59 protein-coding genes (2 of these 59 only partly in view) are annotated in these 54,529 nt (G+C 72.3%); 32 read left to right on the forward strand and 27 right to left on the reverse strand.

Going from position 1 to position 54,529, the window contains the following annotated elements; translation table 11 throughout:
* Positions 1–441, forward strand: partial view of a GNAT family N-acetyltransferase gene (locus tag GTY56_RS41220; protein WP_161368263.1) — the 3' portion only. Its footprint begins 105 nt before the window's first position; only the last 441 of its 546 coding nucleotides appear in the window; the start codon falls outside the window, past its left edge; its stop codon occupies positions 439–441.
* 28 nt (positions 442–469) lie between these two features.
* On the opposite strand, the gene GTY56_RS28975 is transcribed toward GTY56_RS41220, so the two are convergent.
* Both GTY56_RS28975 and xylA read right to left on the reverse strand, forming a co-directional pair.
* The gene (locus tag GTY56_RS28975; RefSeq protein WP_161368264.1) at positions 470–820 is read right to left on the reverse strand and encodes a hypothetical protein; all 351 of its coding nucleotides are present in this window, start codon (positions 818–820) and stop codon (positions 470–472) included.
* A 192-nt stretch (positions 821–1,012) separates the two neighbouring features.
* A complete protein-coding gene (xylA, locus tag GTY56_RS28980) occupies positions 1,013–2,179 on the reverse strand; it encodes a xylose isomerase (protein WP_161368265.1) in 1,167 nt (388 codons plus the stop codon).
* 130 nt (positions 2,180–2,309) lie between these two features.
* Between xylA and xylB the strand changes: the two genes are divergently transcribed.
* The 6 genes from xylB (at position 2,310) to GTY56_RS29010 (ending at position 8,885) form a co-directional block, all read left to right on the forward strand.
* Positions 2,310–3,755 (forward strand): xylulokinase, encoded by a 1,446-nt coding sequence (gene xylB, locus GTY56_RS28985; RefSeq protein ID WP_161368266.1) that lies wholly within the window; start codon positions 2,310–2,312, stop codon positions 3,753–3,755.
* Positions 3,756–3,770: 15 nt separating this feature from the next.
* Positions 3,771–4,979 (forward strand): ROK family transcriptional regulator, encoded by a 1,209-nt coding sequence (locus GTY56_RS28990; protein WP_161368267.1) that lies wholly within the window; start codon positions 3,771–3,773, stop codon positions 4,977–4,979.
* 250 nt (positions 4,980–5,229) lie between these two features.
* Positions 5,230–5,853 (forward strand): N-acetylmuramoyl-L-alanine amidase, encoded by a 624-nt coding sequence (locus GTY56_RS28995; RefSeq protein WP_161368268.1) that lies wholly within the window; start codon positions 5,230–5,232, stop codon positions 5,851–5,853.
* A 94-nt stretch (positions 5,854–5,947) separates the two neighbouring features.
* Positions 5,948–6,346: a luciferase domain-containing protein gene (locus tag GTY56_RS29000; RefSeq protein ID WP_161368269.1), complete on the forward strand. Its 399-nt coding sequence runs from the start codon at positions 5,948–5,950 to the stop codon at positions 6,344–6,346.
* 3 nt (positions 6,347–6,349) lie between these two features.
* The gene (locus tag GTY56_RS29005; protein ID WP_161368270.1) at positions 6,350–7,522 is read left to right on the forward strand and encodes a bifunctional class I SAM-dependent methyltransferase/NUDIX hydrolase; all 1,173 of its coding nucleotides are present in this window, start codon (positions 6,350–6,352) and stop codon (positions 7,520–7,522) included.
* Positions 7,523–7,649: 127 nt separating this feature from the next.
* Positions 7,650–8,885 carry a phosphodiester glycosidase family protein gene (locus GTY56_RS29010; protein WP_161368271.1) on the forward strand — a complete coding sequence of 412 codons (1,236 nt, stop codon included), beginning with the start codon at positions 7,650–7,652 and terminating at the stop codon, positions 8,883–8,885.
* 3 nt (positions 8,886–8,888) lie between these two features.
* Here the strand turns inward: GTY56_RS29010 and GTY56_RS29015 are convergent, their stop codons facing one another.
* The 6 genes from GTY56_RS29015 to GTY56_RS29040 all read right to left on the reverse strand — a co-directional run bounded on the left by GTY56_RS29015 (position 8,889) and on the right by GTY56_RS29040 (position 14,231).
* Positions 8,889–9,083 (reverse strand): hypothetical protein, encoded by a 195-nt coding sequence (locus GTY56_RS29015; RefSeq protein ID WP_033307215.1) that lies wholly within the window; start codon positions 9,081–9,083, stop codon positions 8,889–8,891.
* A 123-nt stretch (positions 9,084–9,206) separates the two neighbouring features.
* The gene (locus tag GTY56_RS29020) at positions 9,207–10,070 is read right to left on the reverse strand and encodes a phosphatidylinositol-specific phospholipase C/glycerophosphodiester phosphodiesterase family protein (RefSeq protein ID WP_161368272.1); all 864 of its coding nucleotides are present in this window, start codon (positions 10,068–10,070) and stop codon (positions 9,207–9,209) included.
* A gap of 199 nt (positions 10,071–10,269) precedes the next feature.
* Complete coding sequence (locus tag GTY56_RS29025; RefSeq protein WP_161368273.1) at positions 10,270–11,343, reverse strand: acyl-CoA dehydrogenase family protein; 1,074 nt, start codon at positions 11,341–11,343, stop codon at positions 10,270–10,272.
* Positions 11,340–12,521, reverse strand: coding sequence for an acyl-CoA dehydrogenase family protein (locus GTY56_RS29030; protein ID WP_161368274.1), 1,182 nt, complete (start codon positions 12,519–12,521; stop codon positions 11,340–11,342). Before GTY56_RS29030 ends, GTY56_RS29025 begins: the two co-directional genes overlap by 4 nt.
* Positions 12,518–13,483, reverse strand: a complete 966-nt coding sequence (locus GTY56_RS29035; protein ID WP_161368275.1) for an NADPH:quinone oxidoreductase family protein — start codon at positions 13,481–13,483, stop codon at positions 12,518–12,520. Before GTY56_RS29035 ends, GTY56_RS29030 begins: the two co-directional genes overlap by 4 nt.
* A gap of 175 nt (positions 13,484–13,658) precedes the next feature.
* Positions 13,659–14,231, reverse strand: coding sequence for a helix-turn-helix domain-containing protein (locus GTY56_RS29040; protein WP_033307220.1), 573 nt, complete (start codon positions 14,229–14,231; stop codon positions 13,659–13,661).
* A 76-nt stretch (positions 14,232–14,307) separates the two neighbouring features.
* On the opposite strand from GTY56_RS29040, the gene GTY56_RS29045 reads away from it, so the two are divergent.
* Positions 14,308–15,249, forward strand: a complete 942-nt coding sequence (locus tag GTY56_RS29045; RefSeq protein ID WP_161368276.1) for an NAD(P)/FAD-dependent oxidoreductase — start codon at positions 14,308–14,310, stop codon at positions 15,247–15,249.
* A gap of 31 nt (positions 15,250–15,280) precedes the next feature.
* Here the strand turns inward: GTY56_RS29045 and GTY56_RS29050 are convergent, their stop codons facing one another.
* Positions 15,281–15,721 (reverse strand): GNAT family N-acetyltransferase, encoded by a 441-nt coding sequence (locus GTY56_RS29050; protein ID WP_161368277.1) that lies wholly within the window; start codon positions 15,719–15,721, stop codon positions 15,281–15,283.
* 163 nt (positions 15,722–15,884) lie between these two features.
* Here GTY56_RS29050 and GTY56_RS29055 point away from each other — a divergent pair, with 163 nt between their 5' ends.
* From GTY56_RS29055 to GTY56_RS29070, 4 genes are all read left to right on the forward strand, one after another.
* Positions 15,885–17,423, forward strand: coding sequence for an ATP-dependent DNA ligase (locus GTY56_RS29055; protein ID WP_161368278.1), 1,539 nt, complete (start codon positions 15,885–15,887; stop codon positions 17,421–17,423).
* Positions 17,420–17,878, forward strand: a complete 459-nt coding sequence (locus tag GTY56_RS29060) for an NUDIX domain-containing protein (RefSeq protein WP_161368279.1) — start codon at positions 17,420–17,422, stop codon at positions 17,876–17,878. Before GTY56_RS29055 ends, GTY56_RS29060 begins: the two co-directional genes overlap by 4 nt.
* 76 nt (positions 17,879–17,954) lie before the next feature.
* Positions 17,955–19,340, forward strand: coding sequence for an NADP-dependent succinic semialdehyde dehydrogenase (locus tag GTY56_RS29065; RefSeq protein WP_161368280.1), 1,386 nt, complete (start codon positions 17,955–17,957; stop codon positions 19,338–19,340).
* A gap of 25 nt (positions 19,341–19,365) precedes the next feature.
* The gene (locus GTY56_RS29070; protein ID WP_033307522.1) at positions 19,366–19,602 is read left to right on the forward strand and encodes a DUF6213 family protein; all 237 of its coding nucleotides are present in this window, start codon (positions 19,366–19,368) and stop codon (positions 19,600–19,602) included.
* A gap of 24 nt (positions 19,603–19,626) precedes the next feature.
* Here GTY56_RS29070 and GTY56_RS29075 read toward each other — a convergent pair whose 3' ends face one another.
* Both GTY56_RS29075 and GTY56_RS29080 read right to left on the reverse strand, forming a co-directional pair.
* Positions 19,627–20,283, reverse strand: a complete 657-nt coding sequence (locus tag GTY56_RS29075; protein ID WP_161368281.1) for a TenA family protein — start codon at positions 20,281–20,283, stop codon at positions 19,627–19,629.
* A gap of 170 nt (positions 20,284–20,453) precedes the next feature.
* Positions 20,454–21,680 (reverse strand): acyl-CoA dehydrogenase family protein, encoded by a 1,227-nt coding sequence (locus GTY56_RS29080; protein ID WP_161368282.1) that lies wholly within the window; start codon positions 21,678–21,680, stop codon positions 20,454–20,456.
* A 172-nt stretch (positions 21,681–21,852) separates the two neighbouring features.
* On the opposite strand from GTY56_RS29080, the gene GTY56_RS29085 reads away from it, so the two are divergent.
* Entirely contained in the window at positions 21,853–22,497 is a 645-nt protein-coding gene (locus GTY56_RS29085; protein ID WP_033307228.1) for a TetR/AcrR family transcriptional regulator, read from the forward strand.
* Positions 22,498–22,594: 97 nt separating this feature from the next.
* On the opposite strand, the gene def is transcribed toward GTY56_RS29085, so the two are convergent.
* The gene (gene def, locus GTY56_RS29090; protein WP_161368283.1) at positions 22,595–23,134 is read right to left on the reverse strand and encodes a peptide deformylase; all 540 of its coding nucleotides are present in this window, start codon (positions 23,132–23,134) and stop codon (positions 22,595–22,597) included.
* Positions 23,135–23,292: 158 nt separating this feature from the next.
* On the opposite strand from def, the gene GTY56_RS29095 reads away from it, so the two are divergent.
* From GTY56_RS29095 to GTY56_RS29115, 5 genes are all read left to right on the forward strand, one after another.
* Positions 23,293–24,531: a MurT ligase domain-containing protein gene (locus GTY56_RS29095; RefSeq protein WP_033307230.1), complete on the forward strand. Its 1,239-nt coding sequence runs from the start codon at positions 23,293–23,295 to the stop codon at positions 24,529–24,531.
* 23 nt (positions 24,532–24,554) lie between these two features.
* Positions 24,555–25,283, forward strand: a complete 729-nt coding sequence (locus GTY56_RS29100; RefSeq protein ID WP_161368284.1) for a glutamine amidotransferase — start codon at positions 24,555–24,557, stop codon at positions 25,281–25,283.
* 202 nt (positions 25,284–25,485) lie between these two features.
* Positions 25,486–26,511 carry a 6-phosphofructokinase gene (locus GTY56_RS29105; protein WP_161368285.1) on the forward strand — a complete coding sequence of 342 codons (1,026 nt, stop codon included), beginning with the start codon at positions 25,486–25,488 and terminating at the stop codon, positions 26,509–26,511.
* A 189-nt stretch (positions 26,512–26,700) separates the two neighbouring features.
* The gene (locus tag GTY56_RS29110; protein WP_107457338.1) at positions 26,701–27,651 is read left to right on the forward strand and encodes a cytochrome c oxidase assembly protein; all 951 of its coding nucleotides are present in this window, start codon (positions 26,701–26,703) and stop codon (positions 27,649–27,651) included.
* A 79-nt stretch (positions 27,652–27,730) separates the two neighbouring features.
* Positions 27,731–27,910 (forward strand): hypothetical protein, encoded by a 180-nt coding sequence (locus GTY56_RS29115; protein ID WP_161368286.1) that lies wholly within the window; start codon positions 27,731–27,733, stop codon positions 27,908–27,910.
* 3 nt (positions 27,911–27,913) lie between these two features.
* Here GTY56_RS29115 and GTY56_RS29120 read toward each other — a convergent pair whose 3' ends face one another.
* The 4 genes from GTY56_RS29120 to GTY56_RS29135 are packed head-to-tail and all read right to left on the reverse strand — an operon-like array spanning position 27,914 to position 31,964.
* Positions 27,914–29,128, reverse strand: a complete 1,215-nt coding sequence (locus tag GTY56_RS29120; RefSeq protein WP_161368287.1) for a sensor histidine kinase — start codon at positions 29,126–29,128, stop codon at positions 27,914–27,916.
* Complete coding sequence (locus tag GTY56_RS29125; protein ID WP_161368288.1) at positions 29,125–30,840, reverse strand: sodium/solute symporter; 1,716 nt, start codon at positions 30,838–30,840, stop codon at positions 29,125–29,127. Before GTY56_RS29125 ends, GTY56_RS29120 begins: the two co-directional genes overlap by 4 nt.
* A gap of 9 nt (positions 30,841–30,849) precedes the next feature.
* Complete coding sequence (locus GTY56_RS29130) at positions 30,850–31,212, reverse strand: hypothetical protein (protein ID WP_161368319.1); 363 nt, start codon at positions 31,210–31,212, stop codon at positions 30,850–30,852.
* 2 nt (positions 31,213–31,214) lie between these two features.
* Positions 31,215–31,964, reverse strand: coding sequence for a LytR/AlgR family response regulator transcription factor (locus GTY56_RS29135; RefSeq protein WP_161368289.1), 750 nt, complete (start codon positions 31,962–31,964; stop codon positions 31,215–31,217).
* Positions 31,965–32,086: 122 nt separating this feature from the next.
* Between GTY56_RS29135 and GTY56_RS29140 the strand changes: the two genes are divergently transcribed.
* From GTY56_RS29140 to GTY56_RS29160, 5 genes are all read left to right on the forward strand, one after another.
* Entirely contained in the window at positions 32,087–32,602 is a 516-nt protein-coding gene (locus GTY56_RS29140; protein WP_161368290.1) for an Lrp/AsnC family transcriptional regulator, read from the forward strand.
* 126 nt (positions 32,603–32,728) lie between these two features.
* Positions 32,729–33,559: a dimethylargininase gene (gene ddaH, locus GTY56_RS29145; protein ID WP_161368291.1), complete on the forward strand. Its 831-nt coding sequence runs from the start codon at positions 32,729–32,731 to the stop codon at positions 33,557–33,559.
* Complete coding sequence (rocD, locus tag GTY56_RS29150; RefSeq protein WP_161368292.1) at positions 33,556–34,809, forward strand: ornithine--oxo-acid transaminase; 1,254 nt, start codon at positions 33,556–33,558, stop codon at positions 34,807–34,809. The genes ddaH and rocD overlap by 4 nt, the downstream gene beginning before the upstream one ends.
* Before the next feature lie 248 nt (positions 34,810–35,057).
* Complete coding sequence (locus tag GTY56_RS29155; protein ID WP_161368293.1) at positions 35,058–37,517, forward strand: SpoIIE family protein phosphatase; 2,460 nt, start codon at positions 35,058–35,060, stop codon at positions 37,515–37,517.
* A 66-nt stretch (positions 37,518–37,583) separates the two neighbouring features.
* Positions 37,584–38,822: a PP2C family protein-serine/threonine phosphatase gene (locus tag GTY56_RS29160; protein WP_161368294.1), complete on the forward strand. Its 1,239-nt coding sequence runs from the start codon at positions 37,584–37,586 to the stop codon at positions 38,820–38,822.
* A gap of 1 nt (position 38,823) precedes the next feature.
* Here GTY56_RS29160 and GTY56_RS29165 read toward each other — a convergent pair whose 3' ends face one another.
* Complete coding sequence (locus GTY56_RS29165; RefSeq protein WP_161368295.1) at positions 38,824–39,279, reverse strand: RpiB/LacA/LacB family sugar-phosphate isomerase; 456 nt, start codon at positions 39,277–39,279, stop codon at positions 38,824–38,826.
* A 353-nt stretch (positions 39,280–39,632) separates the two neighbouring features.
* On the opposite strand from GTY56_RS29165, the gene GTY56_RS29170 reads away from it, so the two are divergent.
* Both GTY56_RS29170 and GTY56_RS29175 read left to right on the forward strand, forming a co-directional pair.
* Positions 39,633–40,352 (forward strand): lysophospholipid acyltransferase family protein, encoded by a 720-nt coding sequence (locus GTY56_RS29170; protein ID WP_161368296.1) that lies wholly within the window; start codon positions 39,633–39,635, stop codon positions 40,350–40,352.
* Positions 40,353–40,411: 59 nt separating this feature from the next.
* Positions 40,412–41,440, forward strand: a complete 1,029-nt coding sequence (locus GTY56_RS29175; RefSeq protein WP_202510872.1) for an NAD-dependent epimerase/dehydratase family protein — start codon at positions 40,412–40,414, stop codon at positions 41,438–41,440.
* Between the two features lie 50 nt (positions 41,441–41,490).
* Here GTY56_RS29175 and GTY56_RS29180 read toward each other — a convergent pair whose 3' ends face one another.
* From GTY56_RS29180 to GTY56_RS29215, 8 genes are all read right to left on the reverse strand, one after another.
* Entirely contained in the window at positions 41,491–43,092 is a 1,602-nt protein-coding gene (locus GTY56_RS29180; RefSeq protein WP_161368297.1) for an alpha/beta hydrolase, read from the reverse strand.
* Positions 43,093–43,221: 129 nt separating this feature from the next.
* Positions 43,222–43,953: an urease accessory protein UreD gene (locus tag GTY56_RS29185; protein ID WP_161368321.1), complete on the reverse strand. Its 732-nt coding sequence runs from the start codon at positions 43,951–43,953 to the stop codon at positions 43,222–43,224.
* Between the two features lie 38 nt (positions 43,954–43,991).
* Positions 43,992–44,669: an urease accessory protein UreG gene (ureG, locus tag GTY56_RS29190; protein WP_161368298.1), complete on the reverse strand. Its 678-nt coding sequence runs from the start codon at positions 44,667–44,669 to the stop codon at positions 43,992–43,994.
* Positions 44,670–44,783: 114 nt separating this feature from the next.
* On the reverse strand, positions 44,784–45,458 hold the full coding sequence (locus GTY56_RS29195) for an urease accessory protein UreF (protein ID WP_161368299.1): 675 nt from the start codon (positions 45,456–45,458) through the stop codon (positions 44,784–44,786).
* Positions 45,459–45,468: 10 nt separating this feature from the next.
* Positions 45,469–47,190 (reverse strand): urease subunit alpha, encoded by a 1,722-nt coding sequence (locus GTY56_RS29200; RefSeq protein WP_161368300.1) that lies wholly within the window; start codon positions 47,188–47,190, stop codon positions 45,469–45,471.
* Positions 47,183–47,494 (reverse strand): urease subunit beta, encoded by a 312-nt coding sequence (locus tag GTY56_RS29205; RefSeq protein ID WP_062925550.1) that lies wholly within the window; start codon positions 47,492–47,494, stop codon positions 47,183–47,185. Before GTY56_RS29205 ends, GTY56_RS29200 begins: the two co-directional genes overlap by 8 nt.
* Positions 47,495–47,507: 13 nt before the next feature.
* On the reverse strand, positions 47,508–47,810 hold the full coding sequence (locus GTY56_RS29210; protein WP_033307525.1) for an urease subunit gamma: 303 nt from the start codon (positions 47,808–47,810) through the stop codon (positions 47,508–47,510).
* Positions 47,811–47,923: 113 nt separating this feature from the next.
* Positions 47,924–48,571: a TetR/AcrR family transcriptional regulator gene (locus GTY56_RS29215; protein ID WP_161368301.1), complete on the reverse strand. Its 648-nt coding sequence runs from the start codon at positions 48,569–48,571 to the stop codon at positions 47,924–47,926.
* Positions 48,572–48,694: 123 nt separating this feature from the next.
* Between GTY56_RS29215 and GTY56_RS29220 the strand changes: the two genes are divergently transcribed.
* On the forward strand, positions 48,695–49,687 hold the full coding sequence (locus GTY56_RS29220) for an ABC transporter permease (protein ID WP_161368302.1): 993 nt from the start codon (positions 48,695–48,697) through the stop codon (positions 49,685–49,687).
* Positions 49,688–49,782: 95 nt separating this feature from the next.
* Here the strand turns inward: GTY56_RS29220 and GTY56_RS29225 are convergent, their stop codons facing one another.
* On the reverse strand, positions 49,783–50,070 hold the full coding sequence (locus GTY56_RS29225) for a type II toxin-antitoxin system Phd/YefM family antitoxin (protein WP_033307253.1): 288 nt from the start codon (positions 50,068–50,070) through the stop codon (positions 49,783–49,785).
* An 89-nt stretch (positions 50,071–50,159) separates the two neighbouring features.
* Between GTY56_RS29225 and GTY56_RS29230 the strand changes: the two genes are divergently transcribed.
* From GTY56_RS29230 to GTY56_RS29245, 4 genes are all read left to right on the forward strand, one after another.
* A complete protein-coding gene (locus GTY56_RS29230) occupies positions 50,160–50,795 on the forward strand; it encodes an ATP-dependent Clp protease proteolytic subunit (RefSeq protein ID WP_161368303.1) in 636 nt (211 codons plus the stop codon).
* Between the two features lie 7 nt (positions 50,796–50,802).
* Complete coding sequence (locus GTY56_RS29235) at positions 50,803–51,111, forward strand: hypothetical protein (RefSeq protein ID WP_161368304.1); 309 nt, start codon at positions 50,803–50,805, stop codon at positions 51,109–51,111.
* 552 nt (positions 51,112–51,663) lie between these two features.
* Positions 51,664–52,137, forward strand: a complete 474-nt coding sequence (locus tag GTY56_RS29240; protein ID WP_033307256.1) for a C40 family peptidase — start codon at positions 51,664–51,666, stop codon at positions 52,135–52,137.
* An 81-nt stretch (positions 52,138–52,218) separates the two neighbouring features.
* Positions 52,219–52,848, forward strand: coding sequence for a DUF6328 family protein (locus GTY56_RS29245; protein WP_161368305.1), 630 nt, complete (start codon positions 52,219–52,221; stop codon positions 52,846–52,848).
* Between the two features lie 139 nt (positions 52,849–52,987).
* Here GTY56_RS29245 and GTY56_RS29250 read toward each other — a convergent pair whose 3' ends face one another.
* A complete protein-coding gene (locus GTY56_RS29250; RefSeq protein WP_161368306.1) occupies positions 52,988–53,446 on the reverse strand; it encodes an ATP-binding protein in 459 nt (152 codons plus the stop codon).
* Positions 53,447–53,658: 212 nt separating this feature from the next.
* Between GTY56_RS29250 and GTY56_RS29255 the strand changes: the two genes are divergently transcribed.
* Both GTY56_RS29255 and GTY56_RS29260 read left to right on the forward strand, forming a co-directional pair.
* Positions 53,659–54,519: a helix-turn-helix domain-containing protein gene (locus GTY56_RS29255; protein WP_161368307.1), complete on the forward strand. Its 861-nt coding sequence runs from the start codon at positions 53,659–53,661 to the stop codon at positions 54,517–54,519.
* 9 nt (positions 54,520–54,528) lie between these two features.
* On the forward strand, position 54,529 holds a 1-nt sliver of the coding sequence (locus GTY56_RS29260; protein WP_161368308.1) for a DUF397 domain-containing protein. 230 nt of this gene lie beyond the right edge of the window; just 1 of its 231 coding nucleotides falls inside the window; the start codon is cut by the window's right edge — 1 of its three bases falls inside, at position 54,529; its stop codon lies off the right edge, out of view.

Here is a 54,529-nt window from a genome sequence, read left to right on the forward strand (position 1 = left end):
GAGAAGACCCGGGCGGAGTTCCGTGAGCGGCTGGAGACGGACGTGCGCCGTCCGGGTTTCCGGGCGGTGCTGGCGCTGTCGGAGGACGGGCGGGTGGACGGTTTCGCCACGGGCTGGACCACCCAGGCACCCTTCCGGACCGATCGCGCCTACGGAAAGGTGGCCCGGCGGCTCGGCGCCGAGCGGGTGAACGAGCTCCTCGTGGGCCGCTTCGAGATCGACGAACTGGGCGTGCGCTCCCGGGCCCGCAGTACGGGCCTGGGGCGGCGGCTGCTGTCCGCTCTCAGCTCCGGCGCACCCGGCGGCCGGGCCTGGCTGATGACCTGGAACGGTGCCCCGGACGCGCTGGCCTTCTACCGCCGGGCCGGATGGCAGGAGCCCGAACCCCTGCCGGGTGGGGAGACGGACATGGTGGTGTTCGTCGCCCCGGCGCCGGCCTGACGGCGACATCTCTTCCGGCGGGCAGGCGTCAGGGCACCAACTCTCCCCCCTCCAGGGACGGCAGGAGCGATGCGAAGCCGCTCGGCAGATCGGTGGGCAGATCGCTCGGGAGCCGGGTCGGGAGGCCCGACGGCAGCCCGCTCGGCAGCCCGCTCGGCAGCCCGGTCGGCAGCTTCGTGGGGATCCGGAAGGACGGTTCCGAAGAGCGGCTCGTGCTCTCACCGGACGGTTCGGCGTCCGGCGAGTCGCCCCTGCCTGAGGCCATCAACACCACGATGGACACGGCTGCCACGGCCGCGAGCACGGCGAGCAGGATCAGCAGCGGATTCCGGCGCCGTGGAGGCCGGGGCGGATGCGGCGATACGGGCGGCAGGGCCATACCGACAGAGTCGCCGCGCACCGCTCGGACCGGGAGGGGCGCACGGAAGCTGATACGGACTCATGGCGTGGATCGCATGATTCCGTGGCCTGACGAGCGGGTCGCGTGATTCGGCGGCATGACGGGCCCGGCGTCCGTCCCCGGCCGGACGCCGGGCCCGGCCGGGAGCCGGGCCCGCACGCGCGCGTGGACTCAGCCGCGCGCCCCCAGCAGATGGTCCATCGCCAGCTGGTCCAGGTGCTCGAAGGCCATGCCGCGCGCGGCAGCCGCCTCCACGTCGAACGCCTCGAACGCCGACCGGTCGGCGAGCAGTGCCTGGAGGCCGTCCGCGGCGGTGGACTGGGCCAGCTCGTCGAGACGGGCCGCACGCAGGGCTTCCTGGACCTCCGGGTCGGCACGGAAGGCGGCGGCGCGCTCCTTGAGGATGAGGTAGTTGCGCATGCAGCCGGCCGCCGAGGCCCAGACGCCGTCGAGGTCCTCGGTGCGCGGCGGCTTGAAGTCGAAGTGGCGCGGGCCGCTGTAGCCGGCCGACTCCAGCAGGTCGACGAGCCAGAACGCCGCACGCAGGTCGCCGGCGCCGAAGCGCAGGTCCTGGTCGTACTTGATGCCGGACTGGCCGTTGAGGTCGATGTGGAAGAGCTTGCCCGCCCACAGCGCCTGCGCGATGCCGTGCGGGAAGTTCAGCCCGGCCATCTGCTCGTGCCCGACCTCGGGGTTGACGCCGTACAGCTCCGGCCGCTCCAGGCGCTCGATGAACGCCAGGGCGTGGCCGACGGTCGGCAGCAGAATGTCGCCGCGCGGCTCGTTGGGCTTGGGCTCGATGGCGAAGCGCAGGTCGTAGCCCTGGGAGGTGACGTACTCGCCGAGCAGATCGAAGGCCTCCTTCATCCGGTCCAGGGCCGCGCGGACGTCCTTGGCGGCGCCGGACTCGGCCCCCTCACGGCCGCCCCAGGCCACGTACACCTGGGCGCCGAGCTCGGCGGCGAGGTCGATGTTGCGGATGGTCTTGCGCAGGGCGTAGCGACGCACGTCGCGGTCGTTGGCGGTGAACGCGCCGTCCTTGAAGACCGGGTGCGTGAAGAGGTTGGTGGTGGCCATCGGGACCTTCATGCCCGTGGCGTCCAGCGCCTGCCGGAAGCGCTTGATGTGCGCCTCGCGCTCGGTGTCGCCCGAGCCGAACGGGATCAGGTCGTCGTCGTGGAAGGTCACACCGTGGGCGCCCAGCTCGGCCAGCCGCTGCACCGTCTCGACCGGGTCGAGGGCACGCCGCGTGGCGTCGCCGAAGGGATCCCGTCCCTGCCAGCCGACGGTCCACAGGCCGAAGGTGAACCTGTCCTCGGGGGTGGGCTGGAAGCTCATGCCGCGGCTCCTTGCTCGCTGAGGCTATTTCGTCATGCCGATTTACAAATTAGTATGCGAGCACCTCTCTGGGAAGAGACAAGGTGCCTCCGAACGGAGACACGTGCCGCGCGCAGTAGGGAGAAGCCCGATGTCAGCAGCCGAGGGTCCGCTCGTCGTCGGTGTGGACTCGTCCACCCAGTCCACCAAGGCGCTGGTGGTCGACGCGTCCACCGGCCGGGTGGTCGCGAGCGGCCAGGCGCCGCACACGGTCTCCTCGGGCGCGGGGCGCGAGACCGATCCGCGCCAGTGGTGGGACGCGTTGTGCGAGGCCCTGCGGCAGTGCGGTGACGCGGCGCACGAGGCCGCCGCCGTCTCGGTCGGCGGGCAGCAGCACGGCCTCGTCACCCTGGACGGCCGGGGCGAGCCGGTGCGGCCCGCCCTGCTCTGGAACGACGTCCGCTCGGCGCCGCAGGCCCGTCGGCTGACCGAGGAGCTGGGCGGCGCGAAGTTCTGGGCCGACCGCACCGGAAGCGTGCCCGCGGCCTCGTTCACGGTCACGAAGTGGGCGTGGCTGGCCGAGCACGAACCGGAGGCGGTGCGTGCCACGAAGGCGGTGCGACTCCCCCACGACTACCTCACCGAGCGGCTCACCGGGCAGGGCACGACCGACCGCGGTGACGTCTCGGGGACGGGTTGGTGGGCCTCCGGGACGGAGGCGTACGACGAGGAGATCCTCGGGCACGTGGGGCTCGACCCCACCCTGCTGCCGCGGGTGGTCCGGCCCGGCGAGGTGGCGGGCACGGTGCGCGACGGCCACGGCCTGCCGTTCTCCCGGGGCACCCTGGTCGCGCCCGGCACGGGTGACAACGCCGCCGCCGCGCTGGGCCTCGGAGTGCGGCCGGGCGTACCGGTGATGAGCCTCGGCACCTCGGGCACGGTGTACGCCGTGTCGCGGCACCGGCCCGCCGATCCGAGCGGCACGGTGGCGGGCTTCGCCGACGCCCGCGGCGACTGGCTTCCGCTGGCCTGCACCCTGAACTGCACGCTCGCCGTCGACCGTGTCGCGGCGCTGCTGGGCCTGGACCGCGAGGCCGTGGAGCCCGGCACGGCCGTGACGCTCCTGCCCTACCTGGACGGCGAACGCACCCCGAACCTGCCCAACGCCTCCGGCCTGCTGCACGGCCTGCGCCACGACACGACGGCCGGCCAGTTGCTCCAGGCCGCCTACGACGGTGCCGTGCACTCCCTGCTCGGCGCGCTCGACCTGGTCCTCGACGAGGACGCGGACCGTTCGGAACCCCTGCTGCTGATCGGCGGCGGCGCCCGGGGCACCGCCTGGCAGCAGACCGTGCGGCGGCTGTCGGGGCGTCCCGTGCAGGTGCCCGAGGCCAGGGAGCTGGTCGCGCTGGGCGCTGCGGCGCAGGCGGCCGGGCTGCTCACCGGAGAGGACCCGGCAGCGGTCGCACGACGCTGGGACACGGCGGCCGGGCCGGTGCTCGACGCCGTCGAGCGGGACGAGGAGACGCTGGCCAGGATCGCCGGGGTACTCTCCGACGCGGCTCCGCTGCTGGAGCGGCCCACGGACACCCACTGAGGACTGGCGTCAGGCATGACCGCACCGCTGCACGAGGCCCGTCCCTCCGGACCGGGACGCGCGCTGCCCGACACCCAGCAGGGCATGCGCCGTCGCAACCTCGCCCGCGTCCTGCACGCTCTCCGCGCCGAGGGGCCGCTGTCCCGGGCCGCCGTCGCCTCACGGATCGGTCTGACCCGGGCGGCGGTCTCGACGCTCGTCGACGAGCTCATCCGCTCGGGGCTCCTCGAAGAGCTGGGGCCGGAGCGGCCCGGCCGGGTGGGCCGGCCCGGGTTCGCGCTCGCCGTCAGCGGCCGTGGCCCGGCGGGCGTCGGCGCGGAGGTCGGCGTCGACCATCTCGCGGTCTGCGTCGTCGACCTGCGCGGCGCGACCCGGGCGCGGGCGATACGGCAGGGGGCGAACCGCGACCGCCCCCCTGAGCCCGTGCTCGCGGAACTCACCGAGCTGATCCGGCAGGTCGTCGCCGAGGCGGAGGGCGAGGGCCTGTGGCCGGCCGGACTCGCCGTGGCCGTGCCGGGCCTGGTGGCGCGCGACGCCCGGACCGTCGTGCGCGCCCCGAACCTCGGCTGGCACGAGACGGACCTCGGCACACTGCTGCCGGCAGGCCTGCCGCTGACGGTGGACAACGAGGCCAACTTCGGCGCCCTCGCCGAACTCTGGCTGGGTGAGGACACGCCCCGCGACTTCCTGCACGTCTCGGCGGAGATCGGTATCGGTGCGGCGGTCGTGGTGGACGGCGGCCTGCTGCGCGGAACCCGCGGTTTCGCGGGCGAGTTGGGTCACGTGCCGGTGCGGCCGGACGGGCCGGAGTGCCCCTGCGGTGGCCGGGGCTGCCTGGAGCAGTACGCGGGTGAGGAGGCCGTGCTGCGCGCCGCCGACCTGGAACCCGACGAGGACCGCGTCGGGCAGCTCGCCAGGCGCGCCGCGGAGGGCGACGAGAACGTACGCCGTGCCCTGCGCGACGCGGGGACGGCGCTCGGCGTGGCCCTGACCGGGGCGGTCAACCTGCTCGACCCGGAGAGCGTGGTCCTGGGCGGGGAACTGTCGGGACTCGCGCCCTGGTTGCTGCCCTCGCTGCGGGACGAGCTGGCGCGGCGTACGGCAGGTCCGGCCTGCCCCGTGTCCGTGTCCGGGCTGGGGCCTGAGGGCCCGCTGCTGGGGGCCGCGCACTCGGTGGTCCGGGCCGTGCTGGACGATCCGGCGGCCGTCGCCGGGAAGGCCTGAAACAGGCCGTCGCCCGCAGTCACCGGCTTGGGTCCGGCTCAGCCCCCACCCCGTCCTCCGTCCCCGTCCGCCCGCCCCAATCACCCGCCCGGGTGAGGAAGTTGTCCACAGTCGCGGCCCCGTCCACCGCATTCTCCTGACCGGCCGGCACGCGCCGTAACTTGATCACGCGGGCCACGGCCGCAATGGCCGTCGCTCCACGCAGTTGAGCAAGAGACACTCTCCCGCCGAGCCCGGAAGGCACACAGCCATGGAGCGAAACACGGACCGGACCGCCGGACCGACCACCCTCTTCCCCAGCCGACGAGGCATCCTCGCCGGCGCCGCCCTCACCGCCGTCCCCGCTGTCCTGCTCTCCGGCACCCGGGCCGATGCCCGGCCCCGGGCCGTCGACCACCCCGGAGCGGCGTGGCACCCCGCGAGCCGCCGGAACTACACGCCGTCGAACCGCCCGCGCGCCCACCCACTGCACTACGTGGTCATCCACGTGGCGCAGACGACCTACTCCGGCACCCTGTCCGTCTTCCGGAACCCCAGGACGAAGGTGTCCGCCCACTACGTGGTGCGCTCCTCCGACGGGCATGTCGCGCAGTGCGTGCGCGATGCCGACATCGCCTGGCACGCGGGGAACTGGGACTACAACACCCGCAGCATCGGCATCGAGCACGAAGGCTGGGTGGACCGGCCCGGCTACTTCACCGACGTCATGTACGAGCGGTCGGCCCGGCTCACCGCGGCGATCTGCGAGAGGTACGACATCCCGAGGAACCGGGCACACATCATCGGCCATCACGAGGTACCGGGCAGCGACCACACCGACCCGGGCCGGCACTGGGACTGGAAGCGCTACCTCAGACTCGTCAAATCCGCCTGAGAACCAGGTCGGAGGCCCTACGGTCCACCTCACGTCCCGGTTACGAATCGCTCAACCCCTGGTTGCGGACCGGTAAGCAGGCGACGATGGGGGCATGACTCTGGCCCAGCGCGCCATGGAGCGCCTGCAGGCCTGGCCCGACCTCATGGCGGGCCCGGCGAGTTGCGGTACCGGAAAGGCGCTCCGTTCCGTCCGTGACGAGATCGTTCACTTCCACTCCTCACGTGACGTGGACCTCCACCTCACTCGCCGGGCCATCCTGCGCATTCATTCCGACCTCGCCGGTTCGAGCGCGATCCACCTGCTGCCCGGATCGGGCTGGGTGACGATCCACCTCGACTGCGAGGCGGACATCGACCTGCTGCTGAGCCTGGTGAGCATCGCCCTCAAGGCCCACCACACGCCCCCCGCCGATGACGCCGGGCGGCTGCCTGCCGGGTGCAACTTCCGCCGGGTCACGGTGCTTCCGCGTGATGCCGTGGCGGGCGGCTGAACCTTGGCGGACGAACCGGAGGCGGTCAACGCCGAGGCTTGGGACGCGTACGGGACACACCATCTGCTACGGGGCACGGTCCTGCCCGAAGTGGCGGACATCGGCTGGGGGTTCGAGGGCGGCGGGCCGGGGAGCGAGGTGCTCGGGGAGCTGACGGGCCGGCGGGTGCTGGACCTCGGGTGCGGTACGGCCCGGCACGCCGCCCACCTGGTCCGGGCCCACGGCGCGCTGGTGGACGCCGTCGACGCCTCGGCCGGGCAGTACGAGCGGGCCCGGGCCCGCTACGGCGGACTGCCCGGGCTGCGGCTGGTCCTCGGCGACGCCGTGGAGCATCTGCGTGCGGCGGAGCCGTACGACGTCGTCTACTCCGTCAATGGCGTCCCGTACGTCGATCCGCACCGGCTGCTGCCCGCCCTCGCCGGGGCGCTGAGGCCGGGGGGCAGGCTCTGTTTCACGGTGCTGCACAGCAACAGCCGGGGTGACGGACCGTCGGGCCGGGTCGCCGCCCGGCCCGAGGTGCTGCGGCTGGCGGGCGGCGGAGAGGTCACCGTCCTGATGTGGGTGCTCACGCCGGAGCTCTGGACGGCGCTGCTCACCGAGTACGGGCTCCGCGTGGAGGGGATCGACGTCCTCGACACGCCGGAGGAGGGCAACCGGGCCTCCTACCGGCTCTTCCGGGTGACCCGGCCCGTCCGGGTCTCCTCCCGGCCGCGCGTCGGCAAGGCGCCGCCGGCGCACGCGGCGATCGGGGTGGGTGCCGTCCTGTACGGTCCGCGCGGGCTGCTTCTGGGCCGGCACCGGCGCGGGACGTGGGAGCTGCCGGGCGGGACGGTGGAGCCCGGCGAGTCGTTGCAGGAGACGGTCGTGCGGGAGCTCGGCGAGGAGACGGGCCTCGCGGCACGGCCCGAGGACGTCCGGCTGCTCGGGACGCTCCTGGACGACGCGGGCGGTGTCGTCCGTGTGACCGTGCCCGCCCTGGTCACCGGCTGGCGCGGGGAGCCGTCGGACCAGCCCGGGGAGAGCGTGGGCCGCTGGCGCTGGTTCGCCCTGGACCGGCTGCCGGAGCAGCTGTTCGTGTGCAGCGCGCAGGCCCTCACCGCCTGGCGGCCCGGGCTGCCGATCGACCACACGCCCGCGCACTACACGCCGTACGTCACCGGAACGGGCGACAGCTGAAGCACCCAGAGGGGTGCGATTTTTCAGCCGTTCCCGCGTAGGAGGTGCTCAGCCACCCTGCCGGCCCCCGTGGTCTGGTGCACTGCCCCGGAGGGTCCCGACAGTTGACGAGGCATCAGGGGGCACGATGGCAGGTCGTCGCAGGCGACGGGGTGCTGGCAGAGCGGTACTGGCGTTGCTCACGGCGTTCGGCGCGCTGACCGGTGCGGCTCTGGCGGGGGCGGCCCCGGCCGGCGCCGTCCAGAAGGGCGTGCGGGTCGCACCGGGCGTGACGTACGAGGAGTTCGACATCACGGCCGCCAAGGGGGTGACGCACGCACACGTCCTGAGGGTCGACCTGGACCACCCACAGGTACGGGTCGACCTGCTGTACCCGGGGGCGGTGGCCGCTCGGGGGCGGGTCTCGGCGATGGCGGACAGCCAGGGCGCGGTGGCCGGTGTCAACGGTGACTTCTTCAACATCACCGAGACGCAGCACCCGGGTGTGGAAGCGACCGGCGCGAGTGTGGGTCCGGCGATCGCGGACGGGCGGACCCTGAAGGCGGCCGTGCCGAACGGCCAGCGGTTCGGACCGGCGCTGCCGCCCGGGACGACCACCGAGGACGTGTTCGGCGTCGGCACCGACGGGCGGGCTCGACTGGACCGGCTGACGCTGAAGGGGTCGGTGAGTACGGCCGAGGCGCAGCTGCCTCTGGGCGGGCTCAACCAGTACGCGCTGCCGGTGGGTTCGGTCGGGGCGTTCACCACCGAGTGGGGCAGCGTCTCCCGGGTGCGCGCCACGTGCGGCACGGACACCGACCGGGCCGCTCCGTGCAGCACGGACACCTATGAGGTGACGGTCCGTGACGGCCGGGTCGTCTCGGCCGCCGACACCCCGGGCAGCGGTCCCATCGCCGCGGGGACCACCGTGCTGGTCGGCCGGGAGGCGGGCGCCCAGCAGCTGCGCACGTTCTCCACCGGTGAATCGGTCGAGGTCGAGCACGGCCTCGTGGCGGCCGGGGAGGGCGCGGCCTACCGGCTCGCCGTCGGCGGCTACCCGGTGCTTTCCGGCGGTCAGCCGCTGCCGGGGCTGGACGACACGACGTCGGCCGTCCGTACCGCCGTGGGAATCGCCGACGGCGGGCGGCGCCTGCTGCTGCTCGCGCTGGACGGCGCCGCCGCCTACCGCAGCGGCCTGACGATCGCCGAGGTCGCCGGCACCCTGCGGAAGCTGGGCGCGGAGGACGCCTTCAGCCTGGACGGCGGCGGGTCGTCGACCCTGGTTGCGCGCAGTCCCGGCGCGAGCACGGTCTCCGTGCGCAACCATCCCAGCGGCGGCGCCGAACGCCCCGTCCCGAACGGTATCGGCGTGTTCTCGGGGTGAGGTTCAGGGCCGCAGGCCGCTGACGATCTCGGCCGTCGCGGTGAGACCGCTGTGGATGGTGGGGGCGACGCTGGTGCTGGCCAGTGAGAAGCCGAGCAGCAGGCAGACCAGCGCGTGGGAGATCTTCAGCCCGCCGTTGCGCAGGAAGATCACCGCAAGGATCGCGAGCAGCAACACCACAGAGATGGAAATGGCCATCGTCAACTCCTCCGCCACGCCGCCATGTCCGGTTCACGGCGTTCGGCCGTAAGTGTGGCGTAGCGGAGGGTTCGTCCGGTCGGCTGAGCTGTCCGCCGAACGTGTGGTGTCCTGCTGCCGCCCCTAGACCTCCCGCCGGGCGTCGAGGAACGCCTCCAGTCCGGCGAGGTCGTCGGTGTTGAGGTGGTCGACGCCGGCGGCGAGCAGTTCGCCCCAGAGTGCGTCGCGGGTGGGTCCGGCCAGGTCCGGGGTCGCCCAGAACCGCACCCTCTGCCCCCGCCGGTGAGCGGACCTGACGATGCCTCGCAGCTTCTGCCGCTCGGCGTCCGGAAAGGCGCCGATTCCCCGCCAGGTGAAGTTGAGCGTCCAGTTGTCACTGATCAGCGGCATGAAGGAGGCCGGTGCCGGGCTGCCGAGGTCGGTGAGGCGGCCGTCGTAGAAGGCGCGCCGGACGGTCTGGGCCTCCATGGGCGCGCGGGCCGCGCGGTCGCCGGAGATCACGGCGGTGAGCGGACCACGGCGGACGCGGCCGTGGGCGTACGACGTGAACAGGTGCCGATGGCGCCTGAGGTGACGGTCGAGTTCGCGGTACGTCGAGGAGCCCTCGGTCTTGATGTCGATGAGCAACTGCAGTGAGCCGCGGTGCCCCCGGTACACCGTGCCGCGGTTGGCCCGGACGCGGGCGGCGAGCGGGTCGAGGTAGAGGGACTCCAGGGTGCGGGAGGGGTCGAGATCGCCCGGGTCGTGGGCGACGAGGAGCTGGTCGCCCACGAGGTGGATGTCCGCCTCGACGCTGCCGAAGCGGTGGTCGAGGGCGTCGAGCAGGGGACGCGGGTGCTCGTAGTCGTTGTGGGCGTGGGCGCGCCACAACGGCCGGGGCCGGTGCGTGCGTTCGCCTGCCGCCGCGGGGGCGGCGGGGAGGACGGTCGAGCCCGCGAGGGCCGCGCCGAGGGTGGTGAGGGCCGTGCGACGGGTGGTGAGGGCCATGCTCTGCCTCCCTGGGGATGCCGTACGGGGACCCTGCGAGTATGGGGTCCCGGCAGCTCAAGGAGCAGCCGTGGGAACGGAGTTGGCCGGACCGCCGCCACGCGTTCACTTCGCCGGGCCGGGCACGGGGAAAGGCCCGCCCCTGGTGGGGCGGGCCTTTGTGGGAATCCAGCCGTGCGGCGGCGCCGGCCGTTGGACGTCAGGGGGCCTGGAGGTCGGCCAGTGCGGCCAGTGCCTCCCGGTGGGCGCCCGGCGTGCCGTAGGCGATCGAGTCGGCCTTGGCGCGCTTGAGGTAGAGATGCACGGGGTGTTCCCACGTCATGCCGATGCCGCCGTGCAGTTGCAGGGCTTCCTCGGCGGCGTGCACGGCCACGGGTGCCGCGTAGGCCTGGGCGACGGTGACGGCCATGTCCACGTCGTGGCCGCTCGCCAGGGCGTCGGCGGCGTTGCGGGCGGCCGCACGGGTGTTGACGACTTCCAGCCACAGCTGGGCCAGCCGGTGCTTGATCGCCTGGAAGCCGCCGACGGGCCGGTTGAACTGTTTGCGTTCCTTCAGGTAGCGGACGGTCTCCGTCAGCGTCCACTCGGCGAGCCCGAACTGCTCGGAGGCGAGCAGTCCGGCTCCGGCCCGCAGTGCTCGGCGCACGGCGGGTTCGGCGTCACCCAGCAGCCGGCCCTGCACCCCGTCGAGGGTGACGGTCGCGAGCGGCCGGGTCAGGTCGAGGGAGGTCTGGGATGTGACGGTCGCGGTGGTGGCGTCGACGGCGTACAGACCGCCGTCGTCGGCGGGCACGAGCAGTACGTCGGCGACGGCCGCGTCGGCGATGCCGGTCAGTTCGCCGTGCAGCAGCCCGTCCTCATGTTGGACGACCCGGTATGCGGCGCCCGGTGCGACGTTGAGGGCCACCGCGAGGGCGCCGATCGTCGTGCCGGTCGCGAGGTCGCGCAGGAGGTCGTCGGTGCCGCAGGCCAGCAGGGCCTCGGTGGCGACGACCGCGCTCGTCAGGTACGGCACGGGCGCGACCGCGCGTCCCAGTTCCTCCAGCACGACGGCGGCTTCACGGTGCGTGGCGCCCTGGCCGTCGAGCTCCTCTGGGACGAGCAGGCCGGCGAGGCCCATGCCGTCGGTGAGCGCCTTCCACAGGGCCAGGTGGTGCGGGGTGCCGGACTCGGTGCGGGCGATGACGCCGGGGGCGTCGCAGTGGTCGGTGAGCAGGTCGCGGACGGCGGCGCGCAGCGCCTCTTCCTCTTCCGAGTACAACAGGTCGCTCATCGGGCGAGGTCCTTCCAGGCGACGTCCTTGTCGGTGCGCGGCTCGGGGGGCAGGCCCAGGACGCGCTCGGCGACGATGTTCAGCAGGACCTCGCTGGTCCCGCCCTCGATGCTGTTGCCCTTGGAGCGCAGGTAGCGGTAGCCCGCTTCGCGGCCGGTGAAGTCGACCAGCTCCGGGCGCCGCATGGTCCAGTCGTCGTACAACAGGCCCTCCTCGCCGAGGAGTTCCACCTCCAGGCCGCTGATCTCCTGGTTGAGGCGGGCGAAGGCCAGTTTCATGCCGGCGCCCTCGGGGCCGGGCTGGCCCGCGACGAGCTGCTGGCGCAGCCGCTCGGCGGTGAGGCGGGAGACCTCGGACTCCACCCACAGCTTCAGCAGCCGCTGGTGCAGGTCGTGGGTGCGCAGTTCGGGCCGCTCGCGCCAGGTCTTCGAGACCGGGCCGATCATGCCGCCCTCGCGGGGCAGCCGCATGCCGCCGATGGCCACGCGCTCGTTGTTGAGCGTGGTCTGGGCGACCTTCCAGCCGTCACCGATCGCGCCGAGGCGGCGCGTGTCGGGGATGCGGACACCGGTGAGGAACACCTCGTTGAACTCGGCCTCGCCGGTGACCTGCCGCAACGGGCGCACCTCCACGCCCGGGTCGGTCATGTCGCACACGAAGTACGTGATGCCCCGGTGCTTGGGCACGTCCGGGTCGGTGCGGGCGATGAGAATCGCCCAGCGGGCCACATGGGCGCTGGACGTCCACACCTTCTGCCCGTTGACGACCCAGTCCTCGCCCTCGCGCACGGCCCGGGTGCCCAGGGCGGCGAGGTCGGAGCCGGCACCCGGCTCGCTGAACAGCTGGCACCAGACCTCCTCACCCGTCCACAGCGGCCTGAGGAACCGCCGCTTCTGCTCCTCGGTGCCGAACTGGAGGATCGTCGGCGCGGCCATGCCCAGGCCGATGCCGATGCGCCGCGGGTCGTTGTCGGGCGCCCCGGCGGCCTCCAACTCGGCGTCCACGACGGCCTGGAGGGAGCGGGGAGCGCCGAGTCCGCCGAGGCCCTCCGGGTAGTGCACCCAGGCGAGTCCGGCGTCGAAGCGGGCCCGCAGGAAGTCCAGGCGGCCGGTGGAGGCCGGCGGATGGGCGGCCAGCAACTCCCGGGTACGGCTGCGCAGTTCCTCGGCGCCGGTCATGCTGCCTCCTCCATGACGACCGCGATCCTGCCGGTGGTCAGACCGTCCGCGACCTTCTGCACCGCCCCGGCGGCGCCGCCGAGCGGCACGCGCTCGCTCACCAGCGGCTTGATCGCGCCCCGGGCGGCCAGATCGGTGAGCTGCTCGTGGCAGTGCTGGACCAGCTTGGGGTTCTTGGTGTTGTACAGGCCCCAGTGCAGGCCGAGGATCGAGTAGTTCTTCACCAGCGCGTGGTTCAGGCCCGGGCTGGGGATCGTGCCGCTGGCGAAGCCGACGACCACGATGCGCCCCTCGAAGGCGACGGCCTTGGCGGACTGGGCATAGGCCTCGCCGCCGACCGGGTCGTAGATCACGTCGGCGCCCCGGCCGCCGGTGGCCTCCTTGACGGCGGCGACGACATCCTCGGAGCGCCGGTCGATCACGACGTCGCAGCCCAGTTCGCGGGCGACGGCCGCCTTCCCGGGGCCGCCGACGACACCGATCACGGTGGCGTCGGCGGCCTTCCCCAGCTGCACGGCCGCGCTGCCGACCCCTCCAGCGGCAGCGTGGACGAGCAGGGTCTCGCCGGCCTCCAGACCGGCTCGGCGGTGCAGACCGAACCAACCGGTCTGGTAGCCGATGTGCAGGGCCGCGGCCTCGGCGTCGTCCAGGGCGTCCGGCGCGGGCAGCAGCGCGGCGGCGTCCGCGACGGCGTATTCGGCGAAGCCGCCGTGGGGCAGAGCCGGGTTGGCGATCACCCGGCGGCCGTCCTCGGTCTCGCCGCAGATCTCCACGCCCGGGGTGAACGGCAGCGGCGGCCTGACCTGGTACTGGCCGCGGCAGAGCAGGGCGTCCGGGAAGTTGATGTTGGCCGCGCGCACCTTCAGCAGGACCTGGCCGTCACCGGGGGTGGGCGGCTCGACGTCCTGGAGCCGCATCACCTCGCCCGGCTCGCCGTTCTCGTGCACTTGCCATGCCTGCATGCGGGGCCTCCACGGGGGACTGCTGTGTCTGACCGGGGTCGGTTCGCATACTAAGCGGTCGCTTGCCCATAAGGGAACAGGTGCCGGCAAATCCCGCCCGGAGCGAGCCCCGTGTGTCACGCACCCGTCACGCATCCTTGGCGTGACGCGCCCTTCGCGTGACGCGCCGTTCGTGTCACGCGCCCTTCGGCCGCGCCCGCACGTGCATCCGCTCGCCCTGCGGCCCGAACAGGCTCAGGAACTCCACCGGCCCCTCCCCCGTCGACCCGAACCAGTGCGGTACCCGGGTGTCGAACTCGGCGGCCTCCCCCGCCGTGAGCACCACGTCGTGCTCGCCCAGCACCAGACGCAGCTTCCCGGACAGCACGTACAGCCACTCGTAGCCCTCGTGCGTCCGGGGGTCCGGCTCTTGTCTGCGCTTCGGTTCGAGGACCTTGTAGGCCTGGAGGCCGCCGGGCTGGCGGGTGAGCGGCCAGTGGGTGCGGCCGCCCATCACGATCGGCTTGGACCGCACGCGCGGATCACCGGCCGGCGGGGCGCCGACCAGCTCGTCCAGCGCCACCTGGTGGGCGCGCGCGATCGGCAGCAGCAGTTCCAGACTGGGTTTACGCAGACCGGACTCCAGCCGCGAGAGGGTGCTGACAGAGATGCCGGTCGTCTCGGAGAGCGCCGCCAGGGTCACCTCCCGGTCCTTGCGCATCTGCCGCAGCCGGGGGCCCACGCCCGCGAGTACCTCGTCCGTCGTCATGGCCGTATTGCAGTTTCGGCAAGGTTGTTTGTCAATCCCGCAGGCAGGGGCGACGCTCGGCAGCGGAGGTGGTCACATGACCGAGAAGTACGCAGTGGTCGTCATCGGCGGGGGCGCGGCGGGCCTGTCCGCCGCGCTGGTGCTGGGGCGGGCGCGGCACCGCACGCTGGTGATCGACGCGGGTGAGCCGCGCAACGCGCCCGCCGCGCACATGCAGGGCTACCTGTCCCGGGACGGCATGCCGCCCGCCGAGTTCCTGGCCGCCGGCCGGGAGGAGATCGCACGCTACGGCGTGGAGCTCGTCCGGGACCGGGTGGTGGAGGTGGAGAAGGGCGAGGACTTCACCGTGGTGTCGGCCGGCGGCCGGAGCGTTCGGGCCCGGCGGCTCGTCGTCGCGACCGGGCTGAAGGACGAGCTGCCCGCGGTGCCCGGGGTCGCCGAGCGCTTCGGCCGGGACGTGCTGCACTGCCCCTTCTGCCACGGCTGGGAGGTGCGCGACCAGCCGTTCGGGGTGCTGGCCACGAGCCCGGCGAGCGTGCACCAGGCGCTGATCGTGTCCCAGTGGTCGAAGGACGTGCGGTTCTTCCTGCACACCGTCGCCGAGAAGGAGCTCTCCGACGAGGATCTGCGCCGGCTCGCCGCGGCCGGGGTGGACGTGGTGCCCGGGGAAGTCGCTGAGCTGGTGACCGAGGACGACCGGCTCACCGGCGTCAGGCTCACGGAAGGTACGACGCACCCCCGCTCGGTGCTGTTCACCGCCCCGCGGGCCGTACCGCAGACCGGACTGCTGGAGCGGCTCGGGGCCGAGCTGCACGAGACGCCGTTCGGCGCGTATCCGGTGGTCGACGCGACCGGCCTGACGACCGTGCCCGGTGTGTGGGCCGCGGGCAACGCCATCGGCTTCTCCGAGCAGGTCGTGCACGCGGCGAGCGGCGGGTACCGGGCGGCGTCCGCGATCGTCGGGGACCTGCTGATGACGGACCTCGACGCGGCAGTGCGGCGGCAGAGCCCCGCGTGATCACCCGCCGCTCAACGGGCCACGGCCGGGGTCAGAAGAGGCGCAGATCGACCCAGGGAACGGTCTCGCCCGGCAGCAAGTACCGCTCGATCTCGACGAAGCCGTGCGCTCGGGCGAACCGCAGCCCGTCCTCGTTGGAGGAGAGGACCACCGTCTCGATGACCTCGGCACCCGCCTTCCGCGCGCGGTCCAGCCCGCGCGCGTAGAGCTCCCCGCCGAATCCCCGTCCGCGGTGAGGAGCGAGCACGCGGGCGATCACCGTGGCCGTCGCGGTGCCGTCCGCCGGCGGGCGTACGGTGCTGCTGCCGACGAGCACGTCCCCGAGGTGGGCGACCTCCAGGTGATGGCGCTCCGCGCGGTCGCGCGCGTCGTCCATCGAGAGATGGTGCGTCGGGATGACCGTGTTGTGGACGTGCTGCCAGTCCCTGAGCGCGCTGTCGTCGTCAGGCACGCGGATGCGGAGTTCGGACATCGCAGCAGGAGAACCCGCGCGCGCCGCGCGCGTCAATCGGTTTGCTGCCGCGCCCTTGCAGCGGGGCGGGGGACCGGTGCCGCACGCCCGGACAAGCCACGCCGCAGCATCCGGACCCGGTCGCCCAGGTGTAGAGGCCCCCTCCGAGGTGCACCATGGCTGCATGCTGCTGCACCGGCTGGCCCGAGTCTCCCAGGAGGTCGCCGCCACCTCGGCGCGGTCCCGCAAGACGGCCCTGCTCGCGGAGCTGTTCCGGGACGCCGAGGCGGAGGACGTGCCCATCGTCATCCCGTACCTCGCGGGACGGCTGCCGCAGGGCCGGATCGGGGTCGGCTGGAAGGTGCTGAGCCGGTCGGTCGAACCGGCCGCCGAGCCGAGTCTGACCGTGCGGGACGTGGACGCCCGGCTCGCGGAGCTCGCCACGGTGTCCGGCCCCGGCTCCCAGGCGGAACGGACCCGGCTGGTCGCGGAGTTGATGGGCGCGGCCACCGAGACCGAGCAGCGCTTTCTGCTGGGCCTGCTCACCGGCGAGGTCCGGCAGGGCGCCCTGGACGCGGTGGCGGTCGAGGGACTGGCCCAGGCGACCGGGGCGCCCGCCGCGGACGTACGGCGGGCCGTGATGCTCGCCGGTTCCCTCCAGACGGTGGCCGAGGCGCTGCTCGCGGACGGCCCCGGCTCCCTCGACCGCTTCCGTCTCACCGTGGGCCGCCCGGTGCTGCCGATGCTGGCGCACAGCGCCTCCTCGGTGGCCGAGGCGGTCGACAAACTGGGCGGCTGCGCGGTGGAGGAGAAGCTGGACGGCATCCGCGTCCAGGTGCACCGCGACGGCGACACCGTGCGGCTCTACACCCGCACCCTCGACGACATCACCGACCGGCTGCCCGAAGTGACGGCCGCCGCACTCCGGTTGCGGGGCGAGCGGTTCATCCTGGACGGCGAGGTGATCTCCTTCGACGAGGGCGGGCGCCCCCGCTCGTTCCAGGAGACCGCCGGCCGGGTCGGCTCCCGCACGGACGTGGCGACGGCCGCCCGCGCGGTGCCGGTCTCCCCCGTCTTCTTCGACGCGCTGTCCGTCGACGGCCACGACCTGCTCGACCTGCCCTTCACCGAGCGGCACGCCGAGCTGGCCCGCCTGGTGCCCGAGCCGATGCGGGTGCGGCGCACGCTGGTGTCCGGGCCGGACGACACGCCCGCGGCGGAGGAGTTCCTCGCCGAGACCCTGAAGCGCGGCCACGAGGGCGTCGTCGCCAAGGCACTCGACGCCGCTTACAGCGCGGGGCGGCGCGGCGCCTCCTGGCTGAAGGTCAAGCCCGTCCACACCCTCGACCTGGTCGTGCTGGCCGCCGAGTGGGGCCACGGCCGCCGCACCGGCAAGCTCTCCAACCTCCACCTGGGCGCCCGCACCGCCGACGGCGGCCTCGCCATGCTCGGCAAGACCTTCAAGGGCATGACCGACGCGATGCTGACCTGGCAGACCGAACGGCTCCAGCAGCTCGCGGTCGACACCACCGACTACGTGGTGACCGTCCGCCCGGAACTCGTCGTCGAGATCGCCTACGACGGACTGCAGCGCTCCACCCGCTACCCGGCCGGCGTGACGCTCCGCTTCGCCCGGGTGGTCCGCTACCGGGAGGACAAGCGCCCGGAGGACGCCGACACGGTGGAGACGCTGCTGGCCGCCCATCCGGAAGTGAAGCCGTGAAGCGCAGTGCGGGTCTGCTGCTCTTCCACGCCACGGACGACGGCCTCGAAGTGCTGCTCGGCCACATGGGCGGCCCCTTCTTCGCCCGGCGCGACGCCGGGGCGTGGACCGTGATCAAGGGCGAGTACGAGCCGGACGAGCCCGCCTGGGAAGCCGCCCGGCGCGAGTTCCGGGAGGAACTGGGGCTGCCCCCGCCCGACGGCGAGGCCATCGACCTCGGCGAGGTCCGGCAGACAGGCGGCAAGGTCGTGACGGCCTGGGCGGTCCGGGCGGATCTCGACCCGGCGGCGGTCGTCCCCGGCACGTTCCGGATGGAGTGGCCGCCGCGCTCCGGACGGCTCCAGGAGTTCCCCGAGCTGGACCGGGTGGCGTGGTTCGGGCTCGACCGGGCCCGCGCGGTGATCGTCAAGGCCCAGGCGGCGTTTCTCGACCGGCTGGCGGAGCACTCGCCCTGAGGAGACGCTCCCGCGTTGCGGTCCCCTCCGCCGCGCGGGAAGGTCGAGACACAGCCCGCTCCGAGGGAGGTCAGCCATGCCCATCGCAACGGTGAACCCGGCCAACGGCGAGACGCTCAAGACGTACGAGGCCATGGGCGAGCAGGAGATCGAGCGCCGGCTCCAGCTCGCGGAGGCCACGTTCCGCACGTACCGGACGACGACCTTCGCCGAGCGCGCCCGGCTGCTGCACCGGGCCGCCGACCTCCTCGAAGAGGACCAGCAGGACGTCGCCCGCGTGATGACCACCGAGATGGGCAAGCCGATCCAGCAGGCCCGGGCCGAGGCGGCGAAGTGCGCCAAGGCGATGCGCTGGTACGCCGACCACGCCGAGGAGCTGCTCGCCGACGAGGAGCCGGCCGACTCCGACGTGAAGGACTCCGGAGCCTCTCGTGTCCGGGTGCGCTACCGCCCGCTCGGGCCGGTGCTCGCGGTGATGCCCTGGAACTTCCCGCTGTGGCAGGTGGTCCGTTTCGCCGCCCCGGCGCTCATGGCGGGCAACGTGGGCCTGCTGAAGCACGCCTCGAACGTCCCGCAGACCGCCCTCTACCTGGAGGATCTCTTCCACCGTGCGGGCTTCACGGAGGGCACCTTCCAGACCCTGCTGATCGGCTCCGCCTCCGTGGACGAGATCCTGCGCGACGAGCGGGTCAAGGCCGCCACCCTCACGGGCAGCGAGCCCGCGGGGCGCGCGGTCGCCTCCACGGCCGGGGAGATGATCAAGAAGACGGTGCTGGAGCTGGGCGGCAGCGACCCGTTCGTCGTGATGCCCTCCGCCGACATCGACCGGGCCGCGAAGGTCGCGGTGACCGCACGGGTGCAGAACACCGGGCAGTCCTGCATCGCCGCGAAGCGGTTCATCGTGCACACGGACGTCTACGACGCCTTCGCCGAGCGGTTCGCCGACGGCATGAAGGCGCTGAAGGTCGGCGACCCCCTGGCCGACGACACCGAGGTCGGGCCGCTCTCCAGCGAGCAGGGGCGGCGTGATCTGGAGGAACTGGTGGACGACGCGGTGCGCAGCGGGGCGCAGGTGCTGTGCGGTGGCGAACGGCCGGACGGGCCGGGCTGGTACTACGCGCCGACGATCCTCGCCGGGATCACCCGCGAGATGCGGATCCACCGGGAGGAGGCGTTCGGGCCGGTCGCCACGCTGTACCGGGCGGCCGACCTGGACGAGGCCGTGCTGATCGCGAACGATTCGCCGTTCGGGCTGAGTTCGAACGTGTGGACGCGGGACGAGGAGGAGGTCGACCGGTTCGTACGGGATCTGGAGGCGGGCGGCGTGTTCTTCAACGGCATGACGGCGTCCCACCCGGCGTTCCCGTTCGGCGGCGTGAAGCGGTCCGGGTACGGGCGTGAGCTGTCCGGGCACGGAATCCGGGAGTTCTGCAACATCACCACTGTTTGGCATGGTGCGTGAGTGTTGCGGGGCTACGATCCCGTCTGTGAACCGCGAAGTGACTCTGCCTCTGATCGTCGACGACCGCGGTACCTTGCAGGTGGCTGCGGCGGATGTCAGCAAGCTGTTGCGGACCGTGGGGGGTCGGTGGGTGCGGCTGGTGGAGGGCGGGGAGTCGGGGCTGGACGAGGACACCGTCGCCGAGTTGGCCATCGAGCTGGCGAAACTGGCCGATCGGATCGACGTGGCCTGCATCGCGCACAGCAGCGGCACCGCGACCTGAGCCGTGCGGCACAGCCCCGCGCCCCTAGGGAGTCGCGCTCAGCGCGTCCCAGAACATCGCCTCGTACGTCTGCAGCAGCCGGCCGTAGGTGTGTGCCCGCTCCTCGTCGAGGCGCCCGGCGTCCAGAGCCGCCTCCACCGCTGCCGCCGAAAGCCGGTCCAGGTCGGGTGACGGCTCGGCGAAGAAGTCGAAGAAGGCGCAGGCCTCGTCGGTGAAACCGTAGTGCTCGCGCAGCGCGGTGGCGATGGTCGCGCAATAGCCGCCCCACGCCGAGAAGTTGGCCGTCAGCGCCAGGACCACGTCCGCCGGTGCGGCGTTCAGCGCCAGCCAGGCCACGTACGCGGGGTACGCCTGGCAGCCGGGCAGCGGCTCGTACGACGCCTCCTGCGCACTGCATGCCCGTGCGAAGGCGAGCAGTCGCTCGCCCGCCAGCGCCTCGCCCTGCGCGAGGGTCGAGAAGAAGGCCGCGGCCGCCGGATCGGCCGCCGCGGAGCGGACGGCCAGGTGCTCGAACGCCCGGCGGTCCGCGGGGATCACCCAGGTCTGTTCCAGGGCGAGCGCGGCGAGGGCGGTGCGGGGTGCCGTGCCGGCGGCGATCCGGGGGACCAAGGGATTGGTGTCCGGGTCCGGGGCGAGGGCCGCCGTGGTCGTCCGCAACAGGTCCCGGGCCGAGTGCGTCATCGCTTCCTCCGTCGTCGAGGGGTCGGGACGAGCCTGGCACGGCGCCACCCGCTGTGAGCAGTCCGGCGCGAAGCCGGTGTGCCCGCGGCTGGTGTGCGGGCAGCCCGTTCGGACGGCCCGCACGCGTCCACCGACCCGCCGGACACTCCGACGACGGCCTTCGGGCAGCGCTAGCGGATGGGCACACCGGCGAGGGTCCGGGCGATCACCAGGCGCTGGATCTCGCTCGTGCCCTCGAAGATGGTGTAGATGGCCGCGTCCCGGTGCATGCGCTCGACCGGGTACTCCCGGGTGTAGCCGTTGCCGCCGAGGATCTGGATCGCCTGGGCGGTGACCTTCTTGGCCGTCTCGCTCGCGAACAGCTTGGACATCGAGCCCTCGGCCGCGGTGAACGGCTTGCCGTTGACCGCCATCCAGGAGGCTCGCCAGACGAGGAGCCGGGCCGCGTCGATGGACGTGCGCATGTCGGCGAGCTGGAACGCCACGCCCTGGTTGTCGATGATCGGCCGCCCGAACTGCTCCCGGGTGGTGGCGTAGTCGAGGGCGACCTCGTAGGCGGCCCGGGCGGTTCCGACGGCCATGGCGCCGACGGCCGGGCGCGAGGCCTCGAACGTGGCCATCGCCGCGTTCTTCACGCGCTCCCCGCCCTGCCGGGCCTTCTCCCGGGCGCGGGCGAGCCGCTCGTCGAGCTTCTCCTTGCCGCCGAGCAGGCAGGAGCCGGGCACCCGTACGTTGTCCAGGACGACCTCGGCGGTGTGCGAGGCGCGGATGCCGTGCTTCTTGAACTTCTGGCCCTGGGACAGCCCCTCGGTGCCCGGCGGGATGATGAAGGAGGCGTGGCCCTTGGAGCCGAGCTCGGGGTCGACGACCGCGACCACGACATGGACGTTGGCGATACCGCCGTTGGTCGCCCAGGTCTTGGTGCCGTTGAGCACCCACTCGTCCTTGGCCTCGTCGTACACGGCCCGGGTGCGCATGGAGGCCACGTCGGAGCCGGCGTCGGGCTCGGAGGAGCAGAACGCGGCGACCTTGACGTCGTTGGCGTCGCCGTACATCTGGGGGATCCAGGTGCCGATCTGCTCCTCGGTGCCGTTGGCGAGGACGCCGACGGCGGCGAGGCCGGTGCCGACGATGGACAGGGCTATGCCCGCGTCGCCCCAGAACAGCTCCTCCATCGCCATGGGGATGCCGAGGCCGGTGGGGTCGAAGTACTGCTGGGCGTAGAAGTCCAGGGAGTAGATGCCGACCTTGGCGGCCTCCTGGATGACCGGCCAGGGAGTCTCCTCACGCTCGTCCCATTCGGCGGCCGCGGGGCGGATCACCTCGGCCGCGAAGCCGTGGAGCCAGTCCCGGACCTCCTTCTGTTCGTCGTTGAGCTCCATGGTGAACTCGGCCATGTCGTCCCCTCCAGCGGCACACGTGCATGTTACTTGCGGTAACAGCAGTCTGTTACCGGTGGGTAGTCGAAGTCAACTCCTACCGACCGGTCGGCACCCGTCCGGTGTCCTGAGCATGCTTCAGTGTTAGTTTGCGCAGGCGTCATGGAAACAGCACGGGTGGGGAGAGACCATGGACACCACGCAGCGGACCGATCAGCAACGGTCCGCCGATCGCCGTCGGCGTGAGCTGCTGGAAGCCGCCGACCGAGTGGTGCTGCGCGACGGCCCGCAGGCCTCGATGAACGCGATCGCCGCCGAAGCCGGCATCACCAAGCCCATTCTCTACCGTCACTTCGGCGACAAGGGCGGACTTTACGCGGCCCTTGCCATGCGGCACACGGACGCGCTGCTGGACTCGCTGCGGGCGGCGCTCGACGCGCCGGCGGACCGGCGGGAGCGGGTCGAGGCGACGCTGGACACCTACCTCGCGGCGATCGAGGCGCGGCCCCAGGTGTACCGGTTCCTGATGCATCCCGCCGAAGGGAGTCAGCCGGGCGATTCGGGCTTCGACGTCGGCAAGCACAGCGCGCCGTTGCTGCGGCGGATGGGCGAGGAGCTGGCGCAGGTCATCGAGGAGCGGCTTGATCTCGGGCCGGGCGGGCAGCAGCTGGCGCGGGTGTGGGGGCACGGGATCGTCGGCATGATGCATGCGGCCGGGGACTGGTGGCTGGGGGAACGACCGTGTTCTCGTGCGGAGTTGGTGCGGAGTCTTGCCGATCTGCTGTGGGGTCGGCTTGCGGCGGCCGGGGACCGGGTGGGTGGTCCCGGGTTCTGACCGTCGTGTGGCGTGTGCGGGGCCGGTGGGGGCCGGTCGCACCCACGCGGCGGAGCCGCATATCGGATACAGCCCCGCGCCCCCGGGGCAACGGCCCTCAGGCGTTCCAAGAAGCCCGGGCCACTTGTCGCATCAGTCTGCGGTGGCGCCAGCCCTTGAGGCGGTCCGCATAGATCCGGCCCTCCAGGTGGTCGCACTCGTGTTGCAGGCAGCGGGCGAAGAAGCCCGTGCCATGGACGGTGACCGGGTCGCCGGTCACCGTCAGGCCCTCGACCACCGCGTGGTCGTGGCGTTCCGTGCCCGCTTCCAGGCCCGGCAGGGACAGACAGCCCTCCGGGCCCCGGATCACCACGCCGTCCGCCTCGGTCAGGCGGGGGTTGATCACATGGCCCACATGGCGGACGTCCTCGTCGTCGGGGCAGTCGTAGACGAAGACCCGCAAGGGCACGCCGATCTGGTTGGCGGCGAGACCGACGCCCTGGGCGGCGTACATCGTCGCGAACAAGTCCTCGACCAGCCGGGCCAGTTCGGGGCCGAAATCGGTGACCTCCGCGCAGGGCGAGTGCAGGGTGGGGTCGCCGTGCAGGGTGAGGGGTCTCACGCGGCCGTGGGTGCCGGGGATGGGGCTCTGTCGCATGGCGGCAAGAGTAAGGTCCTGTCGGTCCGCGCCTCCCACACGAGTTCGCCACAGTGCCGCGGTTCGGGAGTGCGAATGGATCTCGATAGGCTGAGGTCCACACCACGTGGCCGTCAGGCTTCAAGGCGCGGCGCGTACGCAAGGAGGATCGAGAACTGATGGCAGGCAACTCGGACCCGCTCTCGCCGCGGGCCAAGCTGGCCGTGACCGCGGGCAAGGCGGTCGCGGCGGCATCGCGCGCCGCAGGGCGCGGCAGCGGTTCGGTGATCGGCGGCCGGGTCGCGCTGAAACTCGACCCCGACCTCCTCGCCCGGCTCGCCCAGAACCTGGACGTGATCCTGGTCTCCGCGACGAACGGCAAGACCACCACCACCCGGCTCATCGCCGAGGCCCTGCGCGCGGCGGGACCGGTCGTCTCCAACGCGCTCGGCGCCAACATGCCGGCCGGCATCACCTCGGCCCTCGCCGGCAGCTCCGACGCCCGCTACGGCGTCATCGAGGTCGACGAGAAGTACCTCGCCGGCGTCGCCCGGGACACCGCCCCGAAGTGCATCGCCCTGCTCAACCTCTCGCGCGACCAGCTCGACCGGGCCGCCGAGACCCGCATGCTCGCCGAGAACTGGCGGGAGGGGCTCGCGGGGTCCAAGGCCGTGGTCGTGGCCAACTGCGACGACCCGCTGGTGGTGTGGGCGGCGTCGTCCTCCCCCAACGTGATCTGGGTCGCCGCGGGGCAGATGTGGAAGGACGACGCCTGGTCCTGCCCGTCGTGCGGCGGCGTGATGCAGCGCCCGGGCGACGACTGGTTCTGCGGCGAGTGCGGCTTCCGCCGTCCGACGCCGAGCTGGGCGCTCTCCGGCGACCACGTGCTCGATCCGCACGGCTCGGCCTGGCCGATCCACCTCCAGCTGCCCGGCCGCGCCAACAAGGCCAACGCCGCCTCCTCGGCCGCCGTGGCCGCCGTGTTCGGGGTGCCGCCGCAGGTCGCGCTGGAGCGCATGTACCAGGTGCAGGCAGTGGCGGGGCGCTATGACGTCGTCCAGTTCCAGGGCCGTGACCTGCGGCTGCTGCTGGCGAAGAACCCGGCCGGCTGGCTGGAGACGTTCTCCCTGATCGACCCGCCGCCCACCCCGGTCATCCTGTCGGTGAACGCGCGCTCCGCCGACGGCACCGACACCTCCTGGCTGTGGGACGTCGACTACTCACGCCTGACCGGTCACCCGATCTGCGTCGTCGGCGACCGGCGGCTGGACCTGGCGGTGCGTCTGGAGGTCGCCGACCAGCACTTCCAGGTCTACGAGAACCTCGACCAGGCGGTGGCGGCGTGCCCGCCGGGCCGGATCGAGGTCATCGCCAACTACACGGCGTTCCAGGACCTGCGCCGCCGCGTCGGCAACTGAGCACGAGACGTCAGGGGACTTTTGTGAGCGACAACCAACTGCGCATCGTCTGGATCTATCCCGACCTGCTCAGCACCTACGGCGACCAGGGCAACGTCCTCGTCGTCGAGCGCCGGGCCCAGCAGCGGGGCCTGGACGTGGCCCGGCTGGACGTGCGCAGCGACCAGCCGATCCCGACCTCCGGCGACATCTACCTCATCGGCGGCGGCGAGGACCGGCCGCAGCGGCTCGCCGCCGAGCGGCTGCGCCGGGACGGCGGCCTGACCCGGGCCGTGGAGAACGGCGCCATCGTGTTCTCGGTGTGCGCCGGTTACCAGATCCTCGGCCACGAGTTCATCAACGACCTCGGCCAGCGCGAGCCCGGCCTCGGGCTGCTGGACGTGGTGTCGGTGCGCGGCGAGGGCGCGCGGTGCGTCGGTGACGTCCTGGGCGACGTCGACCAGCGGCTCGGCCTGCCCCCGCTGACCGGCTTCGAGAACCACCAGGGCGTGACCCATCTGGGCCCCACGGCCCGCCCCCTCGCCCGGGTGCGGTTCGGCAACGGCAACGGGACGGGCGACGGCACGGAGGGCGCGTACAACGACACCGTCTTCGGCACGTACATGCACGGCCCGGTGCTCGCGCGCAACCCGCTGATCGCCGACCTGCTGCTGAAGCTGGCCCTGGACGTCAACGCGCTGCCGCCGACCGACGACCGCTGGTACGAGGCGCTGCGCAACGAGCGGATCGCCGCTGCTCAGCAGCCCGCGTAGGCACAGCGTCGCAGCGTGCCCGAGGTACGCGTCAACCTGCTGGTCAACAGCCCGTATGGCGGCCCATCCGCACAGGTGAGCGGGGTCGTCCAGCAGGCGGACGCGTGCTTCGGTCCGGCCCCTCGATGCCGCTAGGGTGGCGGGGATTCCAGCCGGACAACGTGGTCCGGTCCCCGGCCCACGTTGAGAAGGTATTCGGGCTATGCGCATTGGTGTCCTCACGTCCGGCGGCGACTGCCCCGGCCTGAACGCCGTCATCCGGTCCGTCGTGCACCGCGCCGTCGTCGACCACGGCGACGAGGTCATCGGCTTCCGGGACGGCTGGAAGGGCCTCCTGGAGTGCGACTACCTCAAGCTCGACCTCGACGCGGTGGGCGGCATCCTCGCCCGCGGCGGCACGATTCTCGGCTCCTCCCGGGTCCAGCCCTCGCATCTGCGGGACGGTGTGGAGCGGGCCAGGGGCCACGTCGCGGAGCTCGGGCTCGACGCGATCATCCCCATCGGCGGCGAAGGCACCCTCAAGGCCGCCCGGCTGATGTCGGACAGCGGTCTGCCCGTCGTGGGCGTGCCGAAGACCATCGACAACGACATCGCCGTCACGGACGTCACCTTCGGCTTCGACACGGCCGTGGGGGTGGCGACCGAGGCCCTGGACCGGCTGAAGACCACCGCCGAATCCCACCAGCGGGTCCTGGTGGTCGAGGTCATGGGCCGCCACACCGGCTGGATCGCCCTGCACTCGGGCATGGCGGCCGGCGCGCACGCCATCGTCGTCCCCGAGCGGCCCTTCGACATAGAGGAGCTGACCCGCCGGGTGGGCGAGCGGTTCGAGGCGGGCAAGCGCTTCGCGATCGTCGTCGCGGCGGAGGGGGCCAAGCCCCGGGCCGGGACGATGGAGTTCGACGAGGGCGGCAAGGACATCTACGGGCACGAGCGGTTCGCCGGGATCGCCCGGCAGCTGTCCGTGGAGCTGGAGGGACGGCTCGGGAAGGAAGCCCGGCCGGTGATCCTCGGGCACGTGCAGCGGGGCGGTACGCCGACCGCGTACGACCGGGTGCTGGCGACGCGGTTCGGGTGGCATGCGGTGGAGGCGGTGCACCGGGGCGAGTTCGGGCACATGACCGCGCTGCGGGGGACCGACATCGTGATGGTGCCGCTCGCGGAGGCCGTGGAGACGCTGAAGACCGTGCCGGATGAGCGGTACGCCGAGGCGGAGACTGTCCTCTGAGGTTTCTGTAGTCGGCCGAGTGCGGGTGGTTCGTGGCTTGCCGCGCCCACGCGGCGGAGCCGCAGATTGGACGCAGGCCCGCGCCCCTGAGGCGTCGTACCGCCCCCGGTCGTAACGGTGACCGGGGGCGGTTCTACTCTTGTGGGCGGACAGATTGCTGCACACCCCCACGAAACAGGAGCCGGCGGAATGGATCACAGCGGGCACGGCATGACCATGGATCTGCCGCCGTTCACGCTGGGACGAGGTCTTGAATGGTCGGCTGACCCGTTCTTCCTCGTCGCCTGCCTGGCCGGGCTGGCCCTGTACGGGTGGGGTGTCGTACGGCTCGTCCGCCGCGGGGACAAGTGGCCCGTGGGGCGGACGGTCGCCTTCGTCCTGGGTGTGCTGAGCATCATGCTCATGATGTGCACGCAGCTGAACGACTACGGCATGGTCATGTTCAGCGTGCACATGGTGCAGCACATGGTCATCAGCATGGTGTCGCCCATCCTCATCCTGCTCGGGGCACCGATCACGCTGGCGCTGCGGGCGCTGCCGACCGCGGGACGGGGGCGCAAGGGGCCGCGTGAGCTGCTGCTGATGTTCCTGCACAGCCGGTACATGCGGATCATCACGCACCCGGCGTTCACGATCCCGCTGTTCATCGCGAGCCTGTACGGGCTGTACTTCACGCCTCTCTTCGACACCCTGATGGGCTCCAAGCCGGGGCACATCGCCATGATGGTGCACTTCCTCGCCGTCGGTCTGGTGTTCTTCTGGCCGATCATGGGCGTGGACCCGGGCCCGCACCGCCCCGGCTATCTGATGCGCATGCTGGAGCTGTTCGCCGGCATGCCGTTCCACGCGTTCTTCGGGATCGCGCTGATGATGGCGTCCGAGCCGATGGTCGGGACGTTCAAGAACCCGCCCGCCTCGCTCGGCATCGAGGCGCTCTCGGACCAGAACGCGGCGGGCGGCATCGCCTGGGCGTTCAGCGAGATCCCCTCCGTGCTGGTGCTGGTGGCCCTGCTGTTCCAGTGGTACGCCTCGGATCAGCGGCAGGCCAGGCGCACGGACCGGGCCGCGGACCGCGACGGGGACAAGGAACTCGAGGCGTACAACGCCTATCTGGCCTCGCTGAACGCGCAGGGGCGCTGAAGACTTCTCCGGTACGGGCCGTGCGCGCCGGGCGTCCGCCGGGCACCATGGAGGGACCGAACCCGAGGAGGGTGTTGCGATGCCCGGTTCCACGAACGGTTCCAACTCGACCAAGACCATGGGAGCGCTCACGTTGGGCGGGCTGGTCGCGGTGACGGCCTACACGGTGGCGCTCGGGAGCAACGGCTGGCTGTGGTTCGGCTGGGTCGTCCTGGGTCTGATCACGCTGGGGCTGGTGGTGACCACGCGCAGCACCTGACGGTCATTCCCGGGGCAGCCGTCCCGCGGGGTGCACCCCCGGCTGGTACTTCGGGAGCCGGACGGTGATCTTCATGCCCGCGCCCACGGCGGTCTCGATGACGAGGCCGTAGTCGTCGCCGTAGACCTGGCGGAGCCGGTCGTCGACGTTGGAGAGGCCGATGCCGCCCGAGGGGCTGACCTCGCGGGCGAGGATGCGGCGCAGCAGACCGGGGTCCATGCCGGCCCCGTCGTCCTCGATGACGACGAGGGCCTCGGCGCCCGCGTCCTGGGCGGTGATCTGGATGTGGCATTTGCCCGGGGACACGGCCTTGCCTTCCAGGCCGTGCTTGACGGCGTTCTCGACGAGCGGCTGAAGGCACAGGAAGGGCAGGGTCACCGGCAGCACCTCCGGGGCTATCTGGAGGGTGACGGAGAGGCGGTCGCCGAAACGTGCCCGCACCAGGGCCAGGTAGTGGTCGATGGCGTGGAGTTCCTCGGCGAGGGTGGTGAAGTCGCCGTGCCGCCGGAACGAGTAGCGGGTGAAGTCGGCGAACTCGAGGAGCAGCTCGCGGGCGCGCTCGGGATCGGTGCGGACGAACGAGGCGATCACCGCGAGCGAGTTGAAGATGAAGTGCGGGGAGATCTGCGCACGCAGCGCCTTGATCTCGGCCTCGATGAGGCGGGTGCGGGACTGGTCGAGATCGGCCAGTTCCAGCTGGACCGACACCCAGCGGGCGACCTCGCCGGCGGCCCGGACGAGCACCGCCGACTCGCGCGGCGCGCAGGCGACGAGGGCGCCGTGCACCCGGTCGTCGACGGTGAGCGGGGCGACGACCGCCCAGCGCACCGAGCAGTCGAGGCTGTCGCAGGTGAGCCGGAAGGCTTCGCCGCGGCCGGTCTCCAGGGGACCCGCGAGGCGTTCCATGATCTCGCTGCGGTGGTGGGCGCCGTCGCCGTCCCAGGCCAGGACCTGCCTCTGGTCGGTGAGGCAGAGGGCGTCCGTGCCGAGCAGGGAGCGCAGTTTGCGGGCGGACTTGCGGGCGGTCTCCTCCGTCAGGCCGGCCCGCAGCGGGGGCGCGGCCAGGGAGGCGGTGTGCAGGGTCTCGAAGGTGGCGTGTTCGACGGGGGTGCCGAGGCCGGCGAGGCTCTTGGCGCGTGCGGTGCGGCGGCCGATCCAGACCCCCAGGGCGAGTACCGGGAGCACGGCGACGCACAGTCCTGCCAGGAAGCCGCTCATGCCGGCACCTCCGTGCGCAGTTCCTCGGGCAGGTGGAAGCGGGCCAGGACCGCGGCGGTGCCGGGCGGGACCCGGCCTGGTGTGGCCAGGGAGACAAGGATCATGGTGAGGAAGCCCAGCGGCACCGACCACAGCGCGGGCCAGGCGAGCAGGGCGTGCAGGGGGGCGCCCTCGCCCGGGTAGCCCGCCATGGTCGCGGCGACGGCGAGCAGTGCGGAACCGCCGCCGACGAGCATCCCGGCCGCGGCGCCGGGCGGGGTCAGCCGCCGCCACCAGATGCCGAGGACGAGCAGCGGGCAGAACGAGGACGCCGAGACGGCGAAGGCGAGCCCGACGGCGTCGGCGACCGGCAGCCCGCCGACCAGGACGCTCGCCGCGAGGGGCACGGCCATGGCGAGGACCGTGCCGAGCCGGAAGTGCCGTACGCCCCGGGAGGGCAGGACGTCCTGGGTGAGGACGCCCGCGACCGCCATGGTCAGCCCGGATGCCGTCGACAGGAACGCGGCGAAGGCGCCCCCGGCGACGAGCGCGCCCAGCAGGTCGCCGCCCACTCCCCCGATCATGCGGTCGGGCAGCAGGAGGACGGCGGCGTCCGGGTCTCCGGTGAGGGTGAGTTCGGGGGCGTAGAGGCGGCCGAGGGCGCCGTAGAGGGGTGGCAGGAGGTAGAAGGCACCGATCAGGCCGAGGACCACGACGGTGGTGCGGCGGGCGGCGACGCCGTGCGGGCTGGTGTAGAAGCGGACCACGACGTGGGGCAGTCCCATGGTGCCGAGGAACGTGGCGAGGATCAGCCCGTACGTGGCGTAGAGCGGGCGTTCCTCGCGGCTCTCGGCCTGGGACGGGGACAGGTCTCCGCCGCCGCCGCGCTCGGCCCGGGGGACGGGGGCGCCCGCGGCGAAGGTGAGGCGGGTGCCGCTGTCGACGCGGTGGGTGCCGGCGGGGAGTTCCAGGCGGGCGGCGGTGTGCGTCCGGCCGTCGACGGTGCCGGTGACCGTGACGGTCAGGGGCCGGTCGAGGGTGAGGTCGATGGTGTCCTCGACCCGGACGACGCGCTGCTCGCGGAAGGTGGCCGGTTCGTCGAAGGCGTGCCGGGGTGCTCCGTCGTTCTGCCAGGTGAGGACCAGGAAGAGGGCGGGGACGAGCAGCGCGGTGAGCTTCAGCCAGTACTGGAAGGCCTGGACGAAGGTGATGCTGCGCATGCCGCCGGCGGCGACGGTGGCGGTGACGACGACGGCTACGATCACCCCGCCGAGCCAGTCGGGCGCACCGGTCAGCACGGTCAGGGTCAGTCCGGCGCCCTGGAGCTGGGGCAGCAGGTACAGCCAGCCGACCCCGACGACGAACGCGCCGGCGAGGCGCCGCACGGCCTGGGAGGCGAGGCGGGCCTCGGCGAAGTCGGGGAGCGTGTAGGCGCCGGAGCGGCGCAGCGGGGCGGCGACGAAGAGCAGCAGGACCAGGTAGCCGGCGGTGTAGCCGACCGGGTACCAGAGCATGTCGGGGCCCTGGACCAGGACGAGGCCCGCTATGCCCAGGAAGGAGGCGGCGGAGAGGTACTCACCGCTGATGGCGGCGGCGTTGAGGCGGGGTCCGACGGTGCGGGAGGCGACGTAGAAGTCCGAGGTGGTGCGGGAGATGCGCAGGCCGAAGGCGCCCACCAGGACCGTGGCGACGACGACCAGGGCGACGGCGGGGACGGCGTAGCCGGAGTTCATGGGCGGGCTTCAGCGGTCTTCGACGAGGCGTACGAAGTCGCGTTCGTTGCGCTCGGCGCGGCGGACGTACCAGCGGGCGAGGAGGACCAGGGGGGCATAGAGACCGAAGCCGAGGACGGCCCATTCCAGGCGGCGGGCGTCGGGCATCGCGGCGAAGAGCAGCGGGAGCGGACCGACGAGCAGTCCGAGGACGGCGAACACCGTGAGGGCGGCGCGCAGCTGGGTGCGCATCAGGGAGCGGACGTACGTGTGGCCGAGGGTGGTCTGTTCGTCGATCTCGGTGCGCGGGCGGTAGTAGCCGGAGGAGGCCCTGCTGCTCTGCCGGGGCGGGCCGGTGACGACGACGCGGCGTTCGGTGTGGTCCTGGGGCACCGTCACGGCCTCCTCATGAGCAGGTCGCGCAGTTCGCGCGTGTGGCGCCGGCTGACCTGGAGCTCCTCGGAGCCGATGAGGACGCTGACGGTGCCCGCGTCGAGGCGGAGTTCGCCGATGTGGCGCAGGGCGACGAGGTGGCGGCGGTGGATGCGGACGAAGCCTCGGGTGCGCCAGCGCTCCTCCAGGGTGGACAGCGGGATGCGCACCAGGTGGCTGCCCTTGTCGGTGTGCAGGCGTGCGTAGTCGCCCTGGGCCTCGACGTGGGTGATGTCATCGACGGCGACGAAGCGGGTCACGCCGCCGAGTTCGACGGGTATGTGGTCCGGGTCGGGCTCGTGCACGGGGATGCGCGGGGCGGCGTCGCGCAGCTCGGCGGCCCGGCGGACGGCCTCGGCGAGGCGCTCCTTGCGGACCGGCTTGAGGACGTAGTCGACGGCCTTGAGGTCGAAGGCCTGCACGGCGAAGTCCTCGTGGGCGGTGACGAACACGACGAGCGGCGGCCGGGCGAAGCCGGTGAGCAGCCGGGCGAGGTCGAGGCCGTCGAGGCCGGGCATCTGGATGTCGAGGAAGACGACGTCGATGGCCTCGGGCCCGCCCGGGCCGGACTCCAGGGCGCGGTTGATCCGGCGCAGCGCCTCGGTCGCGTCGCCGGCGCCCTCCGCGCTGCCGATGCGGGGGTCGGCGTGCAGGAGGTAGAGCAGCTCCTCCAGGGAGGGGCGTTCGTCGTCGACAGCCAGGGCGCGCAGCATGAACCCGGAGTGTAGGGGTGATCCGTACGTCTGGACATGTGCCGGGGGTGGACGTCTGCGCTGGATGCGGTGCCCGCGCCGGGCCGGGAGCGGGCCGGGGTGCCGGTGGATACAGTGCCCGCATGAACAGCAGGTCCACGCCGTTCGACGAACTCGACCGGAAGATCATCACCGCGTTGATGGCGAACGCGAGGACGTCGTTCGCCGAGATCGGCACGGCGATCGGGCTGTCGGCGACGGCCGTCAAGCGGCGGGTCGACCGGCTGCGTGAGACGGGTGTGATCACCGGGTTCTCGGCGACGGTGAAGCCGTCGGCGCTGGGCTGGCGCACGGAGGCCTACGTCGAGGTGTACTGCGAGGGCGCCGCCCCGCCGCGGCGGCTGGCCGAGGTCGTGCGCGACTACCCGGAGATCGCCGCGGCGATGACCGTGACCGGCGGCGCGGACGCGTTGCTGCACGTCCGGGCGCGGGACGTGGAGCACTTCGAGGAAGTGCTGGAGCGGATCCGGCAGGAGCCGTTCATCCGGAAGACGATCAGCGTGATGGTGCTGTCGCACCTGCTGCCGGAGAGCCCGGAGGCGGGGGCGAGCCATCCGGCCCCCGAGGGCGCTCCGGGCGGCGCAGCAGACGTGCGCTGAGCGGCCGGAAGACGCAGCGTTCCTGCGTGAACGCGCAATCTTTGTTTCTTGTCGCGCATGTCCGCCAGTTCCTACCGTTGTGTCAACCACCTGTCACACACCGTGAGGAAGCGGAGGGACCCCTCTGTGCCCGACTCCCGTGTGCCGCGCCGGCGGCGCTACCTCGTCTGCGAACCCAGACACTTCGCCGTGCAGTACGCGATCAACCCGTGGATGCATCCCGGCGAACCCGTCGACGTGCTCCGCGCTCTGGACCAGTGGCAGGCGCTGGTCGACACCTACCGTGCCCACGGCCATACCGTGGACAGTGTGAAACCCGTTCCCGGCCTTCCCGACATGGTTTTCGCCGCGAACGCGGCGGTCGTCGTCGACGGCCGCGTCTTCGGCTCGCTCTTCCACGCGCCCGAGCGCCGTCCCGAGTCCGTGCCGTACGAGGCGTGGTTCAAGGCGGAGGGCTACGAGGTGTACCACCCCGAGTCGGTGTGCGAGGGCGAGGGCGACCTGGTCCCCGCCGGCCGCTGGATCCTGGCCGGGACGGGCTTCCGTACGACCCGGGAGGCCCACAGCGAGGTACAGGAGCACTTCGGGACGCCGGTGATCAGCCTGACGCTGGTGGATCCGTACTTCTACCACCTGGACACGGCGCTGTTCGTCCTCGACGACGGGCACGACGGCAACATCGCCTACTACCCCGGGGCGTTCTCGCCGGGCAGCCGTGAGGTACTGGCCCGGCTGTACCCGGACGCGGTGCTCGCCACCCGCGAGGACGCGATGGCGTTCGGGCTCAATTCCGTCTCCGACGGGCGCCACGTGTTCATCTCACCGGGGGCGACGGACCTCGCCGGGCAGCTGGCCGGCCGCGGCTACGTCCCCGTCCCCGTCGACCTGTCCGAGTTCCAGAAGGCCGGTGGCGGCATCAAGTGCTGCACCCAGGAGATCCGGGAGATCCGCTCATGACCGCACCCGTCCGCACCGAGGACTCGCAGGGGGCCCGCGGCTCGCGGGAGACCCGTGGCTCGCAGGAGCTGATCCGCGCGGAGGAGCCGGTCCTCGCGCACAACTACCACCCGCTGCCGGTGGTCGTCGCGCGTGCCGAGGGCACCTGGGTGGAGGACGTGGAGGGGCGGCGCTACCTCGACATGCTCGCCGGCTACTCGGCCCTCAACTTCGGCCACCGGCACCCGGCGCTGATCGAGGCGGCGCACCGCCAGCTGGACCGGCTGACGCTCACCTCGCGCGCCTTCCACAACGACCGGCTCGCCGGGTTCGCGGAGCGGCTGGCGGCGCTGACCGGCATGGACATGGTGCTGCCCATGAACACCGGCGCGGAGGCGGTGGAGAGCGGCGTGAAGGTGGCCCGCAAGTGGGCCTACGACGTCAAGGGCGTCCCGGACGGCCGGGCGACCATCGTGGTCGCGGCGGACAACTTCCACGGCCGTACGACGACGATCGTCAGCTTCTCCACGGACGAGACGGCCCGGGCGGGCTTCGGGCCCTTCACCCCGGGTTTCCGGGTGGTGCCCTACAACGACCTGGCCGCGCTGGAGGAGGCGGTCGACGAGACGACGGCCGCGGTCCTGATCGAGCCGATCCAGGGCGAGGCGGGGGTGATCATCTCCGACGACGGCTACCTGGCCGGTGTGCGCGAGCTGACGCGCCGCAAGGGGTGTCTGTTCATCGCGGACGAGATCCAGTCCGGGCTCGGCCGCACGGGCCGCACGCTGGCGGTCGAGCACGAGCCGGTGGTGCCGGACGTGCTGCTGCTGGGCAAGGCGCTGGGCGGCGGCATCGTGCCGGTGTCGGCGGTGGTCGGGCGCCGGGAGGTGCTCGGGGTGCTGCACCCGGGTGAGCACGGCTCGACGTTCGGCGGCAACCCGCTGGCGGCCGCTGTCGGTACGGCGGTGGTGGAGCTGCTGGAGACGGGCGAGTTCCAGCGCCGGGCGGCGGAGCTGGGCGTGATCCTGCGCGATGGTCTGACGGGGCTGGTGGGCAAGGGCGTCGTCGGCTTCCGCTCGCGCGGCCTGTGGGCGGGCGTCGACGTCGACCCCGCGCTCGGCACCGGCCGCGAGATCAGCGAACGCCTGATGCGCGAGGGAGTCCTGGCGAAGGACACCCACGGCTCCACGATCCGCCTGGCACCTCCCCTCACCATCACGGGCGAGGAGCTGACAGGGGCTCTCGCGGCGCTGGAGAAGGCGCTGGGCTGAGGCGCCTTGCGGTCACCTGGCGGGGAGCGACGTCGTCCGCGACACGGAGGGGCCGCTCCCCGCCCGCCCTGCCGGGCGCGGGGCCGATGCCCCCGGTGGTGCGGCGGCTGACAGGGGGCGGCGCGGATGCGGCGTCGGATCCGCGTCGATCTCCCCGACCGGCCCTGCACAAGCCGCCCGCTCTCGCCGGAAGGGTGAAGATTGGGGCAAGAGGTGGTAGACCACTCTCAGCGACAGAGAGGTCGGCCGTGGGCGCAGACGAGGTGGACGACGTGGCCCGGCAGCGGTTCGATGTGGCCGACGCGGCGCCCCTGTTGCTCGATCCGCAGGGCGTGGTGACGGGCTGGACCAGCGGTGCCCGGCGACTGCTGGCGTACCCGGCTTCGGAGGCGGTCGGCAGGAAGCTGGCCGATCTGCTGGTCGCCGAGGACGCGCAGCGCGTGCCGGACCTGGTCGAGCGGTGCCGCAGGAGCGGCGGCTGGACAGGGCTGCTGACGGTCCGCCGCAGGGACGGGCAGCCGGTGAAGGTGGCGGCCCGGATCGCCTCGGCAGAGGAGGCGCACGGCGGGTCGCGCTGGCTGATGCTCCTGTCGGAGCTGACCGGCGCCCCCGGCTGGGACATGAGCCGCACGGTCCTGGAGCAGATGGCGGCGGGCGCCCCGGTCGGTATCGCGATCGTGGACACGGACCTGCGGTTCGTGTGGTCGAACGCCGCCCTGGAGCAGTTCGGCGGCGGTCCCGCCGCGCGACGGCTGGGCCTGCGCTTCGCGGACGTGCAGCCCGGCATGGACGCCCAGGCGGTCGAGGCTCAGATGCGGCACGTGCTGGAGACCGGCGAGCCGGTGGTCGGCTACGAGCATGTGGGCCATGTGCGTTCGGCCCCGTTGCGGGAGACGGCCCACATGCTGTCGTTCACCCGGCTCGAGGACGACCAGGGCCATCCGATCGGCGTGTACTACACCGTCGTGGACATGACCGAGCGGCACCGGGCGCGGCAGCGGCTGGCGTTGCTCGACCGGGCCGGGGAGTGCATCGGCCGCAGCCTGGACCTCACGCGCACGGCGCAGGAGCTGGCGGACGTGGCCGTGCCGGGGCTGGCCGACTTCGTCACCGTCGACCTGCTGGAGTCGGTGCTGCGGGGCGCCGAGCCGGCTCCCGGGCCGTTCGCGGACTCGGAGGAGCCGGTAGAGCTGCGCCGTGCCGGCTACCGGTCCGCGCAGGACGACCTCACCGAAGCGGTCATCGAGATCGGCGAGACGGTGGCCTTCCGGGCCGGAACGCCGCCCTTCCGCTGCCTGGCCACGGGACGCTCGTGGCGGGAGGAGCGGCTCGACCCGCTGACCCGGGACTGGACCACGGACACCCCGAGCGGCCGCCGGGCCACCTTCCTGGAGCTCGGTCTGCACAGCGTGATGACCGTGCCGATCCGCTCGCGCGGCACCACGCTGGGCATCACGACGTTCTACCGGCGCCATCACCGGGAGGCCTTCGACGAGGAGGACCTGCGGCTGGCCGAGGACCTCGTCGCCCGCGCGGCCGTCTGCGTGGACAACGCCCGCCGCTACACCCGCGAGCGGGACGCCGCACTCGTCCTGCAACGCAGCCTGCTCCCCCACCGGCTGCCCGAGCAGGACGCCGTGGAGGTGGCCGCGTGCTACCGGCCGGCCGACGAGCTGACCGGTCTCGGCGGTGACTGGTACGACCTCATCCCGCTGTCCGGGGCGCGGGTCGCGCTGGTCGTGGGCGAGGTGCCCGGGCACGGCATCGACGCCGCGGCGGCCATGGGTCAGCTGAGGACGGCCGTACGGACCCTGGCGGCGCTGGATCTGCCGCCCGAGGAGGTGCTGGCGCACCTCGACGACCTGGTGGGGCGGTCCGCGCGGGAGGAGGGCGGGGAGCCCGGCGCGATGGGGTCGGGCGGGGCGCGGGTCGTGGGTGCCGGGTGCCTGTACGTGGTCTACGACCCGGTCGACGGCAGATGTGCGATGGCCGCGGCGGGGCATCCCGCTCCGGCCGTGGCGCTGCCCGACGGCTCGGTCGTCTTCGTGGACCTGCCCCAGGGGCCGCCGCTCGGCGTGGGCGGCCCGCCCTTCGAAGCGGTGGAGCTGCCGCTCGCGGAGGGCAGCACGCTCGCGCTGCACACCGACGGGCTGCTGGCCCGCGGTGAGACCTGGGCCGTCGACGCGGGCCGGGAGCGGCTGCGCCGGGCGCTGGAGCGGCCGGGCCCGCTCGACGCACACTGCAGGGCCGTGGTCGACGCGCTGGTCCCGGCCCGCCCCTACGACGACGTGGCCCTGCTGATGGCCCGGACGAAACGTCTCGGCAGCGAGCAGGTGGCGGACTGGGAGCTGCCCTCGGACCCCGCCGTGGTCGCCGACGCCCGTCGCACGGCCACCCGGCAGCTGGCGCGCTGGGGCCTGGACGAGCTGTCCTTCACCACGGAGCTGGTGGTCAGCGAGCTGGTCACCAACGCCATGCGGTACGCCACCGGGTCCATCCGGCTCCGGCTGATCCGGGAACGGGCGCTGGTGTGCGAGGTGCTCGACGGCGGCGCGACCGCGCCGCATCTGCGTCATCCGCGTACGACGGACGAAGGCGGGCGCGGGCTGCTGCTGGTCTCCCAGCTCACGCAGCGGTGGGGCACGCGGTTCGTTCCCCAGGGGAAGGTCATCTGGGCCGAGCAGTCCCTGACGAACCTCCTGCAGTGAAGCCGGTTGAGGTTCGCCCGTACCGTGCGAAACTGGTGTGATCCCGGCGGCGGTGAGGCGGCAGCCATGGCGGAGACGGCGATCGACTACGGTGCGGTTTTCAAGGCCCTGCCCGGCATGGTGGCGCTCCTGACACCCGAGCTCGTGTACGCGGACGTCAACGAGGAGTTCGCCCGCGTCTCCGGCCGCTCGCGGGAGCAGCTCATCGGCAAGTACCTGTTCGACGTCTTCCCGGACAACCCGAACGACTCCGCCGCGACGGGCATGCGCAACCTGGAGGCCTCGCTGTACCGCGTGCTGGCCACCGGTGAGCGCGACACCATGGCGCTCCAGCGCTACGACGTCGAGGACCCGGAGCGGCCCGGCGAGTGGCAGAAGCGCTACTGGAGCCCGGTGAACGCGCCGCTGTTCGGCCCGGACGGCAAGGTCGTGCTGATCCTGCACCGGGTGGAGGAGGTCACGGAGCTGATCCGGGCCCGGGCCGGTTCTCCGGAGGGCCGGGGCAGCCGGGCCCGGGTGCTGGAGGCCGAGCTGTACACCCGCGCCCGTGAGCTGCAGGAGCTCAACGAGCGGCTGCGCCAGGCGCACTCCCGGGAGCGGGAGGTGGCGCTGGCGTTGCAGGATGCGATGCTTCCCGCGCCCCGGCAGGTCCGCAATCACCCGGCCGCCGTGCGGTACCGCCCCGCCGTGGGCGCGCTCAACGTCTGCGGGGACTGGTACGACCTGGTCGACCTGGTGGGCGGCGACCGGATCGGCGTGGCGGTGGGCGACGTGGTCGGGCACGGGCTGGCGGCCGCCGGGGTGATGGGCCAGTTGCGCAGTGCGCTCAGCGCGGCCTCCCGGGTGGGGGCGGGGCCGGCCCAGGCCCTGGACGTGCTGGGCCGCTACGCCCACGTGATCGACGGGGCCGAGTCGGCGACCGCCGTGACGACCTTCATCGACTGCGACCGCCACGTCATCACGTACAGCAGCGCCGGACACCCCCCGCCCGTGCTCGTCCACCCGGACGGCCGTACGGAGTTCCTCGACCAGGCCACGGACACGCCGCTGGACGCCCGCCCGGACCCGATCCCACGGCCCCAGGCCGAGACCACGTTCCAGAGGGGCGCCACGCTCGTGCTCTACACCGACGGCCTGATCGAACGGCGCACCGAGGACATCTACACCGGCCTGGACCGGCTCGCCGAGGCCCTGCGCAAGCACCGGGACCAGGACCCGGAGACACTGGCCGACACCGTCCTGACGGAGCTGCTGCCGCCCGGGGGCGCAACCGACGACACGGCGCTGATCATCGTGCGGCTGTGACCTACACAGGGGTCCTGCCGTGATCGAGCAGCCGGACGCGGTCGACGTTCTGCCGGTCCTCGGCGTCCGCGCTGGGCTCTCCGGCGAACCACGCGTCGAGGATCTCCGTCAGCAGCGGCTGCGACGTCAGCCGCAGGCTGAGCGCGAGCACGTTGGCGTCGTTCCAGCGGCGGGCCCCGTCGGCCGTGCAGGCGTCGGTGCACAGGGCGGCCCGTACGCCGGGCACCTTGTTCGCGGCGATCGAGGCGCCCGTGCCGGTCCAGCAGCACACCACCGCCTGATCCGCCGTACCGTCGGCGACCTCGCGGGCCGCGGCCGCGGAGCACACCGCCCACTGCGGGTCGTCGCCCGGGCGCAGCGCCCCGTGCGGGCGCACGTCGTGCCCCCGCTCGCGCAGGGCGGCGACGAGGGAGCGGGCGACGGGTTCGTCCATGTCCGAGGAAACAGCGATCCGCATGCCTGGCACCTTACTCGGCGGAGCGGCGAAGGCCACCGGCCCACAGCGGCCGTCCGCCCGCAAGAGCCACCGGCCCGCCACGCACCCCCGCTGTCGCGCCAGACCACCCGTTCGGCTTGCCGGTCACCCGGACCGCGCAGCACGCTGGTCCCGCGGTTCTCCCCAGCCGCATGAGCACCATCGGCAGCACCCGCCTGACTGACCATCAGTCAAATGGCGAAGGATCTGTGCGGTCCGCCCGCACGAGGTGCCCGGTGGCCGTGCCTGCACCTACACTGGCACCCCACGACATGCCGGTTGACCTGCTGGAACGCGGCGGTTGAGTCCACCGCGAGAGTCGAGGAGCGCCCGCTTTGTTCTACTACCTGCTGAAATACGTGCTGCTGGGTCCGCTGCTGCGACTGGTCTTCCGGCCTCGAATAGAGGGCCTGGAGCACGTACCCGGGGAGGGCGCCGCGATCATCGCCGGCAACCACCTGTCGTTCTCGGACCACTTTCTGATGCCTGCCATCCTCAAACGGCGCATCACCTTCCTCGCGAAGGCCGAGTACTTCACGGGACCCGGGGTCAAGGGCCGCCTGACGGCGTTCTTCTTCCGCAGCGCGGGGCAGATCCCGGTCGACCGCTCCGGCAAGGACGCGGGCCAGGCAGCGATCCGTGAGGGTCTGGGCGTACTGAGCAAGGACGAACTGCTCGGCATCTACCCCGAGGGCACCCGTTCGCACGACGGCCGGCTCTACAAGGGCAAGGTCGGGGTGGCGGTGATGGCCCTCAAGGCCGGCGTGCCGGTGATCCCCTGCGCGATGATCGGCACCTTCGAGGCCCAGCCGCCCGGCAAGGTCATCCCCAACATCCACCCCGTCGTGATCCGCTTCGGCAAGCCCCTCGACTTCTCCCGCTACGAGGGCATGGAGAACGAGAAGGCCGTCCTGCGCGCCATCACCGACGAGATCATGTACGCGATCCTCTCGCTGTCCCAGCAGGAGTACGTCGACCGGTACGCGGCCGTGGTGAAGGCCGAGGAGGCCGCCACCACGAAGGAGCGCAAGTTCCGGCGTATGCCCCTCAGTTGAGTTCTGCTGTCGGCAGAGGCAGGTTCCCCGGCCGCGCCGCGGCGATCTACGGTCGCGGCATGGGACGTGCGGTGGTGATCGGGGCCGGCGGGCAGATCGGGAGGCCGGCGGTGCAGGCGCTGGCGCGGGACGGCTGGGAGGTGACGGCCGCCTCGCGCGGCGGCGGGCGGGACGAGAACTGGCCCGGTGGGGTACGGACACGGCGGCTGGACCGCGAGGACGACGCGGCGCTCGGCGCGCTGGTCGGTGACGGCTGCGACCTCGTGGTCGACCTGGTCGCCTACGGTGCCCGGCACGCACGGCAGTTGACGGCCCTGGCCGACCGGATCGGCGCGGCCGTGGTGGTGTCGAGCGTGTCGGTGTACGAGGACGGTGAGGGCCGCGGCTTCGACACCATGGGCGAGCCGGACGGCCTCCCGCGGTACCCCGTGCCGATCGGGGAGGGCCAGGTGACGGTCCCGCCGGGGGACGCCTCCTACAGCACCGGCAAGGTGGCCCTGGAGCGTGAACTCCTGGCGGCGGACCGGTTGCCCACCACCGTGCTGCGCCCCGGCGCGGTCCACGGACCGTACAGCCCGCTCCCCCGTGAGCTGTCCTTCGTCAAGCGCAACCTCGACGGCCGGCGCAGGCGGGTGCTCGCCTTCCGGGGGGAGAGCCTCTTCCACTCCTCGGCCGCCCGCAATATCGCCGAACTGATCCGGCTGTCGGCGGCCCGGCCGGGCTCGCGGGTGCTCAACGCCTGTGATCCGCGGCCGCTGACGGTGTCGGAGATCGGTGCCGCCGTGGACGCGGTCATGGGGGTGGAGACGGAGACCGTCCTGCTGGACGGTCCGGCCCAGGCGTCCGTGGGCAGCTCGCCCTGGTCGGTGGAGCTGCCGGTGGTGTGCGACATGTCCGCCGCGGAACGGGAGCTGGGCTACCGGCCGGTCGTGTCCTACCAGGACAGCCTGCCGGAGACGGTCGAGTGGCTCACCGGCAGGCTGTCCGGGCAGGACTGGCGGGAGGCGTTCCCCACCCTCGCCCGCGCGTACCCGGACCTCTTCGACTACGCGGCGGAGGACGCCTGGTTCGGGGCCCGGCCGGCATGAGCGAGGGGCGGCCGGTGGCCCGGCCGCCCCTCATCACCGTCGGACGACGGCTACGGCTTCGGCGTGGCGTGCGGCGCGCACGTCACGTCGGCGGTGTCCAGCCTGCCGGTGAGCAGGTAGCTGTCCACCCGGGGGTTGATGCACGGGTTGACCAGGCTCGTCACACCGTGGGAGCCCGCGTCCTTCTCCGTGATCAGGCGCGAGCCCTTGAACCGCTTGTGCAGTTCCACGGCGCCCCCGTACGGGGTGGCCGCGTCCCGCTCGGACTGGACGATGAGCACGCCGGGCAGGCCCTTGCCGGTCTTGACGTTCACCGGCGTCTGCTGCTTGGCCGGCCAGGTGGCGCACGGCAGGTTCATCCAGGCGTTGGCCCACGTCATGAACGGGTGGTCCTTGTGGAGCCGGGTGTTGTCCCGGTCCCACCGCTGCCAGCTGGTGGGCCACTTGGCGTCGGCGCACTCCACGGCCGTGTAGACGGCGTTGCCGTTCTCCGCGGCGGCGTTGCCCGCCGTGTCGGACGGGTGGGGAGCGGCCGCGTCCACCAGCGCCTGGGTGTCGCCGGCGACGTACTTGCTGAAGACCGAGGCGGTCGGCGCCCAGGCGGAGTCGTAGTACGGGGCGCTCTGGAAGAAGGAGATGAGCTCGGCCGGGCCGACGAGCCCGCCGAGGGGGTTCTTCTTCGCGGTGGCGCGCAGCTCCAGCCACTTCGCCTGGACCGCGGCTCGGGTGGTGCCGAGGTGGTAGGTCGCGTCGTTCGCGGCGACCCAGTCCTGCCAGTCCTTCCAGCGGTCCTCGAAGGCGACGTCCTGGTCCAGGTTGGCCTGGTACCAGATCTTCTCGCGGGACGGATTGACGACGCTGTCGACGACCATGCGGCGCACGTGGCCCGGGAAGAGCGTGCCGTAGACGGCGCCCAGGTAGGTGCCGTAGGAGACACCGAGGAAGTTGAGCTTCTTCTCGCCGAGCGCGGCGCGGATGACGTCGAGGTCGCGCGCGGTGTTCGGCGTGGTCATGTGCGGCAGCATCCAGCCGCTGCGCTCCTGGCAGCCCTCGGCGTACTCGCGGGCCAGCTTGCGCTGGGCGAGCTTGTCCGCCTCCGAGTCGGGCACCGGGTCCATCTTGGGTGCCTTGACGAACTCCTGCGGGTCCACGCAGGAGATGGGCGTCGACTTGCCGACGCCGCGCGGGTCGAAGCCCACGAAGTCGTAGGCCTTGGCCGCGTTGGCCCAGACGGCGTTCTTGTTGGTGACCCGGGCCGGGAAGCGCAGTCCGGAGCCACCGGGGCCGCCGGGGTTGTAGATGAGCGCGCCCTGCCGCTCGGCCTTGGTGCCCGTGTTGCCGATGCGGTCGACGGCGAGTTTGATCTGCTTGCCGTACGGCTTGGCGTAGTCGAGCGGCACGGAGACGTATCCGCACTGGATCGGCTTGGCCAGATTCCAGTCGGCGGGGCAGTCCTGCCAGTCGATGCCGGCCTTCGCGGCCCGGGCTGCGGCGATCGCGGTGCCCCGGGCCTCCCGGTCCTGGCCGTGGCCGCCGCCCGCGGTCGCGGTCGCCGTGGGCGCCGCGACGGCACCGGCTATCAGCGTGGCCGTGACGAGCGCGCCGGCCGAACCGAGCGCCGCCACCCGCCTCTTCGGTCTCGAACCCCTCAAGGGGGACCTCCCCGTACCTCGTTCGGTCAGTACGGGGGATCCTCCCGTTTGTGAGGTCCCTGACAACAGAGGCGGACGCCCTTCGTTGCCAATCCGATAAACGGAGAGCCTGTGCTGCTCTACGGACGTCTACGTCCGCGAGAGGGACGCGAGGGCCTCGTCGAGCAGCCGCCGCAGGCCGAGGGCGTCCGGCGCCACCGCCGTCACCAGCGCGGCGGGCCCGGCGAGCGGCACCACCGAGGCGCCCTCCCCCAGCACCCCTGCGGTCACCGGCGCAGCGGCGAACTCCGGCTGCGCGACGACGAGTTGCCCGACCGCCCGGTGCCCCGCCAGCACGGCGGGCCCGTCCCAGCCGCCCGGCGCGCCGGGCCCGCAGGCCAGTTCCTGGTCGAGCACGGCCTGCCCGGCCACCCGCACGGTCAGACGGCTCGTGAGCCGCCCGGGTTCCTCACCCACGCGTCCGAGCACCTGCTCCTCGCGCAGCACGAGCCGGGCGGTCGCGGCGAGCTCGACCCGTGTGGAGACATACAGGTCACTACCCTGGGCGGAAATCAACTGTTCGGGCAGCCAGTGCAGTTGAGCACCGTCGGCGACTTCGAGCCGGACGTCGTAGCGGGCGTCGCCCTTGGCCTGCCCGGGCAGCGCGATGGTGGCGGCGGCGGACCCGACGGACAGGCGCGCTCCCGCCTCCACCCGGCCCTCCACGGTGAAGTGGTCACCGCCGAGCGGTCCGCTCATCGCCCCGACCAGCATGACCCGCGCCTCGGAGCCGATGGCCCGGGTGCGCCGCAGCGCCAGGGGCCCGTCGCTCTCCAGCACGGGCAGCGAGGTCCCGCCGCGCCCGTCGGCACGGGCGACCATCCGCGCGACGGACCGCACCCCGGCCCCGGCACGCACGCTCACGCGGTCCACGCGGCGAGCTGCGAACGCACCCACGCGGCGACGTCCGCCACGCCCGCCTCGCTCCGCAAGGACTGGAAGACAACGGGCAGTTCGGCACGCTGCGCCTTGGCGTCGGCGGCCATCCCGGCGAGGTCGGAGCCGACGTACGGGGCGAGGTCGGTCTTGTTGACGACGAGCAGGTCGGCGGTGGTCACGCCGGGGCCGCCCTTGCGCGGGATGTCGTCGCCACCGGCCACGTCGATCACGAAGATCTGCGCGTCGACGAGCCCTTTGGAGAAGGTCGCGGTGAGGTTGTCCCCGCCGGACTCCACGAGCACCAGGTCCAGCGGTCCGACCGCGTCCTCCAGGTCTTCCACCGCTTCCAGGTTCGCGGAGATGTCGTCCCGGATCGCGGTGTGCGGGCAGGCGCCGGTCTCCACGGCGGTGATCCGCTCGGGCGGCAGCACGGCCTCACGGAGCAGGAACTCGGCGTCCTCCCGGGTGTAGATGTCGTTGGTGACGACGGCGAGGGCCAGCTCGTCCCGCAGCGCCCGGCACAAAGCGGCGACGGTGGCGGTCTTCCCGGAGCCCACGGGGCCGCCGAGCCCGATGCGGAGCGCTCTGCGGGTGCCGTCGGGGCGGTGGGCGTCCGCGCTGAGGGCGGCAGGGCCGTGGCTGGTTCGGTCGAGGTGCATGTGCGGCTCCTTGGGGGTGGGGGGGTAGGCGCTGGTGTGGAGTGTGGGCGGGGGCCGGTCGCGCGGTTCACCGCGCCCCTGAGGGGGCGGGCCTGCACGGCGTTCGGAGGGCGGCTACGAGGCGAACAGCCGTACCGGCCACCCCGCATGCACCTCCGCGCCGATCTCCAGCAGAGGCGCCGACCCCGCCGGCAGGGCGTCGACCCCCTCGTCGACCGCCTTCCGGGCCGCCTCAACGGCCCGGTCCGCGACCCGGTCCATCTCCGGCGCCAGCCGGGCCAGCACCCGTGTCGCGTCGAAGGGGTCCAGACTGAGCAACCGCACGGTCGCCGAGGCGGGCCCGCTCACGCTCTCGTACGCCGCGCAGTACGCCGCGTCCACCGGTCCCAGCCCCGCCGCCCGGGCCGCCAGCCCCAGCACCACCGGCTGGTGCGCTCCCCTGGGGAACTCCCGGCCGAGCGCGTCCAGTTCGGCGGAGGGCCAGGTCGCCCGCGCGGCGCGCAGCAGCTGCCGTCCCAGTTTCCGGGCGGCGACCCGCAGTGCGGGCGACGGCGTTCGTGCGTCTGCGGCACGGTCCAGTGCGACGGGATCGCTCCCGAGCGCCGCGGCAGCGGACAGTCCTGCCGCCATGAGCCCCGCCGTGTGCAACCGCCCCCGGCAGAACTCCTCCAGGCTCGCCGCCCCACCGATCCGCCCGGCCTTGACCGCCGCCTCGGCACCGCCGGAGTGCGCGTGCCCTCCGGCGGGGAACCGGCCGTCGGCCAGGACGAGAAGTGCTGCACGCGACATCAGACCACCCTCAGAACAGGAAGTACCGCTGTGCCATGGGGAGTTCGGCCGCCGGCTCGGCCTCGACCAGCTCCCCGTCGATGTGCACGGCGAAGCTGTCGGGGTCGACCCGCACCTGGGGCCGTGCGTCGTTCTCCCGCATGTCGGCCTTGGTCACACCGCGCGTCGACTCGATCGCCACGAACCGCTTCCCGAGCCCCAGCCGCTCCGGCAGCCCGTGCTCGACGGCCAGCGGGGCGACGAAGTTGAGGGAGTTGGAGGCCGGTGCCCGCCCGATCGCCCCGTACATGGGGCGCGGCAGGATCGGCTGCGGGGTGGGGATCGAGGCGTTCGCGTCGCCCATCTGCGCGTAGGCGATCTGCCCGCCCTTGATGACGAGCTGCGGCTTGACGCCGAAGAACGCCGGTTCCCACAGGACCAGGTCGGCCAGTTTGCCGCTCTCGACCGATCCGATCTCGCGGGCCAGGCCCTGGGCGAGCGCCGGGTTGATGGTGTACTTGGCGACGTAGCGACGCACCCGGCGGTTGTCGGCGCGTCCGTCGCCGGGCAGCGCGCCCCGCCGCCGCTTCATCACGTGCGCGGTCTGCCAGGTGCGCATGACGACCTCGCCGACGCGCCCCATGGCCTGGGAGTCGGAGGAGATGATCGAGATCGCGCCCAGGTCGTGCAGCACGTCCTCCGCCCCGATCGTGGAGGGCCGGATCCGGGACTCGGCGAAGGCCAGGTCCTCCGGCACCGCCGGGTTGAGGTGGTGGCACACCATCAGCATGTCGAGGTGTTCCTCGGCGGTGTTAACGGTGAACGGGCGGGTGGGGTTCGTGGAACTGGGCAGCACATAGGACTCGGAGACCACGGTCATGATGTCCGGCGCGTGCCCGCCGCCCGCGCCCTCGGTGTGGTACGCGTGGATGCCCCGGCCGCCGATCGCGGCGAGGGTGTCGCCGACGAAGCCGGCCTCGTTGAGCGTGTCGGTGTGGATCGCGACCTGGATGCCCGTCTGCTCGGCGACGGTCAGCGAGGCGTCGATGACGGCCGGGGTCGATCCCCAGTCCTCGTGCAGTTTCAGACCGAGGGCGCCGCCGCGGATCTGCGACAGCATCGCCTCGTGGGAGACGGTGTTGCCCTTGCCGAGCAGGCCGATGTTGAGCGGGTAGGCCTCCATCGCCTCCAGCATCCGCGCGAGATGCCAGGGGCCGGGGGTCACGGTGGTGGCCTTGGAGCCCTCGGCGGGTCCCGTCCCGCCGCCGACGAGGGTCGTGATGCCGGAGGACAGCGCCTCGTCGGCGATCTGCGGGCAGATGAAGTGGACGTGCGCGTCGATCGCACCGGCCGTGAGGATCCGGCCGTTTCCGGCGATGATCTCGGTCTCGGGGCCGATGACCAGGTCGGGGTGGACGCCGTCCATGGTGTCGGGGTTGCCGGCCTTGCCGATGCCGGTGATCCGGCCGTCGCGGATGCCGACGTCGGCCTTGACGATTCCCCAGTGGTCGATGATCACCGCGCCGGTGATAACGGTGTCGGGGGTGCCGTCCGCCCGGGTGGCACGGGCCTGGCCCATCGACTCGCGGATGACCTTGCCGCCGCCGAACACGGCCTCGTCCCCTGCGCGTCCCGGGCCGCCGGAACGGTCCTCCTCGATCTCGACCAGCAAGTCGGTGTCGGCGAGGCGGATCCGGTCGCCGGTGGTCGGGCCGAACAGGTCGGCGTAGGCGGCACGCGAGATCTCAGGCATCGAGGGCACCTCCGGTCTCCCCGCGCAGGCCGGGCACCACGCGAGCGCCCGCCAGCGGAACGAGTTCGACCTCGACGGGGATCCCGGGCTCGAAGCGCACGGCCGTGCCGGCGGCGACGTTGAGCCGCCTGCCGTGCGCGGCGGCACGGTCGAACTCCAGGCCGGGGTTGGCCTCGGCGAAGTGGTAGTGGGAGCCGACCTGTACGGGCCGGTCGGCTGCGTTGAGGACGGTGAGCCGGACGGCCTCACGGCCCTCGTTGTAGGCAATCGGCCCGTCGGCGAACAGGATCTCTCCGGGAATCACGGTGGCCTCCCCGTCAGACGATCGGCTCATGGACGGTGACGAGCTTGGTGCCGTCGGGGAAGGTGGCCTCGACCTGGACGTCGTGGATCATCTCCGGGATGCCGTCCATGACGTCGTCCCTGGTCAGGATCTTGCGTCCGGAGGACATGAGTTCCGCGACGGTCCGGCCGTCCCGCGCGCCTTCGAGGATGTGCGAGGTGATGAGCGCGACCGCCTCGGGGTGGTTGAGCTTCAGTCCCCGGGCGCGGCGCTTCTCGGCCACGTCGGCCGCCACGTGGATCAGCAGTCGTTCTTGCTCGTGCGGGGTCAGTTGCACGTCCCACCTCACAGTCCTCGCTCCGGGCCGTGCGGGGCCCGGCTGCCGCGGCCACGGGGCAAAGTGCCAGGTGGCGTGGAGCGGCAGGCTAGTTGGACCGCGTTTCGGGCACGTTAACCGAGCTGTGATCCACCGGTCGCGGCGTCATCGTCCCGCATGGTGGTCAGCGCCCGCAGACCGTTCTGGAGGACCTCGACCGGTGTCGGCCCGAAGAGGGACTGCTGGGCGATGAAGCCGAGGACGCAGGCGATCATCGTGCGGGCCACATGGTCCGGAGTCACGTCGGCGCGCATCATCCCGGCCCGCTGGTAGCCCTCGACGATCTGCCCCCAGGCCGCGCGGACCGAGCCGTAGCCCTCCCGCAGGATGAGGGCCAGTTCCTCGTTGCGCAGGGTCTCCGTCCACACCTGGATGACGAGTCGCGGAAAGGCGGGCCGGCCGTCGACCACCAGGGACTCACGGGCGGCCAGAGTCCTGCCGAGCACGGAGGCGACGAGCTGGTCCGGCGGCGGGGGCGGGCTGAGCCGCACCGCGTCCTCGAACGCCTCGCGGATTGAGGCGATCACCTCGGCGACGATCGCGCCGATCAGCTCCTCCTTGCCGCTGAAGTAGCGGTACACCGCACCGGCCGAGAGATCGACCTCCTTCAGCACGTCCTGCATGGACGTGGCGTGGAAGCCGTTGCGGGCGAAGCACAGCGCGGCGCCGTCGAGAATCTGGCGGCGGCGGGCGTCGAGATGTTCCTGGGACACGCGAGCCATGGTCACAACGTAAAACGAATATTCATTCTTGACAAGAAGCCGCGAGCGGAGCACGGTGAGAGCAGAGCAAAACGAACGATCCTTCTTTTTAATGCTCCGGTCCGCTCACCCCAGGAGATCCCCATGCCCTCGCGCAACCGCCATGTGATCGCGGTCGTCGTCCTCGTACCCCTCCTGGCCGCCCTCGCCCTGTGGGCGTTCGCCTGGCCGGCCTCCCGCATCGCGCCACGCGACCTGCCGCTCGGCGTGGCCGGACCGCCGGCCGCGGCGGCACAGGTCGAGAAGCAGCTGGAGCGGCACGAGGGCGCCTTCGAGATCCACCGCTACGCCGACGAGGCCGCCGCCCGGAGCGCCATCGAGGACCGGAGCGTGTACGGCGCGGTCGTGGTCACGCAGCAGGGGCCCGAACTGCTCACCGCGTCCGCGGCCGGACCGGCCGTCGCGCAGTTCCTCCAGCAGGCCGTGGAGCGGCAGGCCGCCGCCGGGGGCGCACAGGTCAGGACGGTCGATGTGGTGCCCACCCCGGCCAGTGATCCGCGCGGCGCCGCGCTGAGCGCCGCCGTACTGCCGCTCGCCCTGGCCGGCATCGCGGCCGGCGCCGTGGTCACCCTGCTCGGACTGCGGGGCGTCCGGGCGGCGTTCGCACTGCTCGGCGCGTCCGCCCTGGTGGGCGTGGCCGCGGCCGGGATCGCGCACAGCTGGCTCGGGGCGCTCGGCGGCGACTGGTGGGCGGAAGCGGGGGTCCTCGCGCTGTCCACGCTGGCCGTCGGCGGTGCCGTGGCCGGGCTCGCCGCCCTGGTCGGCCCCGCCGGTACGGGTATCGCCGCCGCCGTGGTGATGCTGATCGGCAACCCCTTCTCGGGCGCCACCTCGGCGCCGCAGATGCTGCCGGAGCCGGCCGGCGCGATCGGACAGTGGCTCCCGCCCGGAGCGGGGACGACCCTGCTGCGCTCGGTGTCGTCCTTCGACGGTGCCGCGGCGACCGGACCCGCCCTGACCCTGACCTGGTGGGCGGTGCTGGGCCTGGGTGCCGTACTGCTCGGCAGCTCGCTCAGGCCCCGGAAGACGGGCGGCGAACCCGCGGCCGGGCAGCGGGAGATCTCCGCAGTCGCCTGACCGCCGCCGACGCGCGCGAGCGCTGTCACCATGCGACCGTGCGTCCCCGCTGTAGCGGACGGGGACGCACGGTCTTCCGTCTGTGCGGTCCGGGCCTAAGCCGGGCCGGCCCTGCGGTGCTCCGCCGCGATGCCGAACCGCTGGGGTTCGCCAGGAGCGGACGCGACCTCACGGACCGCGGAGACCGCGCTGATCACCTGCTCCTCCGCGGACTCCGCGAGTTCCCGGGCCTCTTCGAGTCGCCGCAGGTCATCGGCCGAGACGAGGGCGACGAGGGGCTTGCCGTGCCGGGTGACGACGACGCGCTCACCGCCGTACACCACGCGGTTGATCAGGTCGGCGAGCTCAGCCCTGGCTTGCGTCACCGGAATCTCGTAGGCCATGCCCTCATCATAACGTGACGTACATCCTGTACATTTTTGACAGAGACGGTCGTCGCAGAAGACGGCTGCGCCGCGAGGAGGGGCTCGTCATGACCCGGTCGTCCGCCCGCTACGTGCTGCCCGAGTTCACCGAACGCACGGCGTCCGGGCAGCGTTCGATGGATCCGTACTCGAAGCTGCTTCAGGAGCGGATCGTCTTCCTCGGGGCCCCCGTGGACGAGACCTCGGCGAACGACGTCATGGCCCAGTTCATGCACCTGGAGCACCAGGCACCGGAGCGGGACATCTCGCTCTACATCAACTCCCCCGGCGGCAGCTTCCATGCGATGACGGCGATCCACGACACGATGCAGTACGTCTCCTGCGACGTGGAGACGATCTGCCTGGGGCAGGCCGGTGCCGCCGCCTCGGTGCTGCTGGCGGCGGGCACGCCCGGCAAGCGCTTCGCCCTGCCCGACGCCCGTCTGGTGATCCATCAGCCCGCACTGCCCGAGCCGGTCCGGGGGCAGGCCAGTGATCTGGCCATCCAGGCCGACGAGTTGACCCGCATCCGGGGCCGGATGGAGGAGCTGCTCGCGCTGCACACGGGCCGCACCCGGGAGCAGGTGAGCACGGACATCGAGCGGGACAGGGTCCTGACCGCCCGGGAAGCGGTGGAATACGGCCTGGTGGACGGCATCATCCCCAGCCGCAAGGCCACCCCCGCCCGGCCGGCAGGACGGTGAGGCCCCCGTGCTGCCGCCCGAACTGCCACCGTTGCCGGCCCTGACGCGCGCCGAGGCGGAACTGATCGACCGTTACCTCGACGTGGTCGACCTGCTCGGCCGCATCAACCCGGCCCAGGACGGCGACACCTATCGAGGCCTGCGCGCCGCCCAGGCTCTGGTCGGCAAGGCCACCGCGCTGCGCGACGCGTTGGCCCTGATGCATCAGCGCGGCGAGACGGAACTGCACGCCGCCACCCTGGCCCGGGCGCTGCGGGTGCTGGACGGCGAGCGGCGCACGGCCCGGCTCACCCTGCCCCCGGAGTCCGCCAGTTGACGCGGAACCGTCGGTCCGGAGATCCGCTCCGGCGCCGGAGCGTCCGCCGCTGAGTCGAAACGGACCAAAAGACGTACCCCTGTTCGGAGTAGGCGGGAGACCGATTTCGGGACCGTTCCGGTTGCGCAACGCGCGTAGCCCGGGGACGAAATGGGGCATTCCGCCGCTGGTCCGGGGGCCCGTGAATGCATGGACAGTGGCCCGAACGCACACGTGTCCACCCGAACGGGTGAGTGGTGAGTAACAACACAAATCCCCGGTTCCGTTGGGAAATCCGGACAGGCATGCGCCAAGATCCCTGTCTGACGACAAGCCCCCGCCGCTGTGGCGGGGCGATCCGGGCGGACGCCGAGTCCTGCCGCCGCCCGGATGACCGGTCGACAGGAGTGGATCGGCAGGAGTGGAGGACCCAAGCACGACGGGTCGCCGGGACGGTCACGCCATGACCTCGCCCGAGCAGCCCTTGGGGTGAAGCCGCGTCAGCGGCCGGGCAACTTCGCCAGCCCGAATCCGACAGGTCATCCTTCACAGGCGGCTGACGAAGGGTTGCGCATGACTGCGCTCAATCGTGTCCCGTCGCTCATGGTCCGGGCCGGCACGGCCTCGGCGCTCACCATCGCCGCCGTGGGCGGTTCGATCGTGGCGCCCGGCTTCACCTCCGAGGCCGCGGCAGCCACGCCGGCGACCAAGGCACTCCAGATCGCGGCCTCCAAGAAGGGTTCGCCCTACAAGTACGGGGCCACCGGTCCGCACCGGTTCGACTGCTCCGGGCTCACGCTCTACTCGTTCAAGAAGGCCGGCAAGAAGCTCCCCCGCACGGCTGCCCAGCAGTACAACAAGACGCGCCACATCTCCGCCAAGAACCGCAAGGCCGGAGACCTGGTGTTCTTCCACTCGGGCAGCAACGTGTACCACGTCGGTATCTACGCGGGTAAGAACAAGCTCTGGCACTCCCCGAAGAGCGGGGACGTGGTGCGGCTCCAGAAGATCTGGACCAAGAGCGTCTGGTACGGGCGCGTGAAGTGATCCGCCCGGCGTGCGGCGGCGTCCAGACGCGCCGCCGCACGCCGGAGCGTGACACGGGCTCACGTGGATACCCGTGACCCCATGGCCGAGCACCGTCCCTGCACCGCACGCAACGAGACTCCGCTGCAACGCGCCGACCGCAACTTCGTGGAGCTGCTCCAGGAACTCCGCGTCACCCAGACGGGCGTGCAGATCCTCTTCGCCTTCCTGCTCTCGCTGGCCTTCACCTCGCGCTTCGAGGACCTCGACACGGTCCAGCGCGTCACCTACGTCATCACCCTGCTGCTTGCGGTCCTGGCAGCCGCGCTCTTCACCGCGCCGGCCGCGCTGCACCGCTCCCTCTTCCAGCAGGGCGCCAAGCCCCGCATCGTGCAGGTCTCCTCGCGCCTGGCCACCACCGGCCTGTGCGTGCTGGTGTTCGCGTTCAGCGGTTCCGTGCTGCTGGTGGTCGACGTGACCACGGGCCGGGCCGGCGGTGTCGCCGCGGGCGCCGCGACGTTCCTGGTCTGTGCCGGCCTGTGGGGGCTGCTCCCGAGGCTGGTGCGGCGGGCGGGGCTGCGCGAGGAGGCGAACGGTACCGGGGAGACCGCCGAGGAAGAACCGGACCGGGGCGACGTGACGGCCCCCGCGCCGCTGCGGCACACCGTCAGGCAGCCGTCGGGGCTTCGAGGGGCGGCAGCGCACCGGGAGGCGCCGGCACGGCACCGGTGACGGCCTCGCACTCCGGGGCAGGTCCGCGGGATCGGAGCGGGCCTCGCAGCCGTGAGGACGGCCCGGATGCAGGTTGCGCGGGCCGGGATGCGCGGAGGGCACCCACTGGAGGGGTTCTTCCTCGTCCTGCCGGGAGCGGCTACGGCTCCTGCTGCACCGCGGTCGTCAGCGGCTGCGCCGGGACGGCCCACGGAAGTTCGATCGAGATGGTCTTACCGCCCTCACGGGTGGGGCGGATACGGAGTCTGCCGCCGCATTCCGCGGTCAGCCAGCGGATGATGACCAGGCCGCGGCCGTTGTCCTGCTGGACGGCGGCGGGCAGGCGTCTGGGGAAGCGCGGATGGCTGTCCGTGACACCGATGCGCAGGTGCTCGTCGCGGTCGAGCTCGACGGCCACGGTGAACGTGGGTGACTGGCCGAAAGTGTGCTGCACCGCGTTGGTGGCGAGTTCGGAGATGATGAGCCGGACGGTGTCGGACACTTCCGAGTCCGCCGGCAGGCCCCACTCCGCCAGCGTGCCCACCACGTAGGCACGCGCTGCGGAGACCGAGGCTGGATCGCTCGGCAGAGTGACGGATGCTTCCAAATGGTCTGCCATGGCGACGTCGTCCTTTTCCCACGGGACCGCAGCCCGACACGGAGCGGATGGTTCGAGTACGGTCCCGGACTGGTGCTTCGTCGCCAGAGTGCCACCAGAACACCCGTGAAGGGCGGTGATCCACCAAGATATGCATATATCTGTCGCTCAAAGCGGTGAACTCTGCGACGCGAGACCGTATTTGGGTGGCTCGGAAGGAGTAAGGAGGAGCCATGCAGCACGGTCCCGCGGTGCGCCGCCGGAAGCTGGGCGCCGAACTGCGTGCGCTGCGCACCTCTGCGGGGCTCACGAGCGGTGAGGCGGCCCGGCTGGTGGGCTGGCACCAGTCCAAGGTCAGCCGGATCGAGACGGGCACGAGCGGGGTGAAACCGGCCGATGTTCGGTTACTTCTCGACGCCTACAACGTGGCGGACCCCCAACTCCGCGAACTGCTCATGGCGTTGACGGGCGCCGACGACAGCGGCGGCCGGCACCACTGGTGGCACGCCTACCGCGGGGTACTGCCGCCGACCTACCGCGACTTCATCAGCCTGGAGTCCCAGGCGGGCGCGATGCGCACGCTGGAGACCACGGTCGTGCCGGGTCTGCTCCAGACGCCCGAGTACGCGCGTGCGGTGACGAGGGCGGCGGTGGAGGGGCTCCCGGAGGACCGGCTGGACACGCTCGTCGAAGTGCGGCTGGCCCGGCAGGACGTGCTGCGCGCCGACCCGCCGCTGAGACTCAGCGCCGTCCTGGACGAGGCCGTGCTGCGGCGGGAGGTGGGCGGACCCGGGGTCATGGCCCGCCAGCTGGAACGGCTGGTCGAGGCGGCCCGGCTGCCCCAAGTGCGCCTTCAGGTGCTGCCGTTCGCCGCGGGGGCGCACATCGGCGTCACCGGCCCTTTCGTTATCTTCTCATTTTCGAGCACATCTGATCTGGATGTGGTTGTTCTCGACCACTTGACGAGTAGCCTCTACCTCGAACGGAAAGAAGACCTCCAGGCCTACACGGAGGCCTTCAACGCCCTTCAGATCCACGCCCTTTCGCCCGAGGACTCGTTGGATTTCATCGCCGGGACAGCCGCCGGCGCGTAAGGAGGCACCA

Origin of the sequence: Streptomyces sp. SID5643, from assembly GCF_009872555.1 — a bacterium.
GTDB classification, from domain to species: Bacteria; Actinomycetota; Actinomycetes; order Streptomycetales; family Streptomycetaceae; genus Streptomyces; species Streptomyces iakyrus.

Coding starts and splice junctions, on each gene's coding strand:
- GTY56_RS29000 (WP_161368269.1), top strand. CDS start 5,948: ATGACTCTGGCCCAGCGCGCCATGGAGCGCCTGCAGGCCTGGCCCGAC.
- GTY56_RS29035 (WP_161368275.1), bottom strand. CDS start 13,483: ATGCAGGCATGGCAAGTGCACGAGAACGGCGAGCCGGGCGAGGTGATG.
- GTY56_RS29080 (WP_161368282.1), bottom strand. CDS start 21,680: ATGGCCGAGTTCACCATGGAGCTCAACGACGAACAGAAGGAGGTCCGG.
- GTY56_RS29240 (WP_033307256.1), top strand. CDS start 51,664: ATGACTGCGCTCAATCGTGTCCCGTCGCTCATGGTCCGGGCCGGCACG.
- GTY56_RS28990 (WP_161368267.1), top strand. CDS start 3,771: ATGACCGCACCGCTGCACGAGGCCCGTCCCTCCGGACCGGGACGCGCG.
- GTY56_RS29025 (WP_161368273.1), bottom strand. CDS start 11,343: ATGAGCGACCTGTTGTACTCGGAAGAGGAAGAGGCGCTGCGCGCCGCC.
- GTY56_RS29140 (WP_161368290.1), top strand. CDS start 32,087: ATGAACAGCAGGTCCACGCCGTTCGACGAACTCGACCGGAAGATCATC.
- def (WP_161368283.1), bottom strand. CDS start 23,134: ATGCGACAGAGCCCCATCCCCGGCACCCACGGCCGCGTGAGACCCCTC.
- GTY56_RS29015 (WP_033307215.1), bottom strand. CDS start 9,083: ATGGCCATTTCCATCTCTGTGGTGTTGCTGCTCGCGATCCTTGCGGTG.
- GTY56_RS29245 (WP_161368305.1), top strand. CDS start 52,219: ATGGCCGAGCACCGTCCCTGCACCGCACGCAACGAGACTCCGCTGCAA.
- GTY56_RS29160 (WP_161368294.1), top strand. CDS start 37,584: ATGGCGGAGACGGCGATCGACTACGGTGCGGTTTTCAAGGCCCTGCCC.
- GTY56_RS29040 (WP_033307220.1), bottom strand. CDS start 14,231: ATGACGACGGACGAGGTACTCGCGGGCGTGGGCCCCCGGCTGCGGCAG.
- GTY56_RS29010 (WP_161368271.1), top strand. CDS start 7,650: ATGGCAGGTCGTCGCAGGCGACGGGGTGCTGGCAGAGCGGTACTGGCG.
- GTY56_RS29175 (WP_202510872.1), top strand. CDS start 40,412: ATGGGACGTGCGGTGGTGATCGGGGCCGGCGGGCAGATCGGGAGGCCG.
- GTY56_RS29120 (WP_161368287.1), bottom strand. CDS start 29,128: ATGAGCGGCTTCCTGGCAGGACTGTGCGTCGCCGTGCTCCCGGTACTC.
- GTY56_RS29065 (WP_161368280.1), top strand. CDS start 17,955: ATGCCCATCGCAACGGTGAACCCGGCCAACGGCGAGACGCTCAAGACG.
- GTY56_RS29215 (WP_161368301.1), bottom strand. CDS start 48,571: ATGGCTCGCGTGTCCCAGGAACATCTCGACGCCCGCCGCCGCCAGATT.
- GTY56_RS29045 (WP_161368276.1), top strand. CDS start 14,308: ATGACCGAGAAGTACGCAGTGGTCGTCATCGGCGGGGGCGCGGCGGGC.
- xylA (WP_161368265.1), bottom strand. CDS start 2,179: ATGAGCTTCCAGCCCACCCCCGAGGACAGGTTCACCTTCGGCCTGTGG.
- GTY56_RS29075 (WP_161368281.1), bottom strand. CDS start 20,283: ATGACGCACTCGGCCCGGGACCTGTTGCGGACGACCACGGCGGCCCTC.
- GTY56_RS29095 (WP_033307230.1), top strand. CDS start 23,293: ATGGCAGGCAACTCGGACCCGCTCTCGCCGCGGGCCAAGCTGGCCGTG.
- GTY56_RS29230 (WP_161368303.1), top strand. CDS start 50,160: ATGACCCGGTCGTCCGCCCGCTACGTGCTGCCCGAGTTCACCGAACGC.
- GTY56_RS29020 (WP_161368272.1), bottom strand. CDS start 10,070: ATGGCCCTCACCACCCGTCGCACGGCCCTCACCACCCTCGGCGCGGCC.
- GTY56_RS29255 (WP_161368307.1), top strand. CDS start 53,659: ATGCAGCACGGTCCCGCGGTGCGCCGCCGGAAGCTGGGCGCCGAACTG.
- GTY56_RS29115 (WP_161368286.1), top strand. CDS start 27,731: ATGCCCGGTTCCACGAACGGTTCCAACTCGACCAAGACCATGGGAGCG.
- GTY56_RS29030 (WP_161368274.1), bottom strand. CDS start 12,521: ATGACCGGCGCCGAGGAACTGCGCAGCCGTACCCGGGAGTTGCTGGCC.
- rocD (WP_161368292.1), top strand. CDS start 33,556: ATGACCGCACCCGTCCGCACCGAGGACTCGCAGGGGGCCCGCGGCTCG.
- GTY56_RS29105 (WP_161368285.1), top strand. CDS start 25,486: ATGCGCATTGGTGTCCTCACGTCCGGCGGCGACTGCCCCGGCCTGAAC.
- GTY56_RS29085 (WP_033307228.1), top strand. CDS start 21,853: ATGGACACCACGCAGCGGACCGATCAGCAACGGTCCGCCGATCGCCGT.
- GTY56_RS29135 (WP_161368289.1), bottom strand. CDS start 31,964: ATGCTGCGCGCCCTGGCTGTCGACGACGAACGCCCCTCCCTGGAGGAG.
- GTY56_RS29055 (WP_161368278.1), top strand. CDS start 15,885: ATGCTGCTGCACCGGCTGGCCCGAGTCTCCCAGGAGGTCGCCGCCACC.
- GTY56_RS29125 (WP_161368288.1), bottom strand. CDS start 30,840: ATGAACTCCGGCTACGCCGTCCCCGCCGTCGCCCTGGTCGTCGTCGCC.
- GTY56_RS29225 (WP_033307253.1), bottom strand. CDS start 50,070: ATGGCCTACGAGATTCCGGTGACGCAAGCCAGGGCTGAGCTCGCCGAC.
- GTY56_RS28975 (WP_161368264.1), bottom strand. CDS start 820: ATGGCCCTGCCGCCCGTATCGCCGCATCCGCCCCGGCCTCCACGGCGC.
- GTY56_RS28995 (WP_161368268.1), top strand. CDS start 5,230: ATGGAGCGAAACACGGACCGGACCGCCGGACCGACCACCCTCTTCCCC.
- GTY56_RS29050 (WP_161368277.1), bottom strand. CDS start 15,721: ATGTCCGAACTCCGCATCCGCGTGCCTGACGACGACAGCGCGCTCAGG.
- ureG (WP_161368298.1), bottom strand. CDS start 44,669: ATGCACCTCGACCGAACCAGCCACGGCCCTGCCGCCCTCAGCGCGGAC.
- xylB (WP_161368266.1), top strand. CDS start 2,310: ATGTCAGCAGCCGAGGGTCCGCTCGTCGTCGGTGTGGACTCGTCCACC.
- GTY56_RS29110 (WP_107457338.1), top strand. CDS start 26,701: ATGGATCACAGCGGGCACGGCATGACCATGGATCTGCCGCCGTTCACG.
- GTY56_RS29185 (WP_161368321.1), bottom strand. CDS start 43,953: ATGGTCGCCCGTGCCGACGGGCGCGGCGGGACCTCGCTGCCCGTGCTG.
- GTY56_RS29195 (WP_161368299.1), bottom strand. CDS start 45,458: ATGTCGCGTGCAGCACTTCTCGTCCTGGCCGACGGCCGGTTCCCCGCC.
- GTY56_RS29165 (WP_161368295.1), bottom strand. CDS start 39,279: ATGCGGATCGCTGTTTCCTCGGACATGGACGAACCCGTCGCCCGCTCC.
- GTY56_RS29200 (WP_161368300.1), bottom strand. CDS start 47,190: ATGCCTGAGATCTCGCGTGCCGCCTACGCCGACCTGTTCGGCCCGACC.
- GTY56_RS29220 (WP_161368302.1), top strand. CDS start 48,695: ATGCCCTCGCGCAACCGCCATGTGATCGCGGTCGTCGTCCTCGTACCC.
- GTY56_RS29250 (WP_161368306.1), bottom strand. CDS start 53,446: ATGGCAGACCATTTGGAAGCATCCGTCACTCTGCCGAGCGATCCAGCC.